Origin of the sequence: Streptomyces pimonensis (assembly GCF_041380215.1) — a bacterium.
In the GTDB taxonomy this organism is placed as follows: domain Bacteria; phylum Actinomycetota; class Actinomycetes; order Streptomycetales; family Streptomycetaceae; genus Streptomyces; species Streptomyces pimonensis.
The window spans coordinates 57,672-104,106 of sequence record NZ_JAHWZY010000026.1; the positions used below are offsets into that span (position 1 = coordinate 57,672).

Annotated in this window: 33 protein-coding genes, 1 tRNA gene and 4 pseudogenes (1 of these 38 running past the window's edge); 19 read left to right on the forward strand and 19 right to left on the reverse strand. The window is 73.8% G+C overall.

Annotated features, from left to right (window positions below):
- A protein-coding gene (pepN, locus tag KYY02_RS23500) for an aminopeptidase N (RefSeq protein WP_371241008.1) crosses the window boundary here: on the forward strand, nt 1-622 show its final stretch. It extends 1,952 nt beyond the left edge of the window; only the last 622 of its 2,574 coding nucleotides appear in the window; its start codon lies beyond the left edge, outside the window; its stop codon occupies nt 620-622.
- Between the two features lie 369 nt (nt 623-991).
- Here pepN and KYY02_RS23505 read toward each other — a convergent pair whose 3' ends face one another.
- Entirely contained in the window at nt 992-2,557 is a 1,566-nt protein-coding gene (locus KYY02_RS23505; protein WP_371241010.1) for a PQQ-dependent sugar dehydrogenase, read from the reverse strand.
- Between the two features lie 129 nt (nt 2,558-2,686).
- Nucleotides 2,687-3,610, reverse strand: a complete 924-nt coding sequence (locus tag KYY02_RS23510; RefSeq protein ID WP_371241012.1) for an EamA family transporter — start codon at nt 3,608-3,610, stop codon at nt 2,687-2,689.
- A 124-nt stretch (nt 3,611-3,734) separates the two neighbouring features.
- Here KYY02_RS23510 and KYY02_RS23515 point away from each other — a divergent pair, with 124 nt between their 5' ends.
- Nucleotides 3,735-4,241: a MarR family winged helix-turn-helix transcriptional regulator gene (locus KYY02_RS23515; protein ID WP_371241014.1), complete on the forward strand. Its 507-nt coding sequence runs from the start codon at nt 3,735-3,737 to the stop codon at nt 4,239-4,241.
- Nucleotides 4,242-4,516: 275 nt separating this feature from the next.
- On the opposite strand, the gene KYY02_RS23520 is transcribed toward KYY02_RS23515, so the two are convergent.
- The 3 genes from KYY02_RS23520 to KYY02_RS23530 form a co-directional block, all read right to left on the reverse strand.
- Nucleotides 4,517-4,792 carry a hypothetical protein gene (locus tag KYY02_RS23520; protein ID WP_371241016.1) on the reverse strand — a complete coding sequence of 92 codons (276 nt, stop codon included), beginning with the start codon at nt 4,790-4,792 and terminating at the stop codon, nt 4,517-4,519.
- A gap of 203 nt (nt 4,793-4,995) precedes the next feature.
- Nucleotides 4,996-7,053 carry a 4-alpha-glucanotransferase gene (gene malQ, locus KYY02_RS23525; protein ID WP_371241017.1) on the reverse strand — a complete coding sequence of 686 codons (2,058 nt, stop codon included), beginning with the start codon at nt 7,051-7,053 and terminating at the stop codon, nt 4,996-4,998.
- A 1-nt stretch (nt 7,054) separates the two neighbouring features.
- Nucleotides 7,055-7,336, reverse strand: coding sequence for a hypothetical protein (locus KYY02_RS23530; protein ID WP_371241019.1), 282 nt, complete (start codon nt 7,334-7,336; stop codon nt 7,055-7,057).
- Between the two features lie 295 nt (nt 7,337-7,631).
- On the opposite strand from KYY02_RS23530, the gene KYY02_RS23535 reads away from it, so the two are divergent.
- The 3 genes and pseudogenes from KYY02_RS23535 to KYY02_RS23545 form a co-directional block, all read left to right on the forward strand.
- The gene (locus KYY02_RS23535) at nt 7,632-10,526 is read left to right on the forward strand and encodes a beta-N-acetylglucosaminidase domain-containing protein (protein ID WP_371241021.1); all 2,895 of its coding nucleotides are present in this window, start codon (nt 7,632-7,634) and stop codon (nt 10,524-10,526) included.
- A gap of 79 nt (nt 10,527-10,605) precedes the next feature.
- Entirely contained in the window at nt 10,606-11,139 is a 534-nt protein-coding gene (locus tag KYY02_RS23540; protein ID WP_371241023.1) for a PadR family transcriptional regulator, read from the forward strand.
- Nucleotides 11,136-11,267: pseudogene (locus KYY02_RS23545) on the forward strand (ABC transporter ATP-binding protein); the annotation flags it as partial. The gene KYY02_RS23540 and the pseudogene KYY02_RS23545, both read left to right, overlap by 4 nt.
- A 371-nt stretch (nt 11,268-11,638) precedes the next feature.
- Here the strand turns inward: KYY02_RS23545 and KYY02_RS23550 are convergent.
- A complete protein-coding gene (locus KYY02_RS23550; RefSeq protein ID WP_371241025.1) occupies nt 11,639-12,175 on the reverse strand; it encodes an HNH endonuclease in 537 nt (178 codons plus the stop codon).
- Between the two features lie 292 nt (nt 12,176-12,467).
- Here KYY02_RS23550 and KYY02_RS23555 point away from each other — a divergent pair, with 292 nt between their 5' ends.
- The 11 genes and pseudogenes from KYY02_RS23555 (at nt 12,468) to KYY02_RS23605 (ending at nt 30,897) form a co-directional block, all read left to right on the forward strand.
- Entirely contained in the window at nt 12,468-13,574 is a 1,107-nt protein-coding gene (locus tag KYY02_RS23555) for a mechanosensitive ion channel family protein (protein ID WP_371241027.1), read from the forward strand.
- A gap of 499 nt (nt 13,575-14,073) precedes the next feature.
- Nucleotides 14,074-14,350 (forward strand): annotated as a pseudogene (locus tag KYY02_RS23560) (hypothetical protein); the annotation flags it as partial.
- A gap of 236 nt (nt 14,351-14,586) precedes the next feature.
- Nucleotides 14,587-15,921, forward strand: coding sequence for a hypothetical protein (locus KYY02_RS23565; RefSeq protein ID WP_371241029.1), 1,335 nt, complete (start codon nt 14,587-14,589; stop codon nt 15,919-15,921).
- Between the two features lie 22 nt (nt 15,922-15,943).
- Nucleotides 15,944-18,151 (forward strand): tetratricopeptide repeat protein, encoded by a 2,208-nt coding sequence (locus KYY02_RS23570; protein WP_371241031.1) that lies wholly within the window; start codon nt 15,944-15,946, stop codon nt 18,149-18,151.
- The gene (locus tag KYY02_RS23575) at nt 18,152-19,756 is read left to right on the forward strand and encodes a PP2C family protein-serine/threonine phosphatase (RefSeq protein WP_442538162.1); all 1,605 of its coding nucleotides are present in this window, start codon (nt 18,152-18,154) and stop codon (nt 19,754-19,756) included.
- Between the two features lie 111 nt (nt 19,757-19,867).
- A pseudogene (locus tag KYY02_RS23580) lies at nt 19,868-21,229 on the forward strand (vWA domain-containing protein).
- A gap of 82 nt (nt 21,230-21,311) precedes the next feature.
- Nucleotides 21,312-22,808 (forward strand): FHA domain-containing protein, encoded by a 1,497-nt coding sequence (locus KYY02_RS23585; protein WP_371241034.1) that lies wholly within the window; start codon nt 21,312-21,314, stop codon nt 22,806-22,808.
- A 249-nt stretch (nt 22,809-23,057) separates the two neighbouring features.
- Complete coding sequence (locus KYY02_RS23590; protein ID WP_371241036.1) at nt 23,058-23,471, forward strand: globin; 414 nt, start codon at nt 23,058-23,060, stop codon at nt 23,469-23,471.
- Nucleotides 23,472-23,696: 225 nt separating this feature from the next.
- Complete coding sequence (locus KYY02_RS23595) at nt 23,697-26,975, forward strand: FtsX-like permease family protein (RefSeq protein WP_371241038.1); 3,279 nt, start codon at nt 23,697-23,699, stop codon at nt 26,973-26,975.
- Between the two features lie 138 nt (nt 26,976-27,113).
- Nucleotides 27,114-29,861: an FtsX-like permease family protein gene (locus KYY02_RS23600; RefSeq protein WP_371241040.1), complete on the forward strand. Its 2,748-nt coding sequence runs from the start codon at nt 27,114-27,116 to the stop codon at nt 29,859-29,861.
- A 67-nt stretch (nt 29,862-29,928) separates the two neighbouring features.
- Nucleotides 29,929-30,897: an ATP-binding cassette domain-containing protein gene (locus KYY02_RS23605; RefSeq protein ID WP_371241042.1), complete on the forward strand. Its 969-nt coding sequence runs from the start codon at nt 29,929-29,931 to the stop codon at nt 30,895-30,897.
- An 11-nt stretch (nt 30,898-30,908) separates the two neighbouring features.
- Here the strand turns inward: KYY02_RS23605 and KYY02_RS23610 are convergent, their stop codons facing one another.
- Genes KYY02_RS23610 through ettA form a run of 3 tightly spaced genes read right to left on the reverse strand, consistent with a single transcriptional unit; the run spans nt 30,909 to nt 33,662 of the window.
- Nucleotides 30,909-31,574 carry a DUF8185 domain-containing protein gene (locus tag KYY02_RS23610; RefSeq protein WP_371241044.1) on the reverse strand — a complete coding sequence of 222 codons (666 nt, stop codon included), beginning with the start codon at nt 31,572-31,574 and terminating at the stop codon, nt 30,909-30,911.
- The gene (locus KYY02_RS23615) at nt 31,571-31,993 is read right to left on the reverse strand and encodes an acyl-CoA thioesterase (protein ID WP_371241047.1); all 423 of its coding nucleotides are present in this window, start codon (nt 31,991-31,993) and stop codon (nt 31,571-31,573) included. Before KYY02_RS23615 ends, KYY02_RS23610 begins: the two co-directional genes overlap by 4 nt.
- A gap of 4 nt (nt 31,994-31,997) precedes the next feature.
- Nucleotides 31,998-33,662 (reverse strand): energy-dependent translational throttle protein EttA, encoded by a 1,665-nt coding sequence (ettA, locus tag KYY02_RS23620; RefSeq protein ID WP_371241049.1) that lies wholly within the window; start codon nt 33,660-33,662, stop codon nt 31,998-32,000.
- Nucleotides 33,663-34,031: 369 nt separating this feature from the next.
- On the opposite strand from ettA, the gene KYY02_RS23625 reads away from it, so the two are divergent.
- Nucleotides 34,032-34,919 carry a septum formation family protein gene (locus KYY02_RS23625; protein WP_371241051.1) on the forward strand — a complete coding sequence of 296 codons (888 nt, stop codon included), beginning with the start codon at nt 34,032-34,034 and terminating at the stop codon, nt 34,917-34,919.
- Nucleotides 34,920-35,600: 681 nt separating this feature from the next.
- Here the strand turns inward: KYY02_RS23625 and KYY02_RS23630 are convergent.
- From KYY02_RS23630 to KYY02_RS23645, 4 genes are all read right to left on the reverse strand, one after another.
- Complete coding sequence (locus tag KYY02_RS23630) at nt 35,601-37,007, reverse strand: Cys-Gln thioester bond-forming surface protein (RefSeq protein WP_371241053.1); 1,407 nt, start codon at nt 37,005-37,007, stop codon at nt 35,601-35,603.
- Nucleotides 37,008-37,286: 279 nt separating this feature from the next.
- A complete protein-coding gene (locus tag KYY02_RS23635; RefSeq protein WP_371241055.1) occupies nt 37,287-37,766 on the reverse strand; it encodes a single-stranded DNA-binding protein in 480 nt (159 codons plus the stop codon).
- A 217-nt stretch (nt 37,767-37,983) separates the two neighbouring features.
- The gene (locus KYY02_RS23640) at nt 37,984-39,780 is read right to left on the reverse strand and encodes a GTPase (protein WP_371241057.1); all 1,797 of its coding nucleotides are present in this window, start codon (nt 39,778-39,780) and stop codon (nt 37,984-37,986) included.
- A 3-nt stretch (nt 39,781-39,783) separates the two neighbouring features.
- Nucleotides 39,784-41,394: a dynamin family protein gene (locus KYY02_RS23645; protein WP_371241059.1), complete on the reverse strand. Its 1,611-nt coding sequence runs from the start codon at nt 41,392-41,394 to the stop codon at nt 39,784-39,786.
- Nucleotides 41,395-41,714: 320 nt separating this feature from the next.
- On the opposite strand from KYY02_RS23645, the gene KYY02_RS23650 reads away from it, so the two are divergent.
- A tRNA-Arg gene (locus KYY02_RS23650) sits at nt 41,715-41,787 on the forward strand.
- A gap of 178 nt (nt 41,788-41,965) precedes the next feature.
- On the opposite strand, the gene KYY02_RS23655 is transcribed toward KYY02_RS23650, so the two are convergent.
- The 4 genes and pseudogenes from KYY02_RS23655 to KYY02_RS23670 all read right to left on the reverse strand — a co-directional run.
- Nucleotides 41,966-42,163 carry a hypothetical protein gene (locus KYY02_RS23655; protein WP_371241061.1) on the reverse strand — a complete coding sequence of 66 codons (198 nt, stop codon included), beginning with the start codon at nt 42,161-42,163 and terminating at the stop codon, nt 41,966-41,968.
- 182 nt (nt 42,164-42,345) lie between these two features.
- Entirely contained in the window at nt 42,346-42,600 is a 255-nt protein-coding gene (locus KYY02_RS23660) for a hypothetical protein (protein WP_371241063.1), read from the reverse strand.
- 340 nt (nt 42,601-42,940) lie between these two features.
- Nucleotides 42,941-43,468, reverse strand: coding sequence for a hypothetical protein (locus KYY02_RS23665; RefSeq protein WP_371241065.1), 528 nt, complete (start codon nt 43,466-43,468; stop codon nt 42,941-42,943).
- Nucleotides 43,469-44,075: 607 nt separating this feature from the next.
- A pseudogene (locus KYY02_RS23670) lies at nt 44,076-44,237 on the reverse strand (DUF6416 domain-containing protein); the annotation flags it as partial.
- 112 nt (nt 44,238-44,349) lie between these two features.
- Between KYY02_RS23670 and KYY02_RS23675 the strand changes: the two are divergent.
- Nucleotides 44,350-45,288, forward strand: coding sequence for an alpha/beta fold hydrolase (locus KYY02_RS23675; protein WP_371241067.1), 939 nt, complete (start codon nt 44,350-44,352; stop codon nt 45,286-45,288).
- A gap of 168 nt (nt 45,289-45,456) precedes the next feature.
- Here KYY02_RS23675 and KYY02_RS23680 read toward each other — a convergent pair whose 3' ends face one another.
- Both KYY02_RS23680 and KYY02_RS23685 read right to left on the reverse strand, forming a co-directional pair.
- Entirely contained in the window at nt 45,457-45,681 is a 225-nt protein-coding gene (locus tag KYY02_RS23680) for a hypothetical protein (RefSeq protein ID WP_371241069.1), read from the reverse strand.
- Nucleotides 45,682-45,839: 158 nt separating this feature from the next.
- Complete coding sequence (locus tag KYY02_RS23685; protein WP_371241071.1) at nt 45,840-46,103, reverse strand: hypothetical protein; 264 nt, start codon at nt 46,101-46,103, stop codon at nt 45,840-45,842.
- Between the last annotated feature and the right edge of the window lie 332 nt (nt 46,104-46,435).

Consider the following 46,435-nt stretch of genomic DNA (forward strand, 5'->3'; position numbering starts at 1 on the left):
CGGCGACCACCAGCTGGCGTGGGCGCGGGCGTTCGCGGCGACGGCCCGTACGCCGGAGCAGCTGGACCTGCTGGAGGGCCTGCTGGCCGGTACGCAGACCGTCGAGGGGCTGGCCGTGGACACGGAGCTGCGCTGGTCGTTCGTGCAGCGGCTGGCGGCGGTGGGCCGGTTCGACGAGGCGGAGATCGCGGCCGAGTACGAGCGGGACAGGACGGCGGCCGGTGAGCGGCACGCCGCGACCGCCCGCGCGGCCCGCCCGACCGAGGAGGCCAAGGCGGAGGCGTGGGCCTCGGTCGTGGAGTCCGACAAGCTGCCGAACGCCGTCCAGGAGGCGGTCATCGCCGGCTTCGTCCAGACCGACCAGCGCGAGCTGCTGGCGCCGTACACGGACCGGTACTTCGAGGTGCTGGCGGACGTCTGGGCATCCCGTTCGCACGAGATGGCCCAGCAGATCGCGGTCGGCCTCTACCCGACCGTCCAGGTCTCCGGCGAGACCCTCGACAAGACGGACGCCTGGCTGGCGTCCGCCGAACCGGGTGCGGCCCTGCGCCGCCTGGTCTCGGAGTCCCGCGCGGGGGTGGAACGCGCGCTGCGTGCCCAGGCGGCGGACGCACGGGCCTGATCCCGCACGCCTGCGGCGGGGGCGCCCGGCTCCGTCCGGGCGCCCCGTCCCCTTGCCGGAGCCGGCCGCTACCGGTCCCCGGCCAGGAACCCGGTGACGGCCCGGACGAAGTGGTCCGGACCGTCCACCCACGGGTCGTGCGCGGCGCCCGCCTGAACGGACGTGCTCGCCGCGCGGGAGGGGCCCCGCCGCCTCGGCGGCAAGCAGGCGGCGGGCTCACCGGACCACCGGGAACGCAGACGAGCGGTTGATCACCCCCGGAACCCTTCCGGTGGCAGACGCGTCGGGCGCGTCGAAAGCCGGCATGGACCGGATGCTCGCAGGCGGGGCGGTGGTGAGCGCTCCGTCGCCCGCGGCTGACGTGCGCGCTCAGCGGCCCACCGCGCAGGCGTCCCCGTTGAGCGTGAACCGCGCCGGCGGCGACGCGTCGCCGGTGTGCCCGGTGAGATAGCCGAGGGTGACGCTCGCGCCGGGGGTGATCGTGGCGTTGTGCGGGGTGTTGGCCGCCGTGATCACGTTGCTTCCCTGGGTCAGGTTCGTGTTCCAGTCGGAGACGACCGTCTGGCCGAGGGCGAGCGGGAACTCCAGCGTCCAGCCGTTCACCGGCGTGCCGCCGGTGTTGGTGACGGTGAGGTCGACCGTCGTTCCGGTGCCCCAGGCCGTCACGGTGCGGTCCACCCGGCAGGTGGGCTCCTCCCGCGAGAAGGACACCTTGTGCAGACCGCCGGGCAGGTCGTTGACCACGTAGAACTCCCCGTCGGCGGTCGTGCCGACCGACGTCACCTGGGTGGGCATCTCACCGATCTCGGCCTGCTCGTAGCCGCCGCTGCCGTCGGGGCGCAGCGCCCAGACCGTGGACGAGCAGTAGTCGGTGGCGATGTACGTGCCGCCGGCCAGGTCGGCGTACTCCCGGCCCCGGTAGACGTGACCGCCGATGACCGAGCAGCCGCCGGTGTAGGGGGAGTACGTGAAGACCGGCTCCGTGTGCTCCTCGCCGGGCGCGCAGTCGCCGCCCGCGAGCTCCTCCAGGCCCTCGTAGCAGGACCAGCCGAGGTTCAGTCCGCCCCGGCCGGGGGCGAGGTGGTCGATCTCCTCCCAGCGGCCCTGGCCCACGTCGCCGATCCACATCGAGCCGTCGGCGGCGTCGAAGGAGAAGCGCCAGGGGTTGCGCAGACCGTACAGCCAGATCTCCTCGCGGGCGCCGGGCGTGCCCACGAACGGGTTGTCGGCCGGGACGCAGTACGGGAGCGCGCCGCAGCCGCGGCGCACGTCGATGCGCATGATCTTGCCCAGCAGGGTGTCCAGCCGCTGTCCGGAGCGGAAGGGGTCGCCGGAGCCGCCGCCGTCGCCGATGCTCCAGTACAGGTTGCCGTCGGGGCCGAAGGCGAGCTGGCCGCCGTTGTGGTTGCTGTACTCGGCGTGCTCCTGGGAGAGCAGGACCTCCAGGCGGGACTCGTCGAGCCGGTAGCGGGCGAGGGTGACCGCGCCGTCGGGCAGTGCCGTGTACGCCAGGTACAGGTCCTGGCTGTCGGCGAAGTCGGGCGGGAGGGCGATGCCGAGCAGGCCACGCTCGTTGCCCGACTCGTCCACGGCCGGGGTGATGTCGACGACCGGGGTGCGGGCCAGGCCCGTGTCCGGGTGGTAGACGCGGACGGTGCCGGACTTCTCCGTGATGAACAGGCGGTCCGTGCCGTCGTCGGGGGCGACGACTGCGGTGGGGCGCCTGAGGCCGGAGGCGACCTGAACGGTGGTGGCGTGGAGCGAGGGCAGGGGGACGGCCGAGGCTGCCGCCGTCTTCTCCTCGCGTGTCGACGCGGTGTCCGCCGTGACGGCGGGCAGCGGGGCGAGCGCGGTCAGCAGAAGGGCCAGGAGGAGGGGGACGGTCCAGCGGCGCCGCGATCCCGTGCACTTTCTATCGTGGGCATGACAATACACGATCTCCCTCTTTCCCGTGACCCGACCGCATGGGAGCGCTCCCGCACTTCCAATCTGCGCGTCGCACACCGGGGCGGCAACGCGCGATCGCGCCACTTTCACGCCGCGTGGCGCGAACACCGCCACCCCCTAGGAGGGGACCTTCGGCGGTTCCGCGGGCACGGAGTCGGGGCGGGAAGGGACGGGGGCCGGGCGGGGGCGCGCGGCGATCTGTCCGGCCACCGTCGCACCGAACGCCAGTGCCATGCCCGTCAGCTGCAGCGGGGTCAGCGTCTCGCCGAGGGCCGCCCAGCCGATCACCGCCGCCGTGAGGGGGCTGAGGGGGCCGAGGAAGGTGACCTGGGTGGCGGTGAGGCGGCCGATGCCCCGGAACCAGAGCCAGTACGCGATCGCCGTGTTGGCCAGGGCGAGGTAGAGGTAGCCGCCGACCGCCGGGGCGTCCAGGGCGGGGGGCGCACCCTCGGCCAGGACGGCGACGGGCGCGATCAGCAGACCGCCGGCCGTCAGCTGCCAGCCCGTCAGGGCGAGCGGGCCGACGCCCTCCGGGCGACCCCAGCGCTTGGTGAGGACGGTGCCGGCGGACATCGAGGCGGTGGAGGCGAGGGCCGCGAGGACACCCGGCGGATCCAGTGCGCCCGCCGCCTTCAGGACCACCAGGCTGACGCCGGACGCGGCCGCGAACCCGGTGATCACGTTCCGCGCCGTCGGCCGCTGCCCCAGCAACAGCGCCGAGAGGCCCACCACGAACAGCGGCCCGACCGAGCCGACCACCGCCGCCATGCCGCCGGGCAGCCGGTAGGCGGAGAGGAACAGCAGCGGGAAGAAGGCGCCGATGTTGAGCGCGCCCAGCGCCGTCGCCTTCCACCACCAGGCCCCGCGCGGCAGCACCCGGACGAGCGCGAGCAGGACGAGACCGGCGGGCAGGGCGCGCGTCAGGCCGGTGAACAGCGGGCGGTCGGGCGGGAGGAACTCCGTGGTCACGGCATAGGTGGTGCCCCAGGAGACGGGGGCGAGGGCGGTGAGCGCGATGAGGGTGGCACGGTTCGCGGCCATGACGGGCGCACCTCTTCCGGGTAGGTCAACGGAAAGTAGCTTAGCCGCAAGCTACTTTCCGTCAAGCTACTTGCCGCCAAGTAGCTTTCTTGCGGGTGACCCGCTTCCGGCGGATACTCCTGCCATGACCGCCGAGCAGCGCCCCGAGGACCCCGTCGACGCGATCATCGAGCAGTGGGCGCGAGTGCGGCCCGACCTCGACACCGCCGGCATGGAGGTCTTCGGGCGCGTCTTCCGGCTCGCGCGCGCCATGGGCGACCGGATGGAGAAGGCGTACGCCGCGTACGGGATCTCACGCGGCGAGTTCGACGTCCTCGCCACCCTGCGCCGCTCCGGGGAGCCCTACACCCTCTCCCCCCGCCAGCTCTCGGCCACGCTGATGCTCACCACCGGCGGGATGACCGGCCGCCTCGACAAGCTGGAGCGCGCGGGACTGCTCCGCCGCTCCCCCGACCCGCACGACCGCCGCGGCCTCCAGGTGACGCTCACCGAGGAGGGGCTGCGTCTGATCGACAGGGCGGTCGGCGCCGGCCTCGCCGCCCAGTCCCAGGCGCTGTCCGCCCTGGACGGGGAACGGGCGGCGCACCTGGCCGACCTGCTGCGGGACCTGCTGCTCGCGACGGAGAGGTAGGAGGGGCGGGGGCCCGCCGCCGCAAGGACCCCTCGTGCTGCGGGGCGACCGGGGCGGGTCGACAGGAGAGGTCGCTGGCTGCGCCGGCGCGCTTCTTGGCAACGGGGACGGGAACGCCGGCGGGGTCGGCGGGGCCGTCCACCGGGGCCTCCTCCACGCCGCCCGTGAGGGGAGCGCGCTGCCCGGAACGCGCGAGGGCGCGTCCCGGGCAGCGCGGAGGGCGCCGGCTCCGCGTACGGCGGTGACGGCGCCCTCGGAGGGCGGTGGGCCCCGGGTCAGGCCTTGGATTCGGCCCTGGTGCTGATGTTGGAGCTGGTCGGGTCCTTCTTCTGGTGCGACTTGTCGGCGACCATCACCAGGGCGGCGATGATCACGAACAGCGCGATCGGGGCCACGACGTAGAGGCCCAGCGTCTCGATGACGCTCAGGCCCGGGCCGGGGTCGTCGCCGTCGTCGCGGGTGAGCGCGAGCGCGGGGGACGACATGAGCAGCATCATCAGCGTCGTACCGGCTGCCAGGGCGCCGGCGCGCAGGGCGTTCTTCTTGTCCACGGTGCCAAACTATCCAACGCGGCCGGGCTTCGCGCGTCCGGGGTGCCCTAAGGACCGGGGTGCCTGCGCGTTGCGGGGCACTCCGCGTCGGTGCGGGCCGGGGGTGTTCGCACGGCCCGGCGCCCGCGGGGTGCCTCCCCGCGTCCGGCTCCGCTCGAGCGGGGACGCCGTCGCCCTGCGGCACGACCGCCCGCGGCCGCGCATCACTCCCTCAGCACCTCCATCAGTGCCCGGAGTCTCGGCGACGCCGCCAGTTCCTCCAGCGTCACCGGCCTCCTTCGCGCGTCCGCGATCGGCAGCCGCCAGTTCGGGTACTGGTCCCACGTGCCGGGCAGGTTCTGCGGACGCCGGTCGCCGACGCCGTCGGGGAGCCAGACCCCGACCATCCGCGCCGGCGTCCGCAGCAGGTACCGGTGGACGGCCTGGATCTCGGCCTCCTCCGAGGCGTCCGCCCCCGTCAGCCCCAGCCGCACGAACAGCTCCCGCCACTCCGCCGTGTCGGCCGCCGCCTCCGCCCGTTCCTCCGCCGCCGGGCGCGTGAGCAGCCCCAGGCCGTCCCGGAGCTCCACGTGCTCACCGCTGAGCCGGGCGGCCGTGGGCGGCAGGTCGTGGGTGGTGGCCGTGGCCAGGCAGTCCGCGCGCCAGGCGTCCGGCGGCAGCGGACGCCGGTCGCCGTCCCAGTCCCGTTCGAACCACAGCACCGACGTGCCGTACACGCCCCGTTCGCGCAGCGCCTCACGCACGCCGGGCTCGACGGTCCCCAGGTCCTCGCCGATCACCGTCGCCCCGGCCCGGGACGCCTCCAGGACGAGCACGGCCAGCATCGCCTCGGCGTCGTAGCGGACGTACGTGCCCTCCGTGGGCGGGTGGCCCTCGGGAACCCACCAGAGCCGGAACAGGCCCATGACGTGGTCGACGCGCAGGGCGCCCGCATACCGGAACAGGCCTCGGAGCAGGGCGCGGAAGGGGGCGTACCCGGAGGCGGCGAGCCGGTCGGGGCGCCAGGGCGGCAGGCCCCAGTCCTGGCCGCGCGCGTTGAAGGCGTCCGGGGGCGCGCCGACGGACATGCCGGCCGCGAAGTGCTCCTGCTGCGCCCAGGCGTCGGCGCCGCCGGGGTGGACGCCGACGGCGAGGTCGTGGACGATCCCGACCGGCATCCCGGCCTCGCGGGCGGCCCGCTGGGCGTCGGTGAGCTGGGCGTCGGTGAGCCAGACGAGCCAGGAGTGGAAGTCGACGCGGTCCGCCAGCTCGCGCCGGGCACGGGCGGTCCCGGGAGAGCGCGGGTCGCGCAGCGGGACGGGCCAGCGGTGCCAGTCGGCGCCGTGGGCCTCGGCGAGCGCGCACCAGGTGGCGTGGTCCTCCAGGGCCCGGCCCTGTCCGGCGCGGAAGTCGTCGTAGGCGGCGCGGCGGCCGGGTCCGAGCGGGACCTCGTGCACCAGTTCCAGGGCCTCCCGCTTGACCTCCCACACGGCGTCCCGGTCGATCAGCTCGCCCTTCTCCAGCACCGCCTCGCGCAACCGTCCGGCCCGCTCCAGCAGGGCGCGCACGCGGTCGCGGTCCTCGACGTACGCGAACTCGGGGACGTCCTCGATCCGCAGGTGGACGGGGTCGGGGAAGCGGCGGGAGGAGGGGCGGTAGGGGGAGGGGTCGGCCGGCCGGCCGGGAACGGCCGCGTGCAGGGGGTTGACCTGGATGAACCCCGCGCCGAGGACGCGTCCGGCCCAGCCGGCGAGTTCGCCGAGGTCGGCGAGGTCGCCCATGCCCCAGGAGCGCCGGGAGAGCAGGGAGTAGAGCTGGACCAGGAGTCCGTACGAGCGTCCGGGCGGCGCGGGCAGTCCGGGCGGGGCGACGATCAGGTGGGCGCGGGCGGTGCGGCCGTCGGGGGCGGTGGCGGTCACCTCGTGCACGCCGGGCGGGAGGTGCTCGGCGGACGTGCGGGTCCCGTCCTGTTCGGTCGCCACCTGCAGCCGGGTGCCCTCGGGAAGGGTGGCCAGGGCTGCGGGGGTGCGGGCGCCCCAGCCGACCACGGTGGGGGGCAGCAGCCGCTCGCCGAGCTCGCGTTCGCGGGCGGCGAGGGCGGTGCGGACGGCCTCCGGGGCCGCCGCGTCCACGCCGAGGGCGGCCAGCGCGAGGGTGACGGCGGTGGCCGGCGCCGCGACCGTGCGGTCCGGGGAGGGGTGGTAGGAGGTGGCGACGCCGTGCAGGGCGGCGAGCCGGGACAGGTCCTCCGAAGGGGTCTCGGCCGGCCGTGGCACGCTCACCCTAGGGCTCCGGGCTGTACTGGGCCGGGAAGGAGTCGAGTCCGGAGGAGTCCGAGGAGTCCAGGAAGCCGTCGGACTCGCTGGTCAGGGGGGTGGCGTCGGCGAGCGGCGGTTCGCTGGTGAGGGGTTCGGCGTCGGGCAGCGGGGGTTCGCTGGTCAGCGGGGCCTCGGCGCAGGATCCTTCCGCGCTGAAGACGCAGAAGTGGAGCTCCTCGATGTCGGCGGAGCGCTCCGCCGCGGGTTTGGACGGGACGGGGGAAGGAACGTAGGCGGGTGCAGCCACAGATGGCCTCCTCGTCGGGCACGGCGCGGATCACGCGGGGCGTGCGGGTCGTGCGGGTTATCCCGCAGCCCTACCCAGTGGGCGCGGCGCCAGACGCACAAAGCCTTCCAACGTGATCCTGGTCACATTCTCTCCACACCCCCTCCCACTACGGTGGGACAAATGCGCCACATCGTCCACTCTCATTGACACGTTCGCCTCAGGAATGGTGGGCTCGGGGCTTCCAGGTAACGGAATGGACACGGCCGCACCGGCCACCGGGCCGGGCGGCCCGTCGAGCAACCAGGAGGGCCCCGTGCAGCTGCGGCGTGGGACGACGAACGCCAGGAGAACCGCCCTCGCCCTCGCCGTCCTCACCGGAACCCTGGGCGTCGGGCCCCTGGGCGCCGCGCCCGCCGCCCTGGCCTCGCCGCCCGCGCCGGGCGCCACCACGGCCCCGGCCGCCGGCACGGCACGCGCGGCGGAGCCGTCCGTGTGGCCGCGTCCCCACTCACTGCGCGCGAACGGCGCCCCGGTCGCGGTGACCGAGGAGGTCGCCCTGATCACGGACGCGACGGCCGACGCGTACGCTCTCGACGCGCTCCGCGCGCTGCTGCGGGAAGCGGGCGCACGCCGGTTCACCGCCCCCGGCGCACAGGTGCCCGAGGGAGCGCTCGTGGTGCGCGTGGGCAGGGAACGCGCCTCGGCCGACCCCCGGCACGCTCTCCCCGCCGGGGGTTACGCGCTGACCGTCGGCAAGGGCGCCGTCTCCCTCTCCGGCGCGGACGGCGACGGCCTGTTCCACGCCGTGCAGACACTGCGCCAGTTGCTGCGCCCGGACGGCGCCACGTTCACCGCGGCCGTCGTCCGCGACTGGCCCGGCACCGCCGTGCGCGGCATCACCGAGGGCTTCTACGGCACCCCGTGGACGCACGGGCAGCGACTGGCCCAGCTGGACTTCATGGGCCGCACCAAGCAGAACCGGTACCTCTACGCGCCCGGCGAGGACCTCTACCGACAGGCCCGCTGGCGCGAGCCGTACCCGGCGGAGCAGCGGGCGGAGTTCCGGGAGCTGGCCGAGCGGGCGCGCGGCAACCACGTCACGCTCGGCTGGGCGGTGGCGCCGGGGCAGGCGATGTGCTTCGCCTCGGACGACGACCTGCGGGCGCTCACCCGCAAGCTGGACGCGATGTGGGCGCTTGGCTTCCGCTCCTTCCAGCTGCAGTTCCAGGACGTGAGCTACAGCGAGTGGCACTGCGGGGCGGACGCCGGCCGGTTCGGGTCGGGGCCCGGCGCCGCCGCCCGCGCCCAGGCGCACGTGGCGAACGCGGTGGCCCGGCACCTGGCGGAACGCCACCCGGGCTCCGCCGCCCTCTCCCTGATGCCCACCGAGTTCTACGAGGAGGGCTCGACGGCGTACCGGCGTGCCCTGGCGGAGGAACTGGACGCGGGCGTCGAGGTGGCGTGGACCGGGATCGGGGTGGTGCCGCGCACCATCACGGGCGGCCAGCTGGCCGAGGCGCGGCGGGTGTTCGGGCACCCGCTGGTGACCATGGACAACTACCCGGTGAACGACTACGCCCCCGGCCGGATCTTCCTCGGCCCCTACCAGGGCCGCGAACCGGCCGTCGCCGCGGGCTCGGCCGCGCTGCTCGCCAACGCGATGGAGCAGCCCGAGGCGTCCCGCGTCCCGCTGTTCACCGCCGCCGACTTCGCCTGGAACCCGCGCGGCTACCGCCCCCAGGAGTCCTGGCGGGCCGCGATCGCCGACCTCGCCGGCGGTGACGCCCGGCGCGGGGAGGCCCTGGGCGCGCTCGCCGGGAACACCGCGTCCTCGGTGCTGGGCGGCGAGGAGTCGGCGTACCTGCGGCCGCTGATGGAGGCGTTCTGGCGGACCCGTACGACCGCTCCCGGCACGGACGGGACGGCGGAGGCGGCGCGGCTGCGGGCGGCCTTCGCCGTCCTGCGCGAGCTGCCTGAGCGGCTGTCCGGAACCGGACTCGCCGCCGAGACCGGCCCGTGGTCCCGGCGGCTGGCCCGGTACGGCGAGGCGGGCGCCACGGCCCTGGACCTGCTCCGCGCGCAGCAGGGCGGGGACGCGGGCGCCGCCTGGACGGCGTACCGGCGGCTGGGCGAGCAGCGGACGCTGCTCGCGTCCTCGCGGGTGAGGGTCGGCGAGGGCGTGCTGGACCCGTTCCTGAGCCGGGCGCAGGAGGCGTACGAGAGCTGGGCGGGCATCGACCGCGAGCCGCCGGCGCGGTCCGGCGGCGACCGCACCCCCGACCTGCCGCGCGCCCGCGCGATGGACGCCGTGACGGTGCTCACGGATCCCGGCACGGAAGGGACGGTGGAGGTGCGGGTGCCCGGTGAGGGGTGGCGCCGCCTCGGCGCGTTGTCCGCGACGGGCGCCACCGAGCTGCGGCCCGGCGACGATCCGGTGGACTCCGTCCGGGTCACCGGCGCCGACGCCTCCCGGGTGCGGCACCTGGTCCCCTGGTACGCGGACGCGCCCGCCGCCTCCCTGGAACTGTCCGACGACCGCGCGGACACCGACATCGGCGGCACCCGGCGGCTGACGGCCTCGGTCGGCTCGCTGCGCCCCGACGAGGTGCGCGGCGCACTGACCGTGACGGCGCCGGAGGGGATCGGGGTCCGGGTGCCGAAGGACGCGCTGACCGCCCCGCGCGGCACTCCGGTGGAGGTGCCGGTCGAGGTGACCGTGGCGCCGGGCACGCCTGCCGGGTCGTACGAGGTGCGGCTCGGCTTCGGCGGGGCGACCCGCACGCTGACGGTCCACGCCGTCCCGCGCACCGCCGGCCCCGACCTGGCACGCGCCGGACGGGCGAGCTCCTCGGCCGACGAGACGCCCGACTTCCCTGCCGCGGCGGCGAACGACGGCGACCCGGAGACACGCTGGTCGTCGCCGGTGGAGGACGACGCCTGGTGGCAGGTCGGGCTGGAGCGCCCGGTGCGGCTGGGGAAGGTCGCGCTGCACTGGCAGGAGGCGCACCCGTCGGCGTACCGGGTGGAGGTGTCGGCGGACGGCCGCACCTGGCGCACGGCGGCGGAGGTCCGGGACGGCCGGGGCGGCCGGGAGACGGTCCGCATGGACGAGCCCGGCGTCCGCCACATCCGCGTCCAGGGCGAGAAGCGGGCGACGCGGTACGGCTACTCGCTGTGGTCGGTGGAGGCGTACGCGGTCGCGGACTGAGCGTTCCGCCCGCATCCGGTGCGGATCTCCTCGGCGATCACTGTGTGCTCAGTACATGTACTGAGCACACAATGACGTCATGAGCACCCGCCACATTCTGCTGGGGCTGCTCGCCTCGGGGCCGAGCCATGGCTACGACCTCAAGCGACGCCACGACGAACGCTTCCCGCAGGCCCGCCCGCTGGCCTACGGGCAGGCCTACACGACGCTGCAACGCCTGGTCCGGGACGGCCTCGCCGAGGTCGAGGGCACCGACTCGGACGGCGGCCCGGAGCGGACCGTGTACCGCGCCACGGACGACGGGACGCGCGAACCGGCGCGCTGGGCCGCAGAGATCGCCCCGCCCGCGCCGTTCGTGACGAACGAGATCTTCACCAGGGTCGTGGTGTCGATCCTGTCCGGCGGCGACCCGGCCGCGTATCTGCGCGCCCAGCGCGCCGCCCACATGGAGCGGACGCGGGAGCTGACCGCGGTGAAATCGGCGCGGGGCGCGGATCTGGCGACCGTGCTCTCGGCGGACTTCGCCCTCAACCACCTGGATGCCGATCTCCGTTGGACGACGACCACGGCGGCCCGGCTCACCACCCTGACCGCGGAGGTCGACACAGCATGAGCATGGGGGACAACACGGCGGGGCCGCTGCTCGCGGGCCGCGGGCTGGTCAAGGCGCACGGCAGGACCGAGGCCCTGCGCGGGGCCTCCGTCGAACTGCGCGCGGGCGAGATCCTCGCGGTGACCGGCCCCGCTCGCGGTCTACGCGACCTGCCTGCTGGCGGCGGCCACCGCCCTCCCCCTGCTGCGCCGCGCGATCCGCCCGGGAGAGCTGCGGTACGCATGAGAGCGCCCTGATGTGTGCCGTCGGGCTCGGCAGCCCAGGTGATGCTCCTGACGCATCCTCCGGTGAGACCGTGGACGGCACAGCCCAGGCCGAACCCGGTGCCGCCTCACCCCGGCAGAAGGCACGCTGCCGATCATGAGCATGGGAGTGAGCGGCACGCCGGGTCCGACTCGGCTCGTCCGCGCAAGCGTGAACACCTGACGGCGAGGTGTCCACGCTTGCGCGGAGTACTCCCGGAGCCGGGCCCCTGCCCTGCGTGGGCCCGGGTACGGCGTCAGGCGGAGATGCCGTCGATGCGGGCCATCGCGTCGTCCGCGCCGTACGGCTGCAGGTACGGAAGCCAGCGCGGGTCCCGGTGGCCGGTGCCGATGATGCGCCAGGCCAGACCGGTGGGCGGAGCGGGCTTGTGGCGCAGGCGCCAGCCCAGCTCGAACAGGTGGCGGTCGGCCTTCACGTGGTTGCAGCGACGGCACGAGGCCACCACGTTGTCCCAGACGTGCTTGCCCCCGCGGCTGCGCGGGATGACGTGGTCGACGCTGGTTGCGACGCCACCGCAGTACATGCACCGGCCCCCGTCACGGGCGAACAGCGCCCTGCGGGTCAGAGGTACGGGCCCCCGGTAGGGAACCCGCACGAAACGCTTGAGCCGGACCACGCTGGGTGCGGGGACGGTGACGGTCGCGCTGTGCAGATGGGCGCCGGTCTCCTCGAGGCAGACTGCCTTGTTCTCGAGGACGAGCACGAGCGCGCGGCGGAGCGGTACGACGCCGAGCGGCTCGTACGACGCGTTGAGGACCAGGACATGCGGCACGGACGGCCTCCTTGTACGCCGGCGGCGCGTGGCTCGCGCCGGGACGATCCGTAGTCAGTCTCCCCTCATGCCTGGTGGGCGCGCCACCATGTCCCGGTAACGGGCTGGGAGTGTTCTCGACCACATCCTGGTTCATCCCCAGGATCATGGCCTGTTCAAGCGCGGGTGAGGCCGGTCTCTTCCCCGCACAAGCCGCCGATCCGCTCACAATGCCCCGTTAGTGTGGTGGTGCTGCCCGCACCGGTGACCCATCCGTAACCTTGAGGATGTTGACCGCCGTGCCGGGGCAGACATGCACCTGGAGGTACCTGCCGTGTCCTTGTCCGCCGTTCTGTCGGCCGCCGACCCGTCACCGACGCCCTCGGAGTCCGGGGCACTGCGGGTGCCCTCGCTCCAGGACGCGCAGGAAAGCGCCGGCGACGCCGCGGGCTGGGTCGAGGAGAACTGGTCCACGTGGCTCGCGATCGGGCTCAGGGTCCTGCTGATCCTGGTGATCGCGACGGTGCTGAGAGTCATGGTGCGGCGGGCGATCACCAAGCTGGTCGACCGGATGTCCCGGACCGGACAGGCGGTGGGCGGCACCGCGCTCGGCGGTCTGCTGGTCAACGCCGAGCGACGCCGGCAGCGTTCGCAGGCGATCGGCTCGGTGCTGCGCTCGGTGGCGTCGTTCCTGATCCTGGGCACGGCCGCGCTGATGGTCCTCGGCACGTTCCAGATCAATCTGGCCCCGCTGCTGGCCTCGGCGGGTGTCGCGGGTGTGGCGATCGGTTTCGGCGCGCGCAACCTGGTGACGGACTTCCTCTCCGGCGTCTTCATGATCCTGGAGGACCAGTACGGCGTCGGCGACACGATCGACGCGGGCGTGGCCTCCGGCGAGGTGATCGAGGTCGGGCTGCGGGTGACCAAGCTGCGCGGCGACAACGGCGAGATCTGGTACGTCCGCAACGGCGAGGTCAAGCGCATCGGAAACCTCTCCCAGGGCTGGGCGACCGCGGGCGTCGACGTCACGGTCCGCGCCGACGAGGACCTGGACCGGGTGAAGGCCACGCTGAGCGGGGTCGCCGAGAAGATGGGCAAGGAGGAGCCCTGGAACGAGCTCCTGTGGAGCCCGATCGAGGTGCTCGGCCTGGACTCGGTGCTGCTGGACTCGATGGTGGTCCGCCTGTCCGCGAAGACCATGCCGGGCAAGTCCCTGACCGTGGAGCGGGAGCTGCGCTGGCGCATCAAACGGGCCTTCGACGCGACGGGCATCCGCATCGTCGGCGGGGCCACGGCCGTGGAGGACGTGGAGGCTTCCGACCCCACGGCGGGCGTCGCGCCCCCGTCGGTCTACGCCAGCACGATCTCCCCGCAGTCGGTGGCGGCGTCCCCGCTGCCCCCGCCCAGCACCACGAAGTAACCGTCGGTCCGAAGGGCGGCGCCCGGAACTCCCCGGGATGTCGCCCTTCCCCGTTCCCGCCCCTCAGCGTTCCTCCGCCGCCCGGTGTTCCTCCGCCGCCCTGGACTGCGCGATGCGCCCGGCCCCCGCCGGACCGGACGTCGCACGGGAACCGAACTGATTCCCCGGGCGTGTTCGTGGGCAGGGTGGGGGCGGAATGTCCGGCGATCGCGCCGCGATCGGATCAGGATCGCGCCGAGGCCGGTGCGCACGCCGTTCCCGGCGGCGATACTTGCCGCGGGGGACGACCACAGGGGGAGGTCGCATGACACGCACACCGAACGGCACGGTGTCCCCCGGCACCACCACGCCCGTGCCCACGCTGCCGGCGGTGCCTCCCCAGCCCGCCCCCGCCGGCGCCGCGCCCCCGCCGCAGGCCCGCCGCACCGCCTTCGCCGAGGACGTCGACCGCCTCCGCAGGGCGGCCACCACCGAACCCGGCCGCCTCCGCGTCATCGGCGCGGTCCTCGCCGCCCTCGCCCGGGCCATGCGCCGCACCTACCTGCGCACCAACAGGGTCCTCAACCACGGCCTGGCGGCGGCGACGGCGACCACCGTCGGCCTCCTCTGGCTCACGATCGGTCACGCCCTCGCCCGATCGGGCCTCGACGACTCCTACGACCACGGTGTCCGCTCGCTCGACGTGCTGCACGGCGCCCGTATCGCCTCCCTGAAGGCGAGGGGCAACGAGAACCTGACCCTGGTGGCCCGCGGCGCCGAGACGACGAAGGCGGGCGACGAGACGTTCGCGGACGACCTGGTGCGCCGGGTCAACCGGATCCTGTTGGACTTCCGGGAGGACACCGCGGACGGCTGGCAGGACGCGTACACCGAGTGGCTCTCGGCCACGCTGGGCGACGACTCCTCCGGGTCGAGACCCCCGGTCCCGGAGTACCTGCGTGAGAGCTGATCACGGTCCGGCCCCGGCCGGGCACTCCCCCAACCGTCAACAACCCCCAGCGAGAGGTGATCGATGGCCGACACGGATCCCACCGGGCCGGTGATGGACCGGGACGAGGTGGACCGTGCGCTGGCGCGGCTCGGCGCGGAGCACGAGGCGATCGAGACCTCGCTCCTCGCCCTGCAGGACCACGCGGGCCGAAGACTGCTGGAGGGCGCTCGGCTCACCGGCGTCACCGCGGAGCGCTGGACGGTCACGGAGGCGTCGATCACCCTGCTGTGGACGTACTTCGACGCGTACACGGACGCGCTGCGCAGGGCCCGGGACATCCGGTCCCGCCGCCGCTGGTCCAGCCGTGAGGACCTGGTGGAGCTGACGGAGCTGCTGCGCGGCGATTCGGTGACCGTGGCGCGCGGCGCCGCGGCGACGGCCGGCGCGCCGACCCTCCACGCCGCCCCCGGCGGACTCGGCGAACGCTGTTCGCTGGCCACCCTCGTCGACCGCATGAACGAGCTGTACGCGACCTCGCTGGACATGGTCGTCGCCGCCGACGCGGTGTGGTCGGCGCTGCCCGCACGGATCGACCTGCTCGCCGCCGAGCTCCAGCGCACCGGCCGGCTCGCGCACTCGGTCGGCGTGCGCCCGGGCGAGCATCCGGCGGGCGACGACCTGGAGCGGATCACCCGCACGCTGACGAGGCTGCGCGAGCAGGTGGTGTCCGACCCGCTGGCGTACTGGAAGCGGGCGGAGGGCAGTTCGGCGCCCGGCGGCGGACGGCCCGACACCACGGTCTACGACCGCGAGGCGCGTGCGCTGGAGGACGTGCGCCGGGAGATCGACGCGGTGCTGACGGTCCGCCAGGACGCGGAGAAACGCATCGTCAGACTGCGGGACGTGTTGTCCCGCGCCGACCGCACCCTCGCCGAGGCCCGCACCGCGCGCGGCGAGGTGCTGGCGAAGATCGCCGCGACGGAGGTGCCGGTGGTCAGCGGACCGCCGACCGCGTTGCAGGAGCAGCTGTCGACGGCCGCCGAGTACCGCAGGCACGCCCAGTGGCACCGCCTGTCCCCGCTCCTGGAGTCCCTCGAGCAGAAGGCCGAGGACGAACTGCTGCGCGCCCGCGAGTCGCTGACCGCGGTGACGGCGCCGCTGGCGGTCCGTGCCGAGCTGCGCGGGCGGCTGGACGCGTACAGGGCGAAGGTGGCCCGGCACGGCCTGGCGGAGGATCCCGTCCTGGTGGAGCGGTACGAGAAGGCGCGCCGCATGCTGTGGAGCGCGCCCTGCGACCTGCGCGCCGCCGACCGGGCGGTGCTGCGCTACCAGCAGGCGGCCGCGGAGGTCCTCGGCACGGCGCCGCGGGTACCGGACCAGGGCGTGCCCGAGGACCGGAGGGAGCCCGGCGCATGAGCGAGGAGGGGGAGGCCGCGTCATGAGCGAACCGGAGAACCGGACAGCCGGGGCAGGGTGTCAGCGCCCCGGGTGCGGCGGCGCGTACGAGGACGCCGGCGGCGGCGAGCTGTACTGCGACACCTGCGGCCTGGCCCCGGTGGTGTCACCGACCGGCATGGTCGGCCCGGCCCCGACCGGCATCACGGCGGACGGCCGCGGATCGGCGGACAGCGAACGCTCCGGCGGCCGCGGTTCCCGCACGTCGTCCCAGTCGTCGCGGTCCCGCCGTTCGGTCTCCGGACGGCTCTCCCGCTCGCTGTCGGGCCGGACCGCGGGCCGCTCGGTGTCGGTGCGCGGTTCCGGCGCGGGCTCCGGCTCCTCCGGCCGTGGCCGCCTCGGCGCCGGGCTGGTCGAGGTGCCGCCGATCCCGCGCCCCGATCCGCGCACGATGGTGCTGGACGACCCCGAGGTTCCCGAGCGGAAGCGGTTCTGCTCGCGCTCGGACTGCGGGGCGCCGGTGGGCCGGGCCCGCAGCGGCCGGCCGGGACGCCCGGAGGGCTTCTGCACCAAGTGCGGCCACCCGTACTCGTTCGTCCCGAAGCTGCGGGGCGGCGACGTCGTGCACGGCCAGTACGAGGTGGTCGGCTGTCTGGCGCACGGTGGCCTCGGCTGGATCTACCTCGCCGTGGACCGGGCGGTCTCGGACCGCTGGGTGGTGCTGAAGGGACTGCTGGACACGGGCGACCGGGACGCGATGGCGGCGGTGATCTCCGAGCGGCGCTTCCTCGCGGAGATCGAGCACGCCAACATCGTGCGGATCTACAACCTCGTGGAGCACCCCGACCGGCGCACCGGCTCCCTCGACGGCTACATCGTCATGGAGTACCTGGGCGGCAAGTCGCTGAGGGAGATCGCCAACGGCCGCCGCACACCGGGGGGAAGACGCGATCCGCTGCCGGTGGAGCAGGCCTGCGCGTACGGCATCGAGGCCCTCGAGGCGCTCGGCCACCCGCACAGCCGGAACCTGCTGTACTGCGACTTCAAGGTCGACAACGCGATCCAGACCGAGGACCGGCTGAAGCTGATCGACATGGGCGCGGCGCGCCGGACGGACGACGAGGTGGTCTCCCTGCAGCCGGGCCGCGCCCACCCTGCGCTGTCCCTCCTCTTCGGCCCGGAAACGCGGGTGACGGACACGGAGTTGTTCCCCGCGCCGAGCGGTGACGTCTCCCGCCTCGGCGCCCGCCCGGACCGCCCCCGCAAGAGGAAGCCGCACGTGCTCCCGCCCGCCGCCGGCGCCCCCGCCCCGGTCAAGCCCGTCGACTGCCCGGCCGCCGCGCTCGCGCTGCCCGTGCCGCACGTCCACCCCTCCGACCCCGACGCCGGTCCCCTGGCGGGCCTGTCGGCGTCCGCGCCCGGTGAGCTGCTCAACGCGCTCGCCGCCGCGCCCGCCCCGTCGGTGGAGACCCGGCTGCGCGAGATCCGCGCCCGGCTGGAGACCGGGGAGTGGTCCGCCGTGCTGGTGGCGCTGGACGCGCTGGAGGAGCAGGACCCCGACGACTGGCGGGTGGTCTGGTGCCGGGGGGTGGCCTCGCTCGTCACCGGCGACCACGAGGGCGCCGCGCTCGCCTTCGACGCGGTCTACGACGCGTTCCCCGGCGAGGTCGCGCCGAAGCTGGCGCTCGGTGTGTGCGCGGAGGTGCTGGGCCAGCTGGACGACGCCGCCGAGTACTACCGCCTGGTGCGGTCGACCGACCCGAGCCATGTGAGCGCCGCGTTCGGGCTGGCGCGGGTGCGGTTGGCCGGGGACCGCGGCGGCGCCGTACGGACGCTGGTGTCGGTGCCGGAGTCCTCCATCCACTGCACGGCCGCGCGGGTGGCGTCCGTCCGGGCGCGGCTGCGCGGGCGTTCGGCCACCGCCGGTGACGTACGGTTCCTGGACGACCTGACCGCCGCCGCCGGGCAGGTCGAGGCCCTGGAGGCGTACGGTCCGGACCCGGCACGACGCGAGCTGTTGTCGGCCGGAGTCCTCGGCTGCGCGCTGGACTGGGTACTCTCCGGGGGCCAGGGTTCCGCCCCTTCCGCCGCAGAGGGACGGACGCTGCTCGGCAGCGGCCTGGACGAGCGGGGCCTCCGTTTCGGCCTGGAGCGTTCGTACCGCACGCTGGCCCGGCTGGCGCGCAGCGGCGAGGAGAGGATCGACCTGGTGGAACGTGCCAATCGTTACCGCCCCCGGACGTGGGTGTAGTTGATGTCGCAGATGCCTCAGCAGGCCGCTCTGACGAAGTGCCCGAGCTGTGAGGAACCTCTCGAGCCGGATGACCGTTTCTGCGGTGCGTGCGGATACGACCTGTCCGTGATCCCCGCGCGGCCGCGCGACGAGCCGACGATCGCCTTGAACGGCTCGGTGCCGTCGCGGGCCCCGGCGGACCGCGACCGGCCCCGGCCGCCGTCGGCCCCGCCCGCCGCACCGGCCTGGCCCGGTACGGACGGCTCTCCCGTGCCCGACGCCTCGGCCGGCCGGGGAGCACCGGTCCGGAACGCCCCCGTGCCACCGTCCCCGGCCCAGAACGCTCCCGTACCGCCGCCCGCCTCCCGGGTGACACCCGCGCCCCCGTCTTCCGCGCCCGGCGGCGCCCCCGTGCCACCACTCCCGGCCCGGAACGCCCCCATGGCACCGCCCCCGGCCCAGGCGACGCCCGTCCCCCCGTCCCGGACCGAAGCCGTCCCCGGGGCACCGGCCCCGACGCAGGGTGTCGTGCCGCCTCCCCCGCCCGCGGCGGCCCCCGCGTCGTCGTCCGGGGTGTGCTTCGACCGGCGTGCGCAGCCGGAGGAGGGGGCCGCGGCCGCCGGCCGACCGGCCGCGCAGCCCGACGAGTATCCGCTCCAGGCACCGGACCCGCGGGTGGCGGCCGAGCAGCAGCCGTCCGCCGGCCGCGCCGCGGTGTGCGTGGCCTGCCGTGCGGGCCGGATCGACGACGACGGCTACTGCGAGAACTGCGGCCACGCCCAGCCACGCGAACGGGACCACATGGAACAGGAGTGCGGGCCCGTGGCCGCGGTCAGCGACCGCGGTCTGCGCCATCACCGCAACGAGGACGCCTTCGCCGTCGGCACCACGGCGCTGCCCGACGGCTCCCCCGCCTCGGTGGCGATCGTCTGCGACGGCGTCTCCTCCGCGACCCGCCCCGACGAGGCGTCGCTCGCCGCCTCCCGTGCGGCGAGCGAGACCCTGCTGGCGGCCCTGCCGCGCGGCACGCACCCGCAGCAGGCGATGCACGACGCGATCGTCGCCGCCTCCGACGCGGTCAACGCGCTGGCCGACGAGCCCGCGGAGGCCCGTGAGCACGCCCCGCACCAGAACGCCCCGGCGTGCACGATCGTCGGTGCCGTGGTGACGGCCGGTCTGCTGATCGTCGGCTGGGTCGGCGACAGCCGTGTCTACTGGGTGCCGGTCGACCGCTCCGCCCCGGCGGCCCGGCTCACCGAGGACGACTCGTGGGCCGCGCAGATGGTCGCCGCGGGCCTGATGGTCGAGGCCGAGGCGTACGCCGACCAGCGCGCGCACGCGATCACCGGCTGGCTCGGCGCCGATGCGTACGAACTGGAGCCGCACACCGCCTCGTTCAAGCCGGACCGACCCGGTGTGGTCGTGGTCTGCACGGACGGCCTGTGGAACTACGCGGAGTCGGCCGACGAGATGGCCGGAGTCGTGCCCGTGGACGCGGCCGTACGGCCGCTGCACGCCGCCCGGGTGCTGGTCGGTCACGCCCTCGACGGCGGGGGCCATGACAACGTAACAGTGGCCCTCGTGCCGTTCCCGGCCGTTCCGCAGGGGGCAGGGCCGGCCTGAGGCCGCTCGCGGGACGCCGCGCACGGGGAGGCCTCAACGGACCGGAGGGGGCCGGTCCGTCGTCCGTCGTCGCCCCACGCCGCCGGGGCGTCCAGGGGGAGCGAACCGGGCATGGCCGATTTCCTGAAATCGAACGTGCCGCAGTTCTCGGTGGCCGTGCACCAGAACGAGTACCTGCCGGAGGGCGGTCGCGAGGTCAACGCCATCGTCACGGTGACCGCGACCGGCGGCGGCACCATCGGCGGCTCGGCGGCGGCGCCCCACCTCTGCTCGCCCGGCGAGGGGCCGTCGGCGGCGGTGGTCCTCATGGTCGACTGCTCGGGCTCGATGGACTACCCGCCGTCCAGGATGCGCAACGCCCGCGACGCGACGGCCGCGACGCGACAGCCGCGGCGATCGACGCCCTGCGCGACGGCGTGGACTTCGCGGTGGTCGGCGGCACGCACGTGGCCGAGGAAGTGTATCCGGGCGGCGGCGGTCCGGCGGTCGCCGACGCCGGCACGCGGGAGCGGGCCAAGCAGGCACTGCGGAAGCTGAGCGCGGGCGGCGGCACGGCGATCGGCACCTGGCTGCGGCCGGCCGACCGGCTGCCGGCGTCGGCGGACGTGGTGATCCGGCACGGCATCCTGCTCACCGACGGACGCAACGAGCACGAGCCGCCGCAGGACCTGAAGGCGGCCCTGGACGCCTGCGCCGGACGTCTCACCTGTGACGCCCGCGGTGTGGGCACCGGCTGGGAAGTGAAAGAAGTCACAGCCATCGCCTCCGCCCTTCTCGGCACCGCCGACATCGTCGCCGACCCGGCCGGTCTCGCCGCCGACTTCACGCGGATGACGGAGACAGCGACGGGCAAGGAGGTCACAGACGTCTCGCTGCGGCTGTGGACCCCGGTCGGCACGACAGTGAGGTTCGTCAAGCAGGTCGCGTCGACGGTCGAGGAGCTGACCGGCCGTCGCACGGAGGCGGGTCCGCGCGGGCGACCACCCGCTGGGTTCCTGGGGTGCCGAGTCCCGCGACTACCACGTCTGCGTCGAGGTGCCGCCCGCGGGCATCGGGCAGCAGATGCTGGCGGCCCGGGTGTCGCTGGTGACCCCTCAGCCGTCCGACGGCGGCGTGCGCAGCCTCGGGGCGCAGGGTCTGGTCCGGGCCGTGTGGACGGGCGACATGGCGGCCTCGACGTCGATCAACCCCCAGGTCGCCCACTGCACCGGGCAGGCGGAACTGACGGAAGCCGTCCCACAGGGTCTGGATCTCCGCAAAGAGGGGGATGCCGGTGGAGCGACGGCCGGACGGGGCAGGGCCGTTCAGCTCGCGAGTGCGTCCGGCAACGCGGATACTGCGAAACTGCTTGCGAAGGTGGTGGACGTGGTCGATGCCGCGACGGGTACTGTGCGACTGAAAGCGAAGGTCGAGGAGGCCGACGAGATGACACTCGAGACTCGGTCGACGAAGACTGTTCGTGTGAAGAAGTGATCCGTAAGTAGTCGAGCCTGACCCCTCGGGGTTGGAGAAACCGGCCGGAACCGGCCGGACGAGGAGAGGGGGAAGCGCCGACATGCCGACCTGCCCGAACGGACACCAGTCGGATTCCGACGACTGGTGCGAGGTGTGCGGTCACCGCATGGCGGGTGCCGTGCCCCCACCTCCTCCCCCGCCGCCCGCACCCGGCGGCGGCTACGGGTTCCCGCCGCCCGGCGGACCCGGCGGCCCCCGTGGCTTCGGCGGCCCCGGCGGCGGTCAGCCGGAGCTGTGCCCGCAGTGCCGTACACCGCGCGAGGGCGCGGCACCGTTCTGCGAGGAGTGCCGGTGGAACTTCCTGACGAACACGGCGACCTCGTACACCCCGGCCGCCCCGCGGCCGCCGGCCCCCGGCCCGGGTCCGGGCGGGCCCTTCCAGCAGCCGCCCGGCGGACCGTCGCACGGCGGCGGTGACGCGTACGACCACCAGGGCTCGCGTCCCTCGCGGATGAACCGTCCCGCCGAGCCGACCCCGCCGGGCCCGCCCGGCTTCGGCGGCAACCCCTCACGCCCCGTACCGCCCCCGCCCGGCCCGGGTGGACCCGGTGGCTTCGGCGGACCCGGCGGACCGAACGGTCCCGGCGACTTCGGCAGGTCCGGCGGGCCGAACGGACCCGGCGGACCCGGCGGGCCCGGCGGCTTCGGCAGGTCCGGCGGACCGAACGGACCCGGCGGACCCGGCGGACCGAACGGACCCGGCGACTTCGGCGGCCCGAACGGACCCAACGACCCGAACCGCCCCGGCGGACCCGGCGACTTCGGCAGGTCCGGCGGACCGAACGGACCCGGCGACTTCGGCGGCCCGAGCGGACCCGGCGACCCGAACCGCCCCGGCGACTTCGGCAGGTCCGGCGGACCGCAGGCGTTCCGGTCCGGGCCGTCGGCCACGCCCGGATTCCCGCAGGAGACGTCCGGCCGCCCCCAACCGGGCGGGCCGCCCTTCGGCGGCGGTGACGACGACTGGACGATCTCCCCGCCGACCGACGGACCCGGTGGCCCCGGCCCTGGTCCCGGCGGTCCGGGCGGCCCCGGCCAGCGCGGCGGTTACGGCTACCCGCAACCCGGTGCGACCCAGGCGCCGCCCGGCCCCGGCGGCTTCCCGCAACAGCCCCGGCCGCCGCAGGGCCCGGCCACCTGGACCGCGACCATCGGCCCGGACCGCGAGTACTTCATGGCGATGATGCAGCGCTCCGGCCCCGAGGCCGCGGGACTGAACCTGCCCGCGTACTCACCCGAGCAGCAGCGCACGCTCACCGGCAACCAGATCACCATCGGGCGCCGCCGCCACTCCACCGGCGACACCCCCGACATCGATCTGTCGACCCCGCCGGAGGACCCGGGCGTCTCCCACCAGCACGCGGTGCTGGTGCAGCAGCCGGACGGCACGTGGGCGGTCGTCGACCAGAACTCGACGAACGGCACGACGGTCAACGGCTCGGACGAGCCGATCCAGCCGTTCGTCCCGGTGCCGCTCCAGGACGGCGACCGGGTCCACGTGGGCGCCTGGACGACGATCACCATCCGCCGGGGCTGAGCAGGGCCCTCAGGGCGTCCGACCGGACGTACGGCCCTTCGGGGCGCCGTCCGGCCGGGCGCGTTCGCCCCGGCGCCGGCCGTGGGGCCGCAGCGTTCGTGCTGCGGCCCGCCCTCACGCTCCCGGAGGCCGTGCGCCTCCCGTCGCACCGGGTCGGCCTCGAACGCCCCGTTCGCACCGCCCTGCCGCTCATGCCTCCGCGATGGGCCGGTCCTAGGCCTCCGGTCCTATGCCGTCGCGTCTGAGACCATGGACGGCGTGACAGAGATTCGGCGCGGCACGCTTCAGGAGCAGACCTTCTACGAGCAGGTCGGCGGGGAAGAGACCTTCCGTCGGCTCGTCCACCGTTTCTACGTGGGAGTGGCCGACGATCCACTGCTGCGGCCCATGTACCCCGAGGAGGACCTGGGCCCGGCCGAGGAGCGGCTCGCGCTGTTCCTCATGCAGTACTGGGGCGGTCCGACCACGTACAGCCAGAACCGCGGCCACCCTCGGCTGCGGATGCGCCACGTCCCGTTCAAGGTCGACCGGGCGGCACACGACGCCTGGCTGAAGCACATGCGCGACGCCGTGGACGAACTGGACCTGCCCGAGGAACACGAACAGACCCTGTGGAAGTACCTGACGTACGCGGCGGCATCGATGATCAACTCCTTGGACTGACGCAACAGCCCTCCGCCGCTTGAGGAGCGAGGGCCCGGGGCCGGTGCCCGGGAGGACGGAAAGGGGCGGCGAGGGCGAAGAAACCCCCTCCCCCGGTCACATTCCGGCACCCCGCCCTCCGCATTGCGATCACAATCCGGTCAAGTCCACACCTCCGACGGTTATCTCCGACACACCCTTTCTGACAACATCACCCGGAGGTCCGGACAGCCACGGGGGGTTGCGGTGCCATCCGCAGGGAGCTCGGCGAGATTCGTCCTCGCCCGCGCACGCGCGCACGCACCACTCCTCGCAGCCGCCCTCCTCACCGTCCTCCTGACCACGGCCGTCCTCGCCACCCTCACCGCCTACTCCGCCGCCATCGGCGACGCGTCCCTGCGCCACGCCCTGGCGGCCCCCCGTGGAGCCGCCGACACCACCCTCACCGTCAAGGCCGAGACCGTCCCGCCGGACCGCCGCACCGCCGCCGACGCCGCCGTGCGCGAAGGCGCCCGGAACGCCTTCGCCGGACTGCCGGTGACGCTGCGCACCCTCACCCGTTCCGGCCCGTACGCCCTGCCCGGCTCCCTCCGTACCCCGGACGAACGCGCCAGGACGGACGAGCCCGACCTCACGCACTTCGCGGCCCTGGACCACACCCAGGTACGGATCACCGAGGGCCGCATGCCCGCACGGGTCGCCGGCCCGGAGATCGAGGCGGCCCTCCCGGAGACCGCCGCCCGGGCCCTGGCCCTGGAGCCGGGCCACCGTCTCACCCTGGACGACCGGCTCGACGGACCGCCTGCGAAGGTCCGGATCACCGGCCTGTACCGGCCCGTGGACACCGCCGCGCCCTACTGGCAGCTGGACGACCTGAACGGCCGCGGGATCGTCAAGAACCACTTCACGACGTACGGCCCCCTGCTCACCGCCCCCGCCGTGTTCACCGGAGGCGACGTCAGCACGGGCCCCTCGGGCTGGCTGGCGTCGGCCGACTTCTCGGCGATGACGACCGAGCGGATCGACGCACTGCGCGAGGCGGTGCGCCGGGGCGTCGCCGACCTGCCCGGGGCCGGGGCGCTGGACGGCGCGGCGACCGCCGCGAGCGAGCTGCCCGCCGCGCTGGACCGCGTCGAGCGCTCCCTGTTCGTCTCCCGCTCCACGCTGCTGGTCATCGTGCTCCAGCTCGCCCTCCTCGCCACATGCGCCCTGCTGCTGGTGGCCCGGCTGCTGAGCACCGAACGCGCGGGCGAGACCCGGCTGTTACGGGCCCGCGGCGGTTCCCGCCTCCAGGTGGCCCGGCTCGCAGCCCTGGAGTCGCTGCTGCTGGCCGTGCCCGCGGCGGCCTGCGCCCCGCTGCTCGCCGGGCCGCTCACCCGGCTGCTGGCCGGACAGGGCGCGCTGGACCGGATCGGGCTGCGCCTGGACGCCTCCGTCGGCGCGGTCGCCGGACGCGGCGCGGTGTGGCTGACGGCGGCGGGCGTGGCACTGGGCTGCGCGCTGGCCGTCACGGTCCCGGCGCTCGTCTCCTCCTTCACGGCCGGCCGCGCCAAGCCGCTGCCGGGGGTGGTGCGCGCGGGCGCGGACGTGGGCCTGCTGGTGGTGGCCGGTGTGGCGTACTGGCGGCTGAGCCGCCGGCCCTCCGGTGCCGTCGGCGAGGACCTCGGCGTCGATCCGCTGCTCGTGGTCGCCCCGGCGCTGGCGCTGCTCGCCGGTACGGTGCTGACGCTGCGGCTGCTGCCGCCGGTGGCGCGGCTGGCCGAGCGGTGGGCGGCCCGCGGTCGCGGACTGCCGGGGGCGCTGGCGGGCTGGCAGCTCAGCCGCCGCCCTGGGCGCGGGGCCGGCCCGGTGCTGCTGCTGGTGCTCGCCGTGGCACTGGGCATGCTGGCGATCGGCCAGGGCTCCTCGTGGGACCGCTCACAGAACGACCGGGCGGACTTCCGGGCCGGTGCGCCGGTACGGGTGATCGCCGCCGGGGAGAGCGGGTTCGGCCGTACCCAGGCGTACGCGGCCGTCCCGGGCGTACGCGAGGCCGCCCCCGCCGTCCGTACGACCGTGCCGCTGTCCGGCGGACGGACGGCGACCGTGCTGGCGCTGGACACCGCGCGCGCGGCGGACACCCTGCTGATGCGCCCCGACCTGGCGCCGGAGCCGGTGCCCTCGCTGGTGTCCGGGCTGTCGCCGAAGGGCGCCGCGGCGGGTGTCCGCGTCCCGGCGGGCACCGCGCGACTGACACTGACTGCGGGACTGCGGGGCGCGGACGCGCGGACCCCGGTCACGGTCACCGCCACGGTGGAGGACTCCCACGGCACCCCGTACACGCTCGGCCTCGGCGGGCTGCGCGCCGACGGACGGCCCCACGACCTCGCCTCCGACCTCACGGCGGTCGCCGAGGCGCCGCCGGGCGCGCTGACGCTGACCGGGCTCCGGCTGGAGCTGACCCAGCCGATCGGGAAGCCCGAGCGGCACCGCCTCACCCTGGCGGCACTGACCGCCACGGACACCGGCGGCCGGGACCGGGGGCTGTCGCTGCCGGCCGAGTGGAAGCTGTCCGTCCGGACCGGCCGCGCGGTGTCCTCCTCCGGCGGGGACACCGGCCCGACCCGGCCCCGCGTGGTCCCCGGCGATCCCACGACCGTCGTCTACGGCACCGGCCACCTCCCGTCGGACCTGGCCTGGCAGCCGTCACCGCTCACGATCGGCCTCCAGGTGCCGCAGCCGTCGCTGTCCGAGGTCACCGCCGTGGCGACGGACCGCTACCTCGCCTCCACGGGCGCGCGTGCGGGGCAGCGGGTGGATGTGCGGATCGGCGGCTCCACCGTGCCGCTGCGGCTCGTGCGGGCGGTGCGGGAGCTGCCGTCCGCGCCGACCGGCGGAAAGGACGACGGCGGGGCCCTGCTCGTCGACCTGCGCTCCGTCAACCGGATGATCCAGGCGCGCCAGGGCGAGACCGTACTGCCGGACGAGTGGTGGCTGGCGACCGAGCCGGGCGCGTCGGCGCGGGTGGCGGGGGCGCTGCGCGACCGGCCCGACATCGATCCGTCCCTCGTGGTGGTGCGGGACGAGATCGCCGCGGAGCTGCGCGACGACCCGTTCGGCGCCGGACCGGGGACGGCGTTCGGGGCGGCGGCCCTCGCGGCGGCGGCTCTGACGGCGGTCGGGTTCGCGGTGAGCGCGGCGGGGTCGCTGCGGGAGCGGTCCGCCGAGTTCGCGGTGCTGCGCGCGCTCGGCGCCTCCCGGGGGCGGCTGGCCCGGGTGGTGCTGGTCGAGCAGGGGGTGCTGGTCGGTCCGGCGCTGGCGGTGGGCGTCCTGCTCGGCGCGGTACTGGCCCGGGCGGTGATCCCCCTGACCCTGCTGACCTCGGAGGCCGCCCGCCCGGTCCCCGGCGTCCTGGTGGAGCTGCCGCCCGCCCGGGTGGCCGTCCTCCTGGCCGCCGTGGTCGCGGCGCCCCTGCTGATCACGGCCGTACCGGCCCGGCGCAGGGCGGACCCGGTGACGTCGCTGCGGGAGCGGGGAGGCGAATGAAGGTGAGCGTCCTGACCGTGCGCGCCCCATGGGTCCGCACCCGGCGCCGCGACGACGGCCCGGCGCTCCTCGCCGCCCCGTCCGCGGCCACCGCCGGCCCTCCCGGCCGTACCGCTGCGAGCACGGGAGGCGAGTGACATGAGCGATCGGACCGCGGGCCGGGTGCGGGTGGCCGCGCCCTGGGTGCGCACCCGGCTGCGGTCGGCCCCCGCTGCTGCGGCGGCGCTCGCGCTGCTGGTGGCGGTGACCGCGTTCCTGGCCGCCGCGCTGCCGCTCGCGGTCGACCGGTACGGCGACGCGGGGCTGCGCCGGTCGGTGGAGACGGCCGGACCCGGCCGCACCACCATCCAGCTGTACGCCTCCCAGGACGAGGCCTTCATGCCGCTGGAGGAGTGGCAGGAGCGGCTGCGCCCGGACGCGGTGCGCGCCCCTTACGCCGAGCTCCTCGCGCTGCCCGGACGCTCCCTCCCGCTCGACTCCGGACAGTCGTCCTACGGAGTGCGCACCACCCGGCGGCTGGCGGCCCCGGACCCGTACCTGTCCCGCCCGGACGGGATCGCCCCGCAGTTCCATCTCGTCGCCCCGGGCGGACTCGCCGACCACGCGCGCCTGCGGGAGGGCCGGCTGCCGAAGGCCCCGGACGACGTCACCGCGGCGACGACGGCGGTCGAGGCCGCGGTCACCGCGCAGACGGCCCGGAAGCTGAACATCGAGGCCGGCTCGGTCCTCCACCTGCCCGGCCAGGAACGTTCCCCGCTCACGGTGCGGGTCACCGGCGTCGTCGAACCGCGCGCGCCGCACGAGGCGTACTGGTCGACCACACCCGTGCTGCGCGGCCCGAACCTGCTGACCGTCCCCGGCGACCCGCAGCGCAGCGTGTTCTGGGCCGGCGCGCTGCTGCTGCCCCCAAACGCCGCCCCGGCGCTGCTGGGCGCCGGCGGAGTTCCCGAGCGGTACTGGACGCTGGTCCCCGAGATGTCCGCCCTGCACGGTCACGACCTGCCGCGGCTGACGTCGGCCGTCGCCTCCCTGGAGGCGGGCCCGCTGCTCCAGCGGGCCCGTGCGGCCGCCTCGCCGGCCGTGAACGCGGAGACCTCGCTCGACGAGGTGCTCGCCGAGCACACCGAGCTGCGCTCCGTCATCGGCCCCCTGGTCGCCGTCGCCGCCTTCGGCACCGGTACGGTCGCGGCCGTCGTCCTGCTCATGGCGGGCGGTCTCGCCGCCGACCGGCGCCGCGCCGAGCTGACCCTGCTGCGCGCCCGCGGCGCCTCCCTGCCCGGTCTGGCCGGGCGGCTGCTGGCGGAGACGGCGGTGGTCGCCGTGCCGGCAGCCGCCCTGGGCCTGGCCGCCGCCCGGCTCGCGGTCGACGGGGGCCGGGCGGCGTACGCCGTGGCCGCCGCCGGCGCCGTCGCCCTGCTGGCCTGCGTGGCGCTGCCGCTGCGGGCCGTCGCCGCGCACCGCGCGGTGCGTGTGCACGCCGCCCGCGACGACCTCGCCGCGGCCCGCCCGTCACGGCGCCGCACGGTCGCCGAACTGACGCTGCTCACCCTGGCGGCGGGCGCGGTCGTGGCGCTGCGCACGCGCGGTACGCCGGACGGCGAGGGGGCGTCCGGCGACGGGCTGGTGTCGCTGGCCCCAGTGCTGGTGGGGGTGATCGCCGCGCTGGTGCTGGTGCGGCTGTACCCGCTGCCGTTGCGTGGGCTGGCCCGTCCGGCCGGGAGGCTGCGGGGCGTGGTGGGCCCGCTGTCGCTGGCCCGCGCGGGCCGTGCGCGGGGGTCCGCGGTGCTGCCCCTGCTCGCCCTGCTGACGGCGCTGACCACAGCCGCCTTCGGCGGTTCCGTCCTCACCGGGGTGGCCGACGCCCGGGACCGTGCGGCCGTCCTCTCCGTCGGCGCCGACGCCCGCATCGACGGGCTGCAGCCATTGCCGTCCGGTCTCGCCGACCGGGCCCGGCGCGCACCCGGCGTGCGGGACGTCACCGCCGTGAGCGTCACCCACGAGGGCCGCCCCGCGGACGGCGGGCCGACCGTGCCGGTGGCCGGTGTCGACCCGGCCGGTTACGCGGCCCTCAGCCGGCGCACGGACATCGGCGCCTTCGACCCGGACGGGCTGAAGGCCTCCGGCGCCGGGGTCCTGCCCGCCCTGGCCTCGCCCGAGGTCGCCGACCGCCACGGCGGCCGGCCGTTCCCGGTGCGCCTGGACGACGGCAGTCGGTTCACCGTACGGATCGTGGCGGTGCGCGAGCGGACCCCGGCGCTGGCCGGGCTGGACTTCCTGGTCGTGGACCGCTCCGGACTGCCCGCCGGCCCCGCCCGTCCGACCGCACTGCTGGTGACCGGCGACCGGCCGGACGCGGGCGCGCTGCGCGAGGCGGCGGGCGGGACCGCGCAGGTCCGACTGCGCACGGAACAGTTCGCGCGGTACGCCGACTCGCCCCTGCAGTCCGGCGCCGAACGCGTCTACACCGTGGCGGTGGCGGCGGGCGCCGGGTACGCCGTGCTCGCCCTGCTGCTGACCCTGCTGCGCACCGCACCCGAACGCGCCGCGCTGCTGGCCCGGCTGCGCACCATGGGCCTCACCCGGGCCCAGGGCCGCCGGCTGCTCGTGCTGGAGTCCCTGCCGCAGGCGCTGCTCGCGGCGGCCGGCGGCACGGTCACGGCGTGGGCCGCCATCCGGCTGCTGTCCCCCGGCATCGACCTGACGACCGTCGCCGTCTCCACCTCCTCGTCCCCGGCGGGGCGGGCGGCGCTGCGCACCGACCCGGTGTCCCTGCTGGTACCGGCCCTGACGGTGGGGGCCCTGACCGTCGGCATCGCGGCGGCACAGGCCTGGTGGACGGGCCGCAGGGGCTCGGTGCGGGAGCTGCGGGCCGGGGACGCCCGGTGAACGCCCCTCCGTCCGCCTTCGTGGCGCGCCCGCTCCTCCCCTCCCTTCTCTCCGCAGGAGGCCCCCGATGACCTCGAACCCCACGCTCGCCGAGCTGGCCGACCGCGTCGCCGCCGACCGCGACCGCCCCTCCTACGGCCATGACGCGCTCATCACCTGCGACCGTCTGGTCCGCGTCTTCACCGCGGACGGGGTGGAGGTGCAGGCGCTGCAGGGGCTCGACCTCCTGGTGCGGGAGGGCGAGTTGATGGCGCTCGTGGGCGCGTCCGGCAGCGGCAAGTCGACCCTGATGAACATCCTGGCCGGTCTCGACACCCCCACCGCCGGCGCGGCCCGCGTCGCCGGCCGCGATCTGCTCGCGATGAGCGCCCGGGACCGCCTCGCCTACCGCCGCGAGGTGGTCGGCTTCGTCTGGCAGCAGACCTCCCGCAACCTGCTGCCCTACCTGACCGCGGTCCAGAACGTCGCCCTGCCGATGCAGCTCGCCGGCTTCCGGGGACGGTCCCGCGGCGCACGCCGAGCCCGCGCCGAACGCGCCCTGGAGCTGCTGGAGTTGCTGAAGGTCGCTGACTGCCGCGAACGCCGCCCGCACCAGATGTCCGGCGGCCAGCAGCAGCGCGTCGCCATCGCCGTGGCCCTCGCCAACGATCCGTCGGTGCTGCTCGCCGACGAGCCCACCGGTGAACTCGACTCCCAGACCGCGGAACAGGTCTTCGCCGCGTTCCGCACCGCGAACGAGACGCTCGGCACGACCGTCGTGATCGTCACCCACGACCGGGCGGTGGCGGGCGAGGTCCGCCGCACGGTCGCCATCCGCGACGGCCGCACCTCCACCGAGGTGCTGCGCCGCAGCGAGGTCGACGCGGCCACCGGTCACGAGACCGTCGTCGCCCGCGAGTACGCCATGCTCGACCGCGCCGGACGCCTCCAGTTGCCCGCCGAGTACACGAAGGCGCTGAACATGCGTGACCGCGTCGCGCTGGAACTGGAACCCGACCACATCACCGTCCGCCCGGACGACAGCGAAGGGCGGTGAACGCGGCGGTCTCAGTGCACGCTGAGGCCCAGCGCCCCGAGCCCCGCCCGGCGCACGGCGACCGACCCGTACGGCGTGCGCAGCCGGAGCCACGCCCCGGAGGAGAACAGTCCCTGTTCGCCGCCCCGCAGGAACCCCAGCGACTGGGCGGCGTGCACCGCCCGCACCGGAAGCCCGGTCTCCGCGACCGTGCGGGACCAGATCTCCCGCCCGATCCGGTCGAGTTCGGCACGGGTACGCCGCTCGGGCGCCAGCTCCTCCGTACGGGACCGGAACTCCGCGACCGACGCGGCGACGAGCCCGCGCAGCTCCTCGGGCACCGGCAGCCCGGGCTCGGCCCGCCAGCCGCCGCGCGGCGGCAGCACCCCGGCCCACGGCGGCCCGGTCACCGCGCCCGGCACGGCGGCCGTGGCGGCGGACCCGTCCACCGACTCCAGCAGCTCACCGGCGGACACGGTCACGTCCAGCGCGACGTCCAGCCCTTTCTCGTACGGCTTCGCCAGCCGTGCGGCGCGGACGGCCAGCACCTCGAAGGAGGGGGGCCGGCCGAAGACGGCGAGCGCCGTGCCGGCCGCCTGCAACCGCACCGCGGCGGAACGGTCGTAGCGCAGCAGCCGGGAGAGGAAGGCCGCGAGGTCCGCGGCCTCCCCCTCGTCGGCGAGGTGGAGCACCGTCATGCGGCGACGGCCTCCTCCTCTTCGCCGGCGGTGTCGTCCGTGTACTCCTGGAGGAACTCGCGCTCCTGAGCGGTGATGCGGCGCGGACGCTGCGCCTCGAAGTCGAACGGGACGATCACCGTCGACGCGCGGACGTAGACGAGGTCGCCGTCCTTCACCTCGTAGGCGAGGGTGAAGGAGGCGGCCCTGATCTCGGTGACCCACAGCTCGATGTCGACCGGGTGGTGCCGGTGGACGAGCTGCCGCTTGTAGTCGATCTCGTGGCGCGCCACCACGGACCCCTGCTTGAAGTCCTTCTCCGGACGGAACAGGAAGTCGATACGGGCTTCCTCCAGGTAGCGGAGGAAGACCACGTTGTTGACGTGGCCGTACGCGTCCATGTCCGCCCAGCGCAGCGGGCAGCGGTAGATGTGCCGCAAGAGATCAGCCCCGGGTCAGCTTCTTGTAGGTGGCGCGGTGCGGGCGCGCGGCGTCCGGTCCGAGCCGCTCGATCTTGTTCTGCTCGTACGACTCGAAGTTGCCCTCGAACCAGAACCACTTGGAGTCACCCTCGTAGGCGAGGATGTGCGTGGCGACCCGGTCCAGGAACCACCGGTCGTGGGAGACGACCACGGCGCACCCGGGGAACTCGAGAAGGGCGTTCTCCAGGCTGGAGAGCGTCTCGACGTCGAGGTCGTTGGTCGGCTCGTCGAGCAGCAGCAGGTTGCCACCCTGCTTGAGGGTGAGCGCGAGGTTCAGCCGGTTGCGCTCACCGCCGGAGAGCACCCCGGCCGGCTTCTGCTGGTCCGGCCCCTTGAAACCGAAGGCGGAGACATACGCCCGCGAGGGCATCTCGACCTGGCCGACGTTGATGTAGTCGAGCTCCTCGGAGACGACGGCCCACAGCGTCTTCTTCGGGTCGATGTTCTCCCGGCTCTGGTCGACGTACGAGATCTTGACGGTCTCGCCGACCTTGATGGACCCGGAGTCGGGCTCCTCGATCCCCTGGATCATCTTGAACAGCGTGGTCTTGCCGGCGCCGTTCGGCCCGATGACCCCGACGATGCCGTTGCGCGGCAGCGTGAAGCTGAGGTCGTCGATGAGCACCTTCTCGCCGAAGGCCTTGCTGAGGTTGTTGACCTCGACGACCACGTTGCCCAGGCGCGGGCCCGGCGGGATCTGGATCTCCTCGAAGTCCAGCTTCCGCATCTTGTCGGCCTCGGCGGCCATCTCCTCGTAGCGGGCCAGACGCGCCTTGGACTTGGCCTGCCGCCCCTTGGCGTTGGACCGCACCCACTCCAGCTCGTCCTTGAGCCGCTTCTGCCGCTTGGCGTCCTTCTGGCCCTCGACCTTGAGGCGGGTGGCCTTGGTCTCCAGGTACTTGGAGTAGTTGCCCTCGTAGCCGTGCAGCCGGCCGCGGTCGACCTCGCAGATCCACCCGGCGACGTTGTCCAGGAAGTACCGGTCGTGGGTGACGGCCACGACGGTGCCCTCGTACTTGGCGAGGTGCTGCTCCAGCCAGTTCACCGACTCGGCGTCGAGGTGGTTGGTGGGCTCGTCGAGCAGCAGCAGGTCGGGGGCCTCGAGGAGCAGCTTGCACAGCGCCACCCGGCGCTTCTCGCCACCGGAGAGGTTGGCGACCGGCCAGTCGCCGGGCGGGCAGCCCAGGGCGTCCATGGCCTGCTCCAGCTGGGCGTCGAGGTCCCAGGCGCCTGCGTGGTCGAGCTGCTCCTGCAGCTTGCCCATCTCGTCCATGAGCTCGTCGGTGTACTCGGTCGCCATCTGCTCGGCGATCTCGTTGAACCGGTCGAGCTTGCCCTTGATCTCGGCGACGCCCTCCTCGACGTTCTCCAGGACGGTCTTGTCCTCGTTCAGCGGGGGCTCCTGGAGCAGGATGCCCACGGTGTAACCAGGAGTGAGGAAGGCGTCGCCGTTCGACGGCTGCTCCAGCCCCGCCATGATCTTCAGAACCGTCGACTTACCGGCGCCGTTCGGGCCGACGACACCGATCTTCGCTCCCGGCAGGAAGCTCAGGGTGACGTCGTCGAGGATCACCTTGTCGCCGTGCGCTTTGCGCGCCTTGCGCATGGTGTAGATGTACTCAGCCAAGAGAAACCGTCCGGCAGCTTGAAATCTGGCAGTGGGCAGATACACCCCATCTTGCCGTACGGCCGGCCCTGCACGGAAACGCATCCGTTCCGGGGCCTCCGACCTGGGGTTTCACGGACGACCCGGCTGGACGCGCGGCCGGGGCCCCTCCCCTGCCAGGACCGGACCGCCGGCGCGCCAACGGTGTCCGGTTCACAGAGGTGCCACGGGGCCCCGACCCCGTCCGCGGGCAGTCCGGATGCACCCCTTGCGGCCCGTCGCGAGTCGAGGACGCCGCAATGAGGTGAGGGCCTTCGTGCAGCCGGGCCGCGGGGATGGCATACGATGCGCGCAACCTTTATGAAGATCAGATAAGAGGATGTACACGTCATGACGATCCGTGCCCCGTATCGCTCCCTTCGTGGCATATCAGCTGTTGTCGCTCTGCTCGCGATCGGCGCGGTGGGATGCTCGGAGGTCTCCGACGCCGTCGACAGCGCCAAGGACGGCGCCAAGAAGGTGGCTCGCCAGCGCTCGGTGTTCTCGCTGGACATCGGCGACTGCTACAACCCGAACAGCAAGGACGAGGGGACGGCGTACTCCATCGAGATCGTGCCCTGCGACGAGGCGCACGAGGGCCAGGTCGTCGGCGAGTTCACGATCGACGAGGGCAACGAGTACCCCGGCGACGACGGGGTCTCGACGATCGCGGACGACCGCTGCCCGGTCGAGGCGCAGAAGTACTCCCCGGACACCTGGGCGCTCCCCGAGGGTGCCGCCCTCTTCTACTACACCCCGACCAAGGAGAGCTGGGCGACGGGTGACCGCGCGGTGAGCTGCACCTACACCTCGGAGAAGAGCAAGCTCAGCGGCTCGCTGGAGACCGCGAAGTCCCTCAAGCCCGAGCAGGCCGCGTACCTCGAGGGTTCGAACGCGGTATACGAGGCCCTGTGGGCGAACCAGCCCGAGAAGGACGCCGTCGAGGACGACCTGGCCGGTTACAAGGCACAGGCCAAGGCCGTCGCGGCCGCCCTCGACACGCACGTCGAGGGCCTGGCCGGCATCGAGGGCACCGAGGTCGGCAAGCTCCGCGCGACGCTGACGAAGGCGGCCGGGAACTGGAAGAAGGCCGCGGACGCCGCCGACGTCGACGCGTTCTACCTCGCCTACGACCCGGCGTTCACCGACATCGACCCGAACAAGTCGGTCGCCGCCCGCAAGGAACTGGGCCTGGCCACCACCGTCCCGGCCGACGAGGCCGAGGTCTGGGCGGTCTGACGCCCCGTCGGGCAGCCGGGGCCGGGTCCGTCGGGGATCCGGTACCCGCTCCGGGGTCATCGGCCCGGCTCAGGCCTGCCGCGTTTCGGGCGGCAGGCGCTTCGGGCGGCAGGCGCTTCGGGCGGCAGGCGCTTTTCCGTGGGCCGGCCCCAGGCCGGTGTTCGCCGTCGTCGGTTCGTCGATTCGTCGGTGTTCAGCACCACTGCGACCTCGCGTGGGCCGCGACGATCCCCACGTCGAGGAAGCCGTCGTCCGGGCCCGTTACGTCGAAGTCGGCGGTCGTGCCTCCCGTCGACTCGGCGAGACACCGGGCACCGCGTCGCCTCCGGCCCCGGCCCGCGCCCGCCAGCCGCCGGCGCGGGCCGTCTCCCGGTAGTACGCAGGCCGTTCCCCGGCGAACCGCCGTACCGGTACCGCGCCCCCACGACGACGAAGCGGTCGTCGTCGCACCCCAGAGCGGTCCTTCCCGTCCGCGCCTTCCGAGCCGCGTCCGGGAGCGTCTCACCGGCCGTCATCTCGGTGAGCCGGTCCTCCTCCTCGCCGCAGCCGTAGACGGTCGAAAAGTACAGCGCGGGCAACCCGCCAGCAGCAGTCGCGAAGCGGCCACGGCGGCGACCGGTCGGATTCCCGCCCGTGTCTCCCCCCATGCCGCCAGACGTCAGTGCACCGGGAAGAGGGGGCTCAGTCCCCGGAGGGGGCGTTCCTGCGGCGGGTGACGACCAGTCCCGCCCCACCGAGGACGACCAGGGCGATGGCGGTGCCGGCGATCCACGGGGTGGCGCTGGAAGATCCGGTTTCCGCGAGGTTGGTGTCGGCGAGGGCGACGGGGGCGGGGCTCGGACCGGTGAGGGCGTGGGTGGTGGTGCCGATCTCGGCGGCCCGGGTGAGGCAGTCGAGCATGCCGGTGAACCGCTGCTCGAAGCCGCCCGGCCCCTTGACCGTGAAGTCGTACGGCTGGTCCTCGCTCAGCGCAACCGTCACCGTCCGGGACGCACCGCCCGCGACGGTGTGCTCCGCCCCCGCCAGTTCGAAGGTGAACGGCTCGTCGTCCTGGTTGGTGACGGTGACGTCCACACCGCCCTCGGCGCAGTTCTCACGGGCGGCCAGCGCGGGTATCGCGCCTTCGAGCGCCCAGGTGGCACTCGCCTTCGCCGAGACGGTCGACTCGCTGGACCCGGCCAGGACCTGCGTCTGGCTCCGGCTCTCGGAGACGAAGGCGCGGCCGACCGGCACCGTCGTCGAGGCCTGCGCGGTCAGCTCGACGGTGTCCGCCGCCGCGTCCTCGGGCACCTCGAAGAAGATCTGGCCGCCGTCGGCCGCGGTGGTGACGGGCTCGCCGTCCTCGTCCACGATCCGCACCCCGCTCGTGGCGGCGTCCGCCGGCGGGGAGACGGTCACGCTGCGCGCGTCCGTGCGCACCGTCACCGGACCGACCAGCTCGCCCGGGCGGCCGGAGACCGCGGGCGGGTCCAGGGCCAGCGACGCCTTCGGCTCCCCCTCGTTGCGGGCGTTCTTCTGCAGGTAGTCGGCGAGCTGCTCGGCCTGGGGGTCGACGGCGTCCACCGGGATGTCGTCGGAGTAGCGCCAGATGGCCACCTGCGTGCCGGCCGCCGCGTCCTGCTCGGTGAGCCGGCCGCGTACGCCGGCCTTCTTGGCGAGTGCCGCGAGGTCGTTCACCTGCGGGTAGGAGTTCCGCAGGATCCAGCGGATCCGGCCGGCGTCCTCGTTGACGCCGAGCGAGGTCCCGCTCCAGGCGGTCTCGTGGTACTTGGCGTCCTTCTGCGTGGGCGTCTGGATGTCGACGCAGTACGTCTGCAACATGCCGCCGCCCTCGACGGACATCTCGAACAGCCCTGCCGACACCTGCTGGTCCCCGGCGGCGCCGTGTACCACGGCCGTGCCGTAGGTCTTGAGTCCGCCTACGGTCGCGGCCGCCCCGCTGTGTCCCGGTGCCGTCTCCTCGTCGGCGACTGCCGTCCCGGCACCGGCCAGCGCAGCCGTGGCGACGAGTCCGGACACCAGTGCCCCTGCGGCGAGACGGGCCGACCCGCGTCCGCGCGCGGGTCCCGCGGAGAACGAAGAAAACACCGAAATCCTTCCCGGGCGGGACCCGTTGACGTGGGGGCTGAAGGTCCCACCAGCAGAATCACCGGCTCCGAGAGTGCCGGGAGCCTTGCCCGGCATCCTAAGGAGACGGCGAAGCGCGCTTGCCGGTGATCGCGTCGGAGGAGTGATCCGAATCGGAATCGTTATCGCAGAAGCCGTTACGAACAGGAATTGTCGATAAAACCACTCGGAATGTTCTGGTGTGGATCCATCGATAAGCCTTATTCCTGTCGACGCCGGCGCCGGGACCGGATCATGACCTCATGTCGCCGTCGCCGGTTGCGGCTGCCGTTGGGAACCGTCCTCGTACGCTGCCGCCGGACTCGCCGGTCGGTGCTCCCAGTTGGGCTCGGGGCGCTCCGTCGCGGAGGCCTGTTCCGGTCGCTGCACGCGCCGGAAGGCGCTCGTGCCCCGGGCGAGGTCGTGGCCGATCGACACCGCGTCGATGTCCGCCGACATCCACCCCTGCTGTCCCTCGCGCGTCTCCGTACGCACCTTCAGCCGACCCTGCACGATCACCGGTTCGCCCACCGACAGCGAAGCCGCCGCGTTGGTGGCGAGCTGCCGGTTCGCCCACACCGTGAAGAAGTTGGTGTGGCCGTCCGCCCAGGAACTCTTCTCCCGGTCCCAGTACCGGGACGTGACCGCGATCCGGAACCTGGCCGCGGGGCCGGACGCCGTCTCCCGGTACACCGGCTGCGTCGCCACGTTGCCCACCACGCACACCATCGTCTCGTTCATCGTGTTTCCCTCCCTCGCCCGCCCGCCGGCCACAACACCGGCGCCGGGCCGGTACACGCACGGGCCCCTCCCGTACGGCTGCCGTCCGGCAGGGTGACCGCGGACCGTCCCGCGATCGCCTCGAAGCCAGACTGCCTCCGTCGGGCCGGGCCCGCTGGGCGTTGTGGACCACCTCCGGCCTGTGGACATCTCCGCCACCCGAACGAGGCGCTCCGCCTCAGCCGCGGCCGGTCCCCGCACCCGCCCCCACGACCCGCCCGTACTGTTCCCGTACCTCCCGGTACCGCAGCAGCTCCGCCGCCACCGGATCCAGGACGCGGGCCCGGCCGCATCCCGAGGCCGCCTCCCGCAGCCGTCTCTCCGCCTCCTGCCCGTACCGCCGGGCGGGCCCCCGGGCGGCCATGCGGCAGCTCCACTCGACGAGCGGGCCGCCGACGATGCCGACCACCATCAGCAGCACCGGCACCCCCAGGTTCGGTGTCATGATCCCGATGATCTGCGCCAGCAACCACAGCCCACCGACGAATTGGAGGGCCGTCATCGACACCTGCACGAGTACGGCCAGGGGCCACCACCCGGGCCGCGGCGGCCTCCCCGGTGGCAGTCCCGCGCGTACGGCAAGCTCGTCCAGCGCCTCCGGCAGGCCCTGGGAGCCGCGTACGGCCGCCTCCCGCACCGCCTGCGCCCACGGCGCCGGCAGTCCGGCGGAGGCACGGTCGGCCACCGTGCGCACCGCCTGCTCCACACGCTGCCGGGCCGCCGTCTCCTCGTCGGGCCGGCCGCGCAGGGCGACCCGGCCGGTGGACGGCTCGCTCCGCTCCTGGCACCAGTGCCACAGCCGCAGCCAGGGCGTACCGCACGCGCGGTTCGCGTTGCGCAGCCAGGCGCGTTCGGCCGCCTCGCCCGTGGCGGTGGCCCCCACGGCGTCCGCGAGCCGGTCGGCGAACTCCTCGCGCGCCTCCTCGCTCAGCCCGGTGCGCCGCCCGGTGGCGTACACGGGCCACAGCCGGGCCGCCGCGACGTCCACGTCCGCGGAGATCCGCCGGGCCGGGGCCCCGCGCTCGGCCACGAACCGGGCGAGCGATTCGCGCAGTTCACCGACCCCGTCCCCGGTGAGCGCGGACAGCGCCTGCACGGTCGTGCCGGGTTCGCCGTACTCCCCGAGGACGATGCCGTCCTCGTCGAGCAGTCGCCGCAGATCGTCCAGAACCTGCTCGGCTGCCTCTCCTGGCAGCCGGTCGATCTGGTTGAGGACGACGAACATGACCTCCGCGTGGGCCGCCATGGGCCGCAGGTAGCGTTCGTGCAGCATGGCGTCGGCATACTTCTCGGGGTCGACGACCCAGATGACCGCGTCGACCAGTCCCAGGACGCGGTCCACCTGCTCCCGGTGCTGGACGACCGCCGAGTCGTGGTCGGGCAGGTCGACCAGGACCAGCCCGCGCAACCGCTCGTCGGCGTCCGCGGTCGCCTGGAGGGGGCGCCGCCTGAGCCGGGGCGGGATGCCGAGGCGTTCGATGAGACTCGCCGCACCGTCGCTCCAGCTGCACGCGATGGGCGCGGCGGTGGTCGGCCGCCGTACGCCGGTCTCCGAGACGGGCACCCCGGCCAGTGCGTTGAACAGCTGCGACTTGCCGCTGCCGGTGGCGCCCGCGATGGCGACGACGGTGTGCTGTCCGGAGAGCCGGCGCCGCGCGGTGGACTCCTCGAGGACCCGGCCCGCCCGCGCGAGGGTGCGGTTGTCGAGCCGGGGGCGGGAGAGCCCCACCAGCTCGCGCAGCGCGTCGAGCCGCGACCGCAGCCACGGGTCGTACGCGAGCGGGGTCACGGCCTGCGGCGCGGCCGTGCGGGCTGCCGCCACCCCGCGCTGCTCCTCGTCGGCTCCCCCGTTCACCCGGCGCGCGATCAGCCCGTCGTCCCAGGCGCTCGCGGTCTCCGTACGAGGTGGCCCTCCGGCGTCGCGGTCGGGGTGCTCGGGGTGCTCGGTGTGGTCCTGGTCAGTGACGGCGGTCACCGGTCACCTCTCCTTCTGCAGTACTGACAACGCGGCGATGAGTTTGGCCTGGGGCTCCGCGTGCACCTCGAGCGCGTCGAGCGGGGCGAGCCGGCGTTCGCGTTCGGCGTGCATGACGCGGTCCACGTACTCGACGAGCAGCCGTCCGCCCCGGTCGCGCAGCCGCAGCGCGCCGTGCGCGCCGATCCACTCGGCGAGCCCCTCCCCGGCGGTCCGGGCCCGGCGTCCGCCCAGCAGGGCCGTGGCGACCAGCGCGGCGACCGTCTCGGGGTCGGGCGCGGTGGTGCGGTCCAGCCCCCGCACCTCGTCCTCGGCGTACTCCTCGAGCTCGCGCCGCCAGCGCCGTACGGCCAGTCCGATGCGGTGCTCGGCGCTCTCGGGCGCGGTGTCGCGGCCGGCGAGCTCGGGGGCGTCCGCCGCGGGTTCGCGCCGCCAGGCGTCGTCGATACGCTCGTCGGCGGCGGCGACCGCGCACAGCAGCAGTGCGCTCAGGCTCTCCACCAGGGTGTCGAGGAGTTCGCCCGGGGTGCAGTCCAGAGGGAAGGCGCGCCATCGTCTGAGCGCGTCGCCGGCGAGGACGGCTCCGGCCTGCAGCCGGCCCCGTACGCGTGCGTGCTCGCTGTCGTACGCCCCGTCGACGGCGGCGGTGAGCCGTAGCGTGGCCGCGTACTGCGCGGCGGCGGCACCGGCCAGTTCGGGCATGCGGGTGTCGAGGGAGGCGAGGACGCCGTACGCGGTACGGGCCACCGCGTACTGCCGGGCGGCGGGGTCCAGCGTCTGGTGGACCAGCCAGGTCCGCAGCGAGGCCACGGCGGTGGCGGGCAGCAGTCCGCCGCCCCAGGCCGACTCGGGCAGTTCGGGCACGGTGAAGCGCGGTACGTGGCCGAGTCCGGCCTTGGTGAGCAGGGCTCCGTACTGCCGTGACACCTCGGAGACCACTTGGTGGGGCACCCGGTCCAGGACGGTCACCAGGGTGACGTCGTACTCCTTGGCGGTGCGCAGCATGTGCCAGGGCACGGCGTCGGCGTAGCGGGCGGCGGTGGTGACCATGACCCAGACGTCCGCGGCGCTGATGAGTTCGGCGGCGAGGACCCGGTTGTCGGAGACGAGGCTGTCGATGTCGGGCGCGTCCAGGAGGGCGAGGCCGGGCGGCAGGGTGTCGGCGGTCTCGACGCGCAGCACCCGCGCGGGGTCCTCGCCGGGCAGGAGCAGGTCGTCCGCGGGGTCCCGGTGGTGAGGCACCCACACGCGCGTGAGGTCGGGCAGCACTCTCATCCCGCTGAACCAGTGGTGATCCTCCGGATGGCAGACGAGCACCGGTGTCCGGGTCGTGGGCCGCAGCACGCCCGCCTCGCTGACCCTGCGGCCCACCAGCGAGTTCACCAGGGTGGACTTCCCGGCCCCGGTGGACCCTCCGACGACGGCCAGCAGGGGGGCTTCGGGATCTCTCAGCCGGGGCACCAGGTAGTCGTCGAGCTGCGCGAGCAGTTCGTCGCGGTTGGCACGCGCGCGTGCGGCCCCCGCCAGGGGCAGCGGGAAGCGTGCGGCGGCGACACGGTCGCGCAGGGCGGAGAGTGCGTCGAGCAGCTGGGGCCGTACGTCCAAGGTCACCACATGCGAAGAATGCCCAATTTCGGGGGAATTCTGAAGCATATGAGTATGCCTGCGCGCCGACAAGACACAAGGGACGGAAGGGACGACCACGACACGTGCGCGCTCCAGGCATAACGAGTGCACAACACCCGGTGCGCGAGGGGCCAAAAGCGATGCGCGATTCGCACCTGCCTGCGATTATCGTGACCGCTTCACCGAACCTCCACACCGAGTCACGGAGGCGAGGCAACAGGGACGAGGATGCGGGAGCCCTATCCTTGTCTCCGGCGACGTCACGGACGGGCCCGACCCCGGGCACCGCGACGACAGCCATCACACCGGCCCCCGTAGCTCAGTGGATAGAGCAGGCGCCTTCTAAGCGCTTGGCCGCAGGTTCGAGTCCTGCCGGGGGCGCAAGTCTCCACCCTCCCCTCGGGGAGGGCTTTTTGCTGGTCAAAGTCGGTGCCGGCTGTCACGAAGAAGCCCCGGGCGCCCTCTTGGTGATCAAGGGCGGGATCCGGGGCTGTCCGGCTGTCACCGGGTTCTCGCGGGTGGCCGTGTCGAATGCGTGTCGAAGTTCCCGGCCGGAGGATCAGCCGGCACCGGGCGCCTCCGACAGGTCACCCGCGGCTTCGAGCCGCCGTTTCAGGTCCGGTGGCTGCCCGTCGACGCACCGGGCGTATGTGGCGAGGAGCACAGCCACGCCGTCCCCGGCCCACTCCGCCGCCTGGGCGGGCGGGACGCCGTCGTTGAGCCGCTTGGTCAGGCGCGTGTGCCGGTTGTCGTACACGCGCCGCCCGGTCGGTGACTCGAAGACGTGCGGGGACAGTACCGTCTTGCGCGCACCGCGCCGTGCCCGGCGGATGACGGAACCGGCGAGGACGCCACCGAACTCACCCTGGAAGAGCAGGTCACCCGGTTTGAGCTGTCAGGCCGTGTGACGCCGGCGAGCGCGGAGCCGGCGGACACCCTTCACGGCGTACACGGCGGCCATGAGCACGAAGCCAGCGCAGGTGAGCCAGAACCCCAGGATTCCGCGACTGCGAGACCCAGCACCAGGCCGCCGGAGAGCAGCAGGGAGGCGACGACGTCCAGCAGGTCGAGGCGCGCCTCGAAACGCACCGCCGAGTCGGATCCGCGCAGTCGGCGGCTGACGGGAACGAAACCGAGGGCCTGCAGGACGGCCAGACCGGGAGCGGGCCAGACGAACCAGCCGGGTATGTCCACGGCGCGCACTGTGTCGCGCCCCCGAGGCTGTAAGAGCAACGGCCCTGTTCCACGTCCGGCGGTGACGGTGAGTCATGACGGCGACCGACAGATCATCGGTCACAAGACCGCAGACCCGCGCCCCGCAGTGGGCGTTCTCCGGGATCGGCCGATCGGCTTGGTGTCTGACCGCGAGAGTTCGACGCAACGGGGCAGGAAACTTGGCGTGCTGTCGTCAGCCTGGAGACGTCGAGGTCGGAACACCATCCGCGCTCTTTGCGAGATAGAGATGTCCAACGTTCACTATCCGTCGCCACCGGACGTGGGACAGGGCCGTCAAGTCGACACTCCCGAGCCCCTTCTATCGATCATCGTCATCGACGGGCTCGGGCTCACGGGTGTAAACGAAGTCGAGGACGTAGCGTTCGGTGACGGGGCAGTCGTTCCAGGCTTCGGTGAGCCGGCCTTCCGGGGAGTCGCCGGTGAGCTGGCCGAGGGTGGTGTTGTAGTAGTCCGCTGCTGCTTGGCGGTTCTGCCACCAGACGCGGCCTTCGTAGACGCCGGGGCGGGGCAGAGTGATCTCTCCAGCGGGTCCGCGGTCGAGTTGACCGATGACCAGGATGCCCGTCTCGGATTCCAGGCTGACGTCGGTGTGGCCTTCAGCCTCGGCGGGAGGGGTGGGCGGGGCGTCCCAGATCCGGATGGTCACCTGGACTTTCATGTCCGGTTGCAGGCTGAGGAGGTACAGGTGGTAGCCGTTGCCGGCCACCACCTGTGTCTTCGCGGCGTCCATGGCTGCTTCGTCGCCGAGGTAGGCGTCCGCGTCGTAGACCTCCAGCACGCGGCGGCCGGGGGTGGCGGTGACGTTGTGTTCGGCGAGAAGCGCCATGGCCAGTGGTGTCTTCCTGCTAGTCGGTGATCTTCACGCAGAAGGGGTCGCCATCCAGGATGCGGTTGGCCCTGGCTACTCAGCGAATGGGGGCCTGACGACCCGACAGCAGAAAGAAGCCGTTGAGCTGCAAGGGTGCGAGTGTCTAGGCCGTATCCGCCGCAGAGGGCAGGGCACCTTCCTGGTGGTCGAGAGTACAGGTGGGGCCGTCGGCTGTCCGTGGTGGCTGACGGGAAGAAGCTGGTCGGGCATGCCGGGGCGGTGCTGCTGCGCCGGTGCGCGGACCGCACGGGGCCGACGGACGCGCCGGCCGGGGTGCTGCCATCCAGCACGGCAGCCGGCCGGCGGGAACGCGCCGAGGTACCGGTGCACCTGGCGATCGCGATCTGCTGGAGGCGACGAACCCCTCGGAGGCCGAACAACCCCCTCCGTACCACCGGCCGTTGTTCGAGCCCGCGGCCTCGGACTCCACCGCCCGCCGCACGCCGGCCACGTTCACCACCTGCTGGCAACGGCTCACCGCCCCGCACGACCGGTAGTACCCGTCGGTCCCGCCCTGCGCCGGAAGACGGGGGGTTCCACCCGCGGTCGCGGACACCACCGCCCTTCACCGGCTCACGCCACGCGCGGCCTCGGTACGAGCCTCCGCCGGCTTCGACACCGCGCAGGTCGCGCCCACGCCGCCCTCGGGCACCTCCCGCCAGCGGAACGGACAGCGCCGACCTCCAGGCGCGCACTCCTTGCTCACGCCGGACAGCACGCTCGCCGCCCGCCGCCCCGGACCTTGCCCCGATTACGCCCCCGCCCCGTTCACGCAAGAATCCCGGTCGGATCGCCCACATTTGAGTGATTACGTCCGAATGGAGCGTTTCCTGGTAATCATGGAACGGTTCGTCGCCGTGCCGCCTTCACCGGAGCTGCTCATGCGCACTGCCGTCACCGTCGCCCAGGACTCCGCGGAGGAGCAGGAACTCGTTTTCGAGGGCTACGCGTACACGTACCGCATCGTCCGTCAGAGCACCCCACAGACCGAGCCGTTGCTGCTGCTCGGAGGCTCCTCACAGAACCGGCACTCCTGGCAGGGCCACGAGAAGTGGCTGGCACCGCTGTGCACGCTGATCACCGTGGACCTTCCCGGTTACGGCAGTGCGGACTTCCTGCCGGCCCGCTACGGCATCGACTTCCTCGCCGACGCGGTCCAGCACATGCTGACGGAGATCGGTGTGCCGCAGGTAAACCTGTTCGGCGGCTGTTTCGGGGAGGTCGTGGGCCTGCGCTTCGCGCAGCGGCATCCCGCGTCCGTCCGGCGCATCGTCTTCGCTGCTGCGGCCATCCGCCTCCCGAGGCTCTACAGCGAGGCCGTGCCGCAGTTGTCGCGGACGCTCGCGCGGGGTGACATCGAGCGGGCCGCCGACGGTCTGGTGCGGCTGTTCATGTCGAATCCGGGGGCCGGCAAGGTGCGCCGGCACGCGGCTGTGGCGCGACTGCTTCAACAGCAGTTCGTGAACCAGACGCCGGACGAGGTCAGGAAGGCCGTCGAGCACAACACCCGCCTGGTGACGCACGGCTGTTACCGACCGCTGCGGGTCCCCGCCGTGCCGTCTCTGGTGTTCACCGGGGAGTACGACACCCTGTGCACCCCGGAGATGGGGCGCGAGCTCGCCCGGACACTGCCCGGAGCGCTGTTCACCACCGTCAAGGAGGCGGACCACCTGGTCACGGTGGAGCGCAGGCAGGAATCGGCGGACTTGATCGCCCGGTTCTGCACCGACCGACCCATCGACGACCTGCCGTACTGCGGCCCGCTGGAGTCACTGTGAACCGATGCCCTGTTGCGCCCGGACCCCACTGAGGGGGCCGGGCACACGAATGGCCGGGACCCGGCACGGGTCCCGGCCGTCGTCCGCTGCGCGGACGGGCTTAAGCGGCTGCTGCCGGATCGGCGGACGTCGACGTGGACAAGGACGCCTCGACCGGTCCTTCGGGCGTCAGGACTCCGCCTTCTTGACGGTGATGACGATGGCGTTGCCGCACTCGACCGCTCCCCCGCCGGAGCAGGTCTGCGACTGCACGCAGCGAATCGTGTCGCCGTCGTCGACGCACGCGTCGGCACCGTCGTCGGCGACGGCCTGCGCGGCACCGGAACCGAACAGAACGAAACCGCCCAGGAATGCGGCGGCCGCTGTCGACGCGATCTTCTTCGAATTGAGCATCTACCCGTTTTCCCTGAGTGTTCGACCCCGCACCACCGGACGGCGGAGTCGTTCGGAACGACCGGATCGACCGGACCGACCTGCAACCCGAGAGGCCTCGGGGCCCGAACAACCGGTTCGGGCCCCGAGACCTGCACGGATCACCGGGTCAGTGATCCTCAGCCAAACGAAACGCTGGAGGGGCAGGTCACGGCCGTGTTGCCCGCGGCCGGGTTGCCGACACCCAGCAGGTTGAGGGCGACGTTGGTGTCCTGCAGACCGATCAGCGCCTGCTGGACGTTGGACTCGCCCGTGCACTCCTGGCTCTGCTCGGTGGCGACCGCGATGCCCGGCTTGTCACCGGCGTGGCTGACACCGGCACCGAGGAAACCGGCGCTGCCGAGCATCGCCAGGACAACCGCAGCCTTCTGGTACTTGCGCATTACCTCTCCGTTTCTGTTACTTCACGCACAGTCCGCAGTGGATCTCTTACGGACAGTGACGACTATAGATCTCGAATGCCTCACAAGCCAATCGAAACGCCCAAATGGGGATATGTTTCGCGAGAGTGCCGACAGGGGGTGCGGGGCCGCACGACCGCGCAAGCGGGGCCGCTCTCCGGGTTCGTGACGCCTGGTCACGGACTGGCGCCGACAGCGGCCCCCAGGGCCGAGTGGCCCGGTCTCACCCCGGCCGCCCCGCCGAGGACACAGACGCACAGACGGCGGGGACCCGGTACGGATCCCCGCCGTCGTCCGCTGCGCGGACGGGCTCA

What these genes read in the sequence shown, in the direction of transcription:
- KYY02_RS23600 (WP_371241040.1), top strand. Translation starts at nt 27,114, where the DNA reads ATGAGCGATCGGACCGCGGGCCGGGTGCGGGTGGCCGCGCCCTGGGTG.
- KYY02_RS23510 (WP_371241012.1), bottom strand. Translation starts at nt 3,610, where the DNA reads ATGGCCGCGAACCGTGCCACCCTCATCGCGCTCACCGCCCTCGCCCCC.
- KYY02_RS23610 (WP_371241044.1), bottom strand. Translation starts at nt 31,574, where the DNA reads ATGACGGTGCTCCACCTCGCCGACGAGGGGGAGGCCGCGGACCTCGCG.
- KYY02_RS23565 (WP_371241029.1), top strand. Translation starts at nt 14,587, where the DNA reads ATGGCCGACACGGATCCCACCGGGCCGGTGATGGACCGGGACGAGGTG.
- KYY02_RS23625 (WP_371241051.1), top strand. Translation starts at nt 34,032, where the DNA reads ATGACGATCCGTGCCCCGTATCGCTCCCTTCGTGGCATATCAGCTGTT.
- KYY02_RS23605 (WP_371241042.1), top strand. Translation starts at nt 29,929, where the DNA reads ATGACCTCGAACCCCACGCTCGCCGAGCTGGCCGACCGCGTCGCCGCC.
- KYY02_RS23685 (WP_371241071.1), bottom strand. Translation starts at nt 46,103, where the DNA reads ATGCGCAAGTACCAGAAGGCTGCGGTTGTCCTGGCGATGCTCGGCAGC.
- KYY02_RS23515 (WP_371241014.1), top strand. Translation starts at nt 3,735, where the DNA reads ATGACCGCCGAGCAGCGCCCCGAGGACCCCGTCGACGCGATCATCGAG.
- KYY02_RS23555 (WP_371241027.1), top strand. Translation starts at nt 12,468, where the DNA reads ATGCACCTGGAGGTACCTGCCGTGTCCTTGTCCGCCGTTCTGTCGGCC.
- KYY02_RS23570 (WP_371241031.1), top strand. Translation starts at nt 15,944, where the DNA reads ATGAGCGAACCGGAGAACCGGACAGCCGGGGCAGGGTGTCAGCGCCCC.
- KYY02_RS23680 (WP_371241069.1), bottom strand. Translation starts at nt 45,681, where the DNA reads ATGCTCAATTCGAAGAAGATCGCGTCGACAGCGGCCGCCGCATTCCTG.
- KYY02_RS23675 (WP_371241067.1), top strand. Translation starts at nt 44,350, where the DNA reads ATGGAACGGTTCGTCGCCGTGCCGCCTTCACCGGAGCTGCTCATGCGC.
- KYY02_RS23590 (WP_371241036.1), top strand. Translation starts at nt 23,058, where the DNA reads ATGGACGGCGTGACAGAGATTCGGCGCGGCACGCTTCAGGAGCAGACC.
- KYY02_RS23635 (WP_371241055.1), bottom strand. Translation starts at nt 37,766, where the DNA reads ATGAACGAGACGATGGTGTGCGTGGTGGGCAACGTGGCGACGCAGCCG.
- KYY02_RS23540 (WP_371241023.1), top strand. Translation starts at nt 10,606, where the DNA reads ATGAGCACCCGCCACATTCTGCTGGGGCTGCTCGCCTCGGGGCCGAGC.
- KYY02_RS23665 (WP_371241065.1), bottom strand. Translation starts at nt 43,468, where the DNA reads ATGGCGCTTCTCGCCGAACACAACGTCACCGCCACCCCCGGCCGCCGC.
- KYY02_RS23585 (WP_371241034.1), top strand. Translation starts at nt 21,312, where the DNA reads ATGCCGACCTGCCCGAACGGACACCAGTCGGATTCCGACGACTGGTGC.